Here is a 57,671-nt window from a genome sequence, read left to right as displayed (position 1 = left end):
GCAGGCTCATCACCATGCCCAACGCACCACCGCGCGGGATGATTGTGGCCTTATAGACCGGATCACATTTTGGCAGATGAATGCCGACAATTGCGTGGCCTGCTTCGTGATACGCGGTCATTTCTTTTTGCTCTTGGGTCATGACCATGCTGCGCCGTTCGGCACCCATCATGATCTTGTCCTTGGCAAATTCAAAATCTTCCATGGTGACAAACCGGCGGCCAACGCGGGCGGCAGTCAGCGCCGCCTCATTCACCAGGTTGGCAAGATCCGCACCGGAGAAGCCAGGTGTCCCGCGTGCGATGATGCGCAGATCAACGTCAGGGCCCAGAGGGGTCTTGCGCGCGTGCACACCGAGGATTTTCTCGCGGCCTTTGATGTCCGGGTTGCCCACGGTCACGTTGCGGTCAAAACGGCCCGGACGCAGCAACGCAGGGTCGAGCACGTCACGACGGTTGGTCGCGGCGAGAATGATCACACCTTCGTTGGCTTCAAACCCGTCCATTTCCACCAGCAACTGGTTGAGGGTCTGTTCACGTTCGTCGTTACCGCCGCCGTAGCCAGCGCCACGATGGCGGCCAACAGCGTCAATCTCGTCGATAAATACGATGCACGGTGCATTTTTCTTGGCCTGCTCAAACATGTCACGGACACGGGAGGCACCCACACCCACAAACATCTCGACAAAGTCGGACCCGGAGATGGTGAAGAACGGCACGCCAGCTTCGCCTGCAATCGCACGGGCAAGAAGGGTTTTACCGGTGCCGGGAGGGCCAACAAGCAATGCACCTTTAGGGATTTTACCGCCAAGGCGGGAGAACTTCTGCGGGTTGCGCAGGAACTCAACAATCTCTTCGAGCTCTTCTTTGGCCTCATCAATGCCCGCGACATCGTCAAAGGTCACACGGCCATGCTTTTCGGTCAGCATCTTGGCTTTGGATTTGCCAAAGCCCATCGCGCCGCCTTTGCCGCCGCCTTGCATACGGTTCATGAAGTAGATCCAGACACCAATCAGCAAGAGGAATGGCAGGAGGCTCAGCAGGAAGGCTTGCAGACCGGAGGTTTCCTGGCTCTCGGCGCGCACATCAATGCCTTTGTCCGTCAGAAGCTTTGTCACTTCTGCATCACGAGGCAGAATGGCCGAATTTGTGGAGCCATCCTGTGTCTGATAGCGCAGCTTTTCGCCATCAATAACCACATTCTGCACTTGCCCGGCTTCCACCGACGCCACAAAATCCGAATAACTGCTTTCACGGCCTTGCAGCGAGCTGCTGTCTCCGCTGAACAAGTTGAACAAAGCCAGGATCAGTAAAAACAGAACGACCCAGAAAGCTACATTTCTCGCATTGCCCAAGGCAAGTCTCCCTTTCAGAACGCCCGTGGCCTATCACGTGCGCGTACAGAGTTAAATAGAGATCGCGGGGCCGTAATCAATGCGATTGTGTGCAATTTCAGGCGTAAGGCGCGGCCAGTGTTGCTTATGTGCGCAGAAGCTGTGCGGTCCAACCTTCTGTCAAACCGGCCAACGGTGCGGCGATCAACGTGTCCCCCTGCCAGACTGCGGGGGTGGCCCAAAGGCTTTGTCGGGCATGGCCAGTATCGCGCCAATTTGGAATTTTTGCGAGTCCTTCTTGTCCCAAAGCCTTAATTTTAAGGGATGCTGCTGGGGTTTCTGCCTGGCAATCCAAACGCCAACGGCGATCCCACACCGCTCCGACTGGGGTGTTTTCATCGCGAACAGCCGCCCATTCTCGGGTCACCCGAAGCTGTTTTTCTGAGGGCAGGATCAAACAGCCGTGAAGTGGGCTTGGGGTTTTGGACTTTATCGCGGCCAACAGCGGGCGATAGCGCGGAGGGTACGATTGCCCGGAAACTTCACAAAGCGCCGCAACCAGCGCTTTGCTGCGCAGAGCCTCCGGCGCAGCGTCAAAGGCAACGCGATTGGCCACCATGTCGCCCACGGCATCTTGCTCAAACAGCGCACCAATTTGGCGCTCTGCCCACTGGAGAACATCTTGCTGACGGCGCATGTGGGCGGCGGCTTGCGTAAGTCGCTCAACAGTCAGCCCCAAAGGCGCCAATGTCTCAAACATCTGACGGGCTTTCACGCGATCAAAGCGCGTGTCTTCGTTGCTGGGATCTTCCGCCCAATGGATATCGTTTTCCCGCAAGTGTTTGCGCAGATCAGCCCGCGTCACCTCCAGCACGGGACGCAGCCAGGTGAGGCCATCTCTTTCTCGCACAGGTGACATGCACGCCAAGCCATCCACGCCAGAGCCACGTGACAGACGCATCAGAAAGGTTTCTGCTTGATCGTCCTGGGTGTGCCCCAAAGCCACGTGGTGCAGGCCGTGGTCTTTGGCCCAAGCAACAATGGCCTGCCGGCGCGCATCCCGCGCGGCGTTTTGCAAATTGCCGACGCCGTGCCATGTCCACTGCAAGACCTCATGCGTCAGACCGTGCTGCGCGGCATAGGCAGCAACCAGCGCGAGTTCGTCACTCGCCTCGGGGCGCAATCCGTGGTTCACACTAACCACGGCCACCTCCGCCCTGCCCCATTGCCGCAGCAAATCCAGCAGGGCCATGGAATCGCCGCCGCCGCTGACAGCCACACCAATGCGTTTGGGAACATCTGCGCCAAACGCCCGGTCAAGGGCGTTTGAAAGTTGGTTTAGGAGCACTGCAAGGTGACCATTTCCGCCTGCGCTTCGGTCACAAAGGCCCCACCTGGATAGCGCACGCCAACTTCGTTGAGCGTCACACAAGCCTCATTGGTCTGCCCCAAAGCGCCCAGCGATTTGCCCAAACGGAACAACGCCTCCGGCGCGGTGCCGGATTGCGGCGCACCGGAGTAGGCTTCCAGAAAGGCCCGCGCAGCGCCGGTCAGATCGGTTTTGCCTTCCAACGCTTGGCCGCGGCGCAGATGCGCTTCGGCCTCAAGCGGGCTGCCGGGATAGGTCTGCACAAACGTCGAAAACTGATCTGCGGCCGCGCCAAATTCACCGGCGTCCAATGCGGTCATCGCCCGATTGAAATCCACCTCTTCGCCCACGGCCAGTTCGGTTGGCGCGCCGTCACCGGATCCGCTGTCTTCGCCACCTGTCGATGGCAGGGTGTCCATGTCGCCACCCAAGGTCGTGGTCTCGCCCAACTGGCTCAAATCGCCACCTTCGAGTTCCACAAGCCGAAATTCCAGATCACCAATGCGGTTGGTGCCGTCAGTTACAACGCGCTCAACACGATGTTGCAGTTGTTCCGTCTTACCGGTAAGGACCCGCAATTGCTGCTCAATCACATCCACGCGCTCCAACGTGGTCGCGCCGGTCACAATGGTGCCGGCGGAACCAGTGGTAGAGAGCTCCCGTTTCAGTTGTTGGATCTCCACATAGAGTACGGAGAGCTGCTGGCGAATGTCCGCCAGCGTTTCTTCGCGTGTCTGGGCCACACCCATCATTGGCGCTACGGCAAGCGCAAGCGCGCTCAAGGAAGCAAATACGTGCGCTTTCATCTGTCTCTTACCCCGACAGGTTGGCGGTCAGCACCGTGACCGCGCGGCGGTTTTGGGCGTAACAGCTTTCTTCTGAACAAATTTCAATTGGGCGCTCTTTACCATAGCTCACAGTGCGGATGCGGTTTGACGTCACCCCTTGAGACACCAACAACTCCTGCACTGCGCTGGCGCGGCGTGCGCCCAGGGCCAGGTTGTATTCACGGGTGCCCTGCTCATCGGCGTGACCCTCGATCACGGCGACATAATCTGTGTTCTGCATCAGCCAGTTGGCCTGTGCCAGCACCACCAATCGGCCCTGCTCGCTCAAGGTTGACTGATCCACCAGGAACAGCACCCGATCACCAACCGCCTCTTGGAAGTAGGCGATGGAGGATGGATCGGCGCTGCTGCCCAAGTCGCTGCCGTTGCCGGTGCCAAAGTCATCATCGTTGCCAAATCCACCGGGGTCCGTACAGGCCGCCAGGGAAAGTGCAGCCACTGTCAGCACTGCTTTTGTCCATAATTTCATGCGTATTGCCTCGCCTCTATACCCGTCGCCTCAATTGCATTTTGTGCTCTTCTTATGACGCTGTCTTATCACAAGCTGCTGCGCAAGCAAAACGCGGGGGTTTCTTACCTTATTGCAGTGGGGACCACGCGGGGTCAGAACCGCCGCCGTTGATCTTCACCGGTTTCAAATTCCGTCCAGACACATCCACCGAGTAAAGCGAGGCCGCACCGCCAGCGCCACGGGTTTCGCGGGTGAACATGATGACACGCCCGTTGGGGGACCAGGTTGGGCCCTCATCCAGGAACGACGCGGTTAACAGGCGTTCGTCGCTTCCATCAGTGCGCATCACACCGATGTGGAAACGGCCTTTGTTCTGTTTGGTGAAGGCAATCAAATCGCCACGCGGGGACCAGACCGGCGTGCCGTAACGGCCTTTGCCAAAGCTGATCCGGGTGGCCTCACCCCCACCAGCGGACATCACGTAAAGCTGCTGAGTGCCGGAACGGTCGCTTTCAAACACAATCTTGCTGCCGTCGGGGCTGTAGCTCGGGGCCGTCTCGATGGACGGTGTCGAGGTCAAGCGCTGACGTTTGCCGGAGGCGATGTCCATTTTATAAAGGTCGGTGTTGCCGCCTTCGGTCACCGACATCACCACGCTTTTGCCATCTGGACTAAACCGCGGGGCAAAGCTCATGGTGCCGCTTTCGTTAGACAGCACCTTGCGACGCACCGAGCCCACATCCAACACATAAACCTGCGGGAAGCCGGTCTCATAGCTGGTGTAGAGCACGCGGTCGCCGGTCGGGGAGAAACGCGGAGCCAGAACAATGGAGCTGCTGTCGGTCAGGTATTGCAGATTGGCGCCGTCATAATCCATCACCGCCAGACGTTTCTTGCGGTTGTTCTTGGGGCCAGTCTCGGCAACGTAAACAACGCGGCTGTCAAAATAGCCGCCTTCGCCGGTGATCCGCGCGTAAACCGCATCCGCCACTTTGTGCGCCATACGGCGCCAGCCATCGGTGGTGCCTTTAAAGCGCAGGCCGCTGCCAAGCTCGGTGCCTGCAAACACGTCGTAGACCCGGAACTTCACCTCAAGCTGATTGCCACTTACGGACACGCCGCCGGTGATCAACGCCTGTGCGTTCACCGCTTTCCAGTCGGCAAATTGCACCGGGCTGCCAAAATTGGTGATCGAGGAGATATGCGCCTTGGCCGGGATTTCCCGAAACAGCCCCGTGCCGTTAAGGTCCGCCGCAATCACACGGCTGATGTCCTTGGACACCTGATTGGAACCTGGGGTTTCAGCAACAAAATCCGGCACCGCATAGGGCATCGGCTCAATCACACCATCGGTGATTTCGATGCGCAAAGGTTGGCCCTGGGCCGCAACCGGATGGGCAAATTGGCCCACCGTCAGGATCCCGATCACTAGGGTCGCAAAAAGTCTCATCATCTGGACCTCATTTTCTCCGGGTTAAATGTAATCTCAACATCCCGCCAATGGTCATATTTTTCTGCGGGTAGATCGAAGCCGCTTTTCTGGCACCGCAACACGGCACGGCGCGCCGCAGCAAAAGCGGTTTTGGCGGCAGCTTCATCGCCGCCCTCATAGCTCAACATGCGAATGTCACCCTGCACCTTGCCGTTCTGATCAAGGTTCAGCCCCACCACCACTGTCACGTCAGCGGCACGAGACCCAACATCCACTACCCAACACTGTTGCACCGCCACGCGCAGCCCATCTTTCTCACCACGGGTGAGCGGCGGGCCGGATGGTGCGGTTGGCGTAGACTCGGCTGGCGCTGTTGCTTCTGCCAGCGCGGCAGCGATGGCGTCCTCAGCCGGTGTTGGCTGTGGTTCCGTCACGTTTGGACGTAGGCGCGGACGCAACGAACGGGCGGGGGCTGCGCTGACCACCTCGTCCTGCTTCGGTTCAGTGGCAATTTCGGTGGAGGCCGCCTCGGGTGCGGTGTCTTCTTTGACCTCTTCCGTCGCTGCGTCGGCCTCATCCGGCTTGGTGGCTTCTTGCAACGCGTCAGCAATGGCGGTGTCCGGATCCGGTTGTGCCACAGGTTCCGGCGCAACACGCTCCACCGGCGCGGGCACAGGCTCCACCGGCGCGTCCGGGATTATCACCGCAGTGTCGGTCTCAGGCGTCGGCAGCTGTGGTGTGGGCTCCGGCGCGACTTCCGGCTCAGGCGGTGTTGGCTCGGCAATATCCGCCACATCAGGCGCAACCTCAGGCTCCGCCTCAATCGGTTCAATCGGGTCCGGCTGCGGCACCACCGCATCTTCAGGCACAACCACTTCGGGTGCAGGCTCGGTCTCGTCCGGTGGCTGCGGTAGGGCAATCTCGGTCGAGGTCTCCGGAGCCAGCTGGCTTTGGGTCAGCGCGTCAAACTCGGCAGACGAGATCATCGCGATGTCCACCACCTCCATAGGTGGCGGATCGGAGTCAAACACCCCGCCCAACAACACCCAGCCAATCAGGCCGGTGTGGGCAACGCCCGAGATATAATGCCCGATATGCACGCGCGCGCCCTAGTTGTCCGTCCCGCTAGGGTCAGTGCCATCCAGAGCCGGACCACCCAGATCGGTCACCAGACCCACATCGCTAAAGCCACCCGCGTTCAAGGCGCCCATGACCTGCACCACTGCTTCGTAAGGAATGGCGCCATCCGCACGCAGATACACCCGATCGGACTCGCGCTCTGCCGCCACGGCGCGCAGTTTCGGGATCAGATCCTCAGCGGCCACAGGTGTGGTCATGATCGTAATGCCCAGATTGGCATCAATGGTGATGGTCAGTGGCTCTTCCTGCTCACCTGGCAATGGATTGGCTGCGGTTTTTGGCAATTCCACCGGCACGCCCACTGTCATCAGTGGCGCGGCCACCATGAAGATGATGAGCAACACCAGCATCACATCCACAAACGGTGTGACGTTGATCTCACTCATTGGCTGACTGCTGCGCCGATTGCGGCGGCGACGTTTGCCGCCACCCCCGCCAGATTTCATGACACCCGCGCCCATGGCTTAGGCGTCCAACTGGCGGCTGAGGATGGTGGCGAACTCATCGGCAAAGGCTTCATAGCCCGACACGATGCGGTCGCTGTCCGCACTCAGTTTGTTGTAGAAGATCACCGCAGGGATCGCCGCGAGAAGCCCCAATCCGGTGGCCAACAGCGCCTCTGCAATACCGGGCGCCACGACCGCAAGGTTGGTGTTTTGCTGTGCGGCAATCTCGATAAAGGCATTCATGATGCCCCAGACGGTGCCGAACAATCCCACAAACGGCGCGGTAGAACCCACGGTGGCGAGGATCGGCAAGCCGTGCTGCAACTCATCCGCCTCTTTGGCAATCGCCACATCCATCGACCGGTCAATTCGGCTGGTGGCATTGGCAATCAAGCCGCCGTCTTGTCGATGGCTGCGCTGCCACTCGACCATCCCGGAAGCAAACACCCGTTCGGAGCGGCCTTTGGGCTCTGGCCCCAACTCCTCAAACAGCTTGTCCAGTGGTTCACCGGACCAAAACGCGCGATCAAACCGCGCCGCCTCGCGCCGTGCCTTGCGGTACATGATGTGTTTTTGAAAAATCACCGACCAAGACCAGAAGGATGCCACAATCAGCATCACCATCACCAGTTTTACGGTTAAAGTTGCGCGCGCAAAAAGTGCCCACATCGAGAAATCGACTGCTGCGTGTTCCATATAGCCTGCTCTGCTCTGTGGCCCTCTGTCGGGGCCTTGTTTGCAGGCAAACGTAGACCGTTTCTACGGGGAAAGCCAATAAATTGGCGTCGCTCGCGGGAAATTGCCCGCTTTAATGCACCATTTGGCGGATATTTGCCGGTAAACGCACCGGTTGGCCCTGCTCATTCATACACACAACCGTGACCATGGCGTGAAACAACACCTCTTCGCCCCGTTTCACCCGTTGCTCCATCACCAGACGCGCCGCGGTGACATTGGCCACTTCGGTTTCCACGGTCAGCAAATCATCCAACACGGCGCTGCCAAGGTAGTCACATTCGACGCGACGCACGGCAAAAACAATGCCCTCGGCCTTCATTTCATGCTGATCCATACCAATCTCGCGCACCCATTCGCTGCGGCCGCGCTCGATGAACTTGAGGTAGTTGGCATAGTAGACAATGCCCGCCATGTCGGTGTCTTCGTAGTAGACGCGGATTGGCAAGGTGTAAGGCATTGGCAGGTCTCCACAATAAGATGACCTATGGGTAGGCAAGCCGCTGCGGCAATGCAAGCATGTCAATGGCGGCCCCGCGTCAAACGCGAAGCCGCCCAAGGGGTTTACCGCCCGACACCAGCAAAGCGCACGCCGCTTAGGTCAGCCATCTCACGCTTCCAGGTGGTGATGTCGTCTGCGTTCAGATCCGACAGGCTGCTGTGACCACAAGCCCGTGCCAGCACCTGCATCAACTCGACACTGGCGCCAAAATAGCGCGCGAGCTTCTCTGCCCCGATCTGCACATCCAGCTTCTTACGCAGCTCCGGCTTCTGCGTGGCAATGCCCACCGGGCAATTATTGGAGTTACACATGCGCGCCGCGATGCAGCCGACCGCCTGCATGGCCGAATTGGACACTGCAACCGCATCCGCGCCCAGCGCCATGGCTTTCACAAAGTCCTCCGCCACGCGCAAACCACCGGTTATGACCAGAGAGACCTCACCACCGGTTTTGTCATCCAGATGCCGCCGCGCCCGCGCCAGAGCTGGAATGGTGGGCACCGAGATGTGATCGCGGAAGATCAACGGCGCGGCGCCAGTGCCGCCACCGCGACCATCAAAGATGATGTAGTCCGCGCCTGCCTCCAGCGCGAAGTCGATGTCAGCCTCAATGTGGTTGGCTGAGAGCTTGAAACCAATTGGAATGCCACCGGAGCGTTCGCGCACCTCGTCTGCGATGCGCGCAAAGTCCTGCGGAGTATGCAGGTCTGGGAAAGTCGAGGGCGACACCGCGCTTTGACCTGGCTCCAAACCCCGCACTTCGGCGATCTTGCCTTGCACCTTCTCTCCGGGCAAATGCCCGCCGGTCCCTGTCTTGGCGCCCTGTCCACCTTTGAAGTGAAATGCCTGCACCCGCTCTACCAACTCCGGCTTCCAACCAAACTGCGCCGAGGCCAGCTCATAGAAATACCGCGAGTTTTCCGCCTGCTCTTCCGGCAGCATGCCGCCTTCGCCGGAACATATGCCGGTGCCAGCCAGTTCCGCGCCGCGAGCCAGCGCGGTTTTGGCTTCCTCAGACAGCGCGCCGTAGCTCATGTCAGAGACAAACAGCGGAATGTCTAACTGCAACGGTTTGGCTGCACGCGGACCAATCACCACCGATGTGTCCACCGGCGCGTCATCCAAAAGCGGCTTACGAGCGACTTGGGCTGGCAGGATTTGAATGTCGTCCCATTGCGGCAGATCTTTGCGCGGCACGCCCATGGAGCCCATTTCGCCGTGATGGCCCAGCTTGCTTAAGCCATCACGCGCCAGTTCATGAATGCGCGCCACGGTGGGTTCTTCGGGCGTGGCCACAGCTTGCGGCACGTCCGATTGGGGTTTGGGCGCAGGGTCACCTGCCTTGGCGTCGCCCATGCGCGTGTGTGCTCCGTCGCAAAACGGCGCATTGGCACTGGCTTTGCATTGGCACAAAAACGCATCACCGCTTTTCTCGGCGGTGAATTTCTGCGGTTTCATTTCCGTTCCCGCGTGGCTGCCGTCACAAAACGGCTGATTTTTGGATTTCCCGCAACTGCACCAGAAATAGGTTTTGCCTTCTTCCAGTTCCACTTTGACGGGTCGGGTCGCTGCTATGATGGGCACATCACCTGCCATGTCACACTCCTTGTTCGCGTTTGGCTACACAAACAGAGTGCCTCAAATGGCAGCTTCACAAAACAGGTGCCACTGCACAGCCAACTTAGCACAAACGCACACGAGCGCGGAAATACTTGATCTGAGGTGCGAAATTGTGAGACTTAGTCGAGTCGCAGTCGCGCAAACAGGCGCAAGGCGTGGCTCGCGTCTTCCGCTGCGGCTGGCATCATCCGGTCATAAGCAGCGGCAATCACCGCCGCGATTTCCGGACGCAACACGGTGGCACCGCTTTCCGGCACCACGGCCAAAGGCGAAGTCTCCGCAAAAGCTTTGGGTCCCCAGGCCACGATGGTCTGCACCGCCTCGCCCAAGGCCAGTGCCTCAGCCGGAATTTGTGACATCGCATCATTCATGCGCAAGAAAACAAACGCCGCCTGAATGCCGCCATCGTTTTCAAAGCGGAAGGCGCGGTATTGTGTGGCGTCTGCGGCTTTCAATCGGCCCACCAACGCCTTGAGATCCGGGATCAAACGCTCAAGATCCGGCACCTCCAGAAGCTCATCCCACTCCCGGAAGAAAAACATCATCAGGTTGCTGCCAAGCTCCGGATCGGTTTCCGCCATCTGATGGCCAACCAAGGTGACCACAGCTTCCAGCGCCCCTTTCACCGTCTCCAGCGTGGCGTCCTCGACTCCGAACACCACCGGCGAAATTGGGCGTCCCCAGCGCGCAAAGCCGTAGCTGCCATCCTGGCGGGTAAACAGAGATTCAACGTCCTGCGGTGTCATATCGGGCTCCTGTCAGATCGCCCGCTATGTGCCGCCAAGCCACGCCTAAAGCAAGCCCTTAGGCCAATTCACTGGCCCAAGGGGGATTGGCCCCGGCCCGCGATACGGTCACGCCCGCCACTTTGGCGCCAAAGGCCAGCGCCGCCGCCGCATCTTCGAGCGACAGATCGCGCACCTTGGCTTTGGTCAACACACCCAGCTCCGCCAGCTTCGCCAAAACACCCGCGTTAAACGTGTCGCCGGCGCCAACGGTGTCAACAACCTCCGCCTCTGCGGCCGCCACGGAAAGTTTATGCCCGCTGGTCACATAGGCATCCGCACCTTCGCCGCCACGGGTCACCAGCACCAACGCAGGACCCTGGTCGATGATTTTCATCGCGCGCTCGTCCAGGGTGTCTTCGCCCGGCACAAGCCACTGCAAATCCTCGTCAGACACTTTCACAATATCCGCCTTGGCAAACATCTTTGCCAGCCGCGCGCGATAAGCTTTTTCATTGGCAATGAAACCCGGTCGGATGTTGGGGTCCACCATCACCGCACGGCCTGCGCCTTCGCGCTCCAGCAACTCGGCATAGGTGTCCGCACAAGGCTCCACCGCCAGACTGATGCCGCCAAAAAACAGCGCTTTCACTTTGGGTTCCACCGACACAAGATCAGACGGCTGGATCATGCGCCCAGCGGTGTTTTCATCATAAAACGAATAGGTTGCCTGTCCGCTGCTCAAATGCACAAAGGCCATTGTGGACGGGCGTTTCGCACGGATCAGCGCCGAAGTGCTGACGTTGCTTGCAACCAGTTCGGTCATCAGAATGTCGCCAAAACTGTCGGTGGAGATGCCACTGACCAAGCCCACGCGCGCGCCCAAACGGCCCAGCGCAACAGCGGTATTGAACACCGCACCGCCAGCATGTGGCACAAATCCCGTGCCGCCCTCAACGGTCTCACGCGGGATCATGTCAATCAACGCTTCGCCACAACACAGGATCATGTTTGCCTCCTCAGGCCAGCCATTTGGCGTAATCGCTCACCAACAGATGGGTTGGCGCAACGTCTTCGTCGATCTCAGCAAACCGGCCGATCGGCTCGCGAAAGATATTGTCTGTTTCATCGTCATTCACTGTGGAGACTTCGCCAATCAGCACATCACCGCCTTCGCCCCAAAACGCATGCCAGTCTCCTGGCATCAGGGTCAAGCTTTCACCCGGTGCAAATTTCAGCTTCTCCCCCGGCGTAAATTCACGCGGGATGCCGTCACACATCACCATGCCACCGCGGTCCTCGGCAAAGTTACCATCGTCATCAGAGCCAAACAGCTCGACCACCATAGTGGCCCCGCCACGGTTAATAATGTCTTCCGCTTTGATCACATGGGTGTGCATTGGCGACAGCTGATCCTGACGCGAGATCAACAGTTTTTCCGCATAACACATGCCGCCACCGCGCTGCAGATCGGCCAGCCGCCCATTGCGCAAGGTGAACAAGAACAACCCCATCTCGTCAAACCGGCCCGCACCATAGTCGGTGATGTCCCAACCACAGCGCGCCTGAATCAAGGCCTCGGCTTCCTTGGCACGCGCTTTAAACTCCTCCGGTGCCCAATAGGCAAATGGAGGCAATTTAAAACCGTATGAGCGGATCATATCGTCCGCTGCCGCCATAATGTCGTTGATGGTAGAGCGTTTCATTTCAGTCTCCCAAAGCCGCCTGAGATCACCCGACCTTTAGCGCTAACAGATTTGCACCCTCCCTAAGCCACCCAATGGCTTTGGAGCAACAAAAAATAGTGGAAGATCAAAAATTCACGCTCAGAAAGCCCCCCTCGCCAAACGTGAGGGGCTTTTGGATTTAAAACGTACGCACGTCCGTGAGGATCTCGGCACCAAATTGCTCGCTCAGGATGTGGGCACAAATCTTCGCTGCGGTGTCTTCTGCTTTGGCCAAGCCCCCCTCAGCCTTCATCGACTTAAACTGATCCAGTAGCGCAAAATCCTCTTCCGGTGCGGAGCGAATGGTGGCCTGCATGCCGGTGTCGATCACCCCAGGCGCAATGCTTTCCGCTTTTAGTCCAGCCACTGAGTCTTCCATCATGGCCCGCGCGTGCATATCCATGGCTGCTTTGGTGGCACAGTAGACGCTCCAACCCGTGTAGGCGTTGCGGCCCGCGCCGCTTGAGATGTGGGCTATGCGACGTTCGGCACCGTCAGTTGCCGCGACAAAAACATCGCTCAGGATCAGCGCCGCTGTCACGTTCACCGCCAAGGACTGGGCAATCTTGCCCGCATCCTGACGGCCAATTGGCGCGATAGGGTCCACAATACCAGCATTGTTGATCAACACGGCTTCGCTTGCACCTTCCAGGAAATTGGCAAACTCCGCGCCGGTGGCAAAGGCTGTCACAGCCGCTGTGTCACCCAGATCAAGCGCAACTTCGGTCAGCCCTGCCATCTCCGATCCAATACCGGAACGGGACAGGCCCAAAACCTCATAGCCCGCCTCGATCAGGCAGGACACCATGCCCGCGCCAAGCCCCTTGGAATGGCCGGTAATAATCGCCTTTTTCATTCTCTTGCTCCCACAAGTTAATTTGTGAACCATCTCTACGCGGCTTTGACCGCAAGGTGCAATTACTTGGTGATCAGAATGGCGCGGAAGTCATTCACATTTGTGAGCGTTGGCCCCGGCACCACCTGCGCATCGATCTTCTCAAAGAACGAATGCGCATCGTTTTCTGCCAAAGCCAGAGCAGCGTCCACACCCCGCGCCTGAGCTGTCGCCAGCGTGTTCGGCCCAATCACCGCACCGGCCACCTCGGCCGCGCCGTCGACACCATCCGTGTCACAGGCAATCGCATGGATGCCGTCTGCGCCGCCCAGCGCCAGCGCCAAAGCCAGCGCAAACTCGGCGTTTGGCCCGCCAACGCCATCGCCACGCCGTGTCACGGTCAGCTCTCCGCCAGACAGAAGCACCCGAGGTCCACGCCCCACTTTTGCTTTTGCCAAGTCAGCCTGCGCTTGTGCCACGTCCCGCGCCTCGCCCTCCAGCGCATCGCCAAGGATTTCCACCCGCAGCCCAGTAGCCTCTGCAACCTCCTGTGCCGCCTGTAACGATTGCAACGGCGAGGCAAATAGGATGTTTTCTGTGGTCGACAGCCGTTCGTCACCCGGCATCACCACACCCGCATGGGCCCGTGCCGCCGCCTCAACATGCTCCGGCAAGGTCACGCCAAACGGGGCCAAGGCTGCCAAAGCGCTGTCCAGGCTTTCCGGCTCTGCCACGGTGGGACCAGAGCCAATCATGCCCGGATCATCACCCGGCACGTCTGAGATCAGGTAGCTCACCACTTTGGCCGGATAGGCTGCCGCTGCAAGCTGCCCGCCTTTGGCCTGACACAAATGTTTGCGCAGCGCGTTCATCGCCGAAATTGGCGCACCAGACGCCAACAAATCCGCGTTCACCTGCTGCAACTCGTCCAACGTCACGCCCGGCACTGGCGCGGTCAGCAGTGAGGACGCCCCGCCGGAAATCAAACACACAACGGTGTCGTCGGCAGTTAGACCGCGCATCAGCTCCAACATTTGGAGTGTCGCCGCCTCGCCCGCCGCATCCGGCACCGGGTGCGCCGCCGACTTGATGGTGATGCCCGCACAAGGCCGCTCGTAGCCGTAGCGCGTGATGACCAGTCCTTCGCACGCCCCCCAGGCACTCTCCAAGGCCTCTGCCATGCGCGCACTGGCCTTGCCCGCGCCAACCACAATCAACCGGCCCGCTGGTTTTTCACCCAGGGCGTCCGGCAAAGCCGCCATTGGATCCGCCACGGCCACCGCTTTGGCAAACAACGCCCGCAGAAAACTATCTGGATTGATGTCCATACTCATACTCCCCCAAAATGCACATGTTCTCCCGCCCTTTGGCACCCGACCACATGCGTATCAAGAGCTGCACCAAAGGAGATGTTTCCGCTAACATGCACAGTTTTACAGGCGGAGCAAGCCAACGCCGTAGCAGCGCCGACAAGCCCATCTTTCCAAGCCGCACAACCTGCCCTACTGTGCCGCGACTTTCTTAACCCGCGAGCGCCCATGGCCCAGATCAGCCTGAAACAGCTTCAAGCCTTTGTGGCGGTTGCCGACTTGCAAAGCTTCCGCCGTGCAGCGGACCGGCTGAACACCACGCAGCCCAACATCTCCACCCGCATCGCGGGCTTGGAAGGGCAAATTGGCCATTCACTGATGACACGGGACGCGGGCTCTGTGCGGCTGACCCCCATGGGCGAAAAACTCCTACTGGAGGCGCGTAACGTGCTTCTGTCGATGGACCGGTTCCTGCTCACGGCGGCCGATGACAGCCTGTTTGACGGCACACTCCGCATTGGCGTGACCGAGATGATCGTGCACACTTGGCTGGGCGAGTTTTTCACCGCACTCAAGGAGCGTTTCCCCAACATCGACATGGACCTGACCGTGGATTTGTCGGTGAACCTGTCCCGCGCCCTGACGGAGCGCCGGATTGACCTGGCCTTGCAAAGCGCCCCGTTTGAGCGGCAGATCAGTGGCAACGCAGACCTTGGGCAACTGCCAATGTTGTGGGTCGGCAGCCCCAAACTTGGCCTGTCTGACAAGGTGCTCAGCTTGCACGATTTGGCGCAGCATCCGGTTTTGACCCACGCCCGCGGCACCATTCCTTACAACCAGATGCAGGATCACTTTGGTGCCTTTTCTGACGTCTCGGTACGCCATGTCTCCTCGTCCAATCTGGCGGCCTGCCACCAAATGACCCGCGACGGTTTGGGGGTTGCCTGCCTGCCCGAAGCCATGGTGCGTGAAGACCTTGCCAACGGCACATTGGACACTTTGCGCTACCTCTGGGTGCCCGACGCGCTGCACTTCTATGCCCGCTATGACGCTGACACTTGCCCCAGTTTTGTGGAGGCTGCAGCGGATTTGGCGCAGCAAGTGGCGCAGGCCCACGCCGCAAGATAAATTTTCTCAATTCAATTCATGAAATTTAATAATTGGATTTCATGACCTGTGCGCTCTACCTTCCTGCAGAAGACAGAAGGAGGCGCGTTCAGATGCCATCACACAGGACCCGTTTGGGCGTCGACATCGGCGGAACCTTCACCGATGTCGTGCTGGAAATCGACCAAAAGCGCTTTTCCACCAAAGTGTTGACCACCTACGCCGCGCCGGAAAACGCGATTGTCGACGGCATGCATCAGGTCTGCGCCAAAGCCGGTGTGACGCCCGCATCCATCGACCAGATCATTCACGGCACCACGTTGGCCACAAACGCGCTGATCGAGCGGCGCGGCGCCAAAACCGCGCTGATCACCACCGAAGGCTTCCGCGATGTGATCGAAATGCGCACCGAAAGCCGGTTTGAACAGTATGACCTGAACCTCACACTTCCTGAGCCGCTGTTGCCGCGCAACCGCCGCTATGTGCTGCGCGAACGCATGGACGCCACCGGCGCAGCGCTGATCCCACTGGACCGCGCCGACATTGAGACACTCGCGGACGAGCTGGCCGAAGCCAACTATGAAAGCATCGCTGTGGGCCTGCTGCACTCCTACGTGAACGACGCGCATGAACGTCTGATTGCCGAGGTGCTCGCAGAAAAATTGCCTGATGTAATGGTCTCGCTCTCCTGCGAGGTCTCTCCGCAGATGCGTGAATATGAGCGGTTCAACACCACCATCGCCAACGCCTACATCAAGCCGTTGATGAAGTCCTACCTTGGCCGCCTGAAAGACCGGCTGGCTGCCGAAGGCGCGGCTTGCCCGGTGTTTCTGATGCACTCCGGCGGCGGGATCATGTCGCTCGAAAGCGCCGCCGATTTCCCGGTGCGCCTAGTCGAAAGCGGTCCGGCGGGTGGTGCCATTTTTGCCGCCGACATTGCCGCCAAACACGGCCTCAGCAAAGTACTCAGCTTTGACATGGGCGGCACCACCGCCAAAATCTGCCTGATCAAAGATCAGGCCCCGAAAACCGCACGTGTGTTTGAGGTCGCCCGCACCTATCGCTTCAAAAAAGGCTCCGGCATGCCGATCTCGATCCCGGTGATCGACATGGTGGAAATTGGCGCTGGCGGCGGCTCGCTCGCCCACGTGGACGCGATGAACCAAATCCGTGTTGGCCCAGAAAGCGCCGGGTCCGAACCCGGCCCGGCCTGTTACGGCCGTGGCGGTGACACCCCCGCCGTGACCGACGCTGACCTGATCCTGGGCAAGCTTGACCCCAACAATTTCGCAGGCGGCTCCATCCCCCTGCATCCTGACAATTCGGCCAAAGCGCTGGACGCTGTGATTGGCAACACGCTCGACATGGACGCCACCGAGGCCGCCTTTGGCCTTGCCGAAGTGGTGGATGAAAACATGGCCAACGCCGCCCGCGTACATGCGGTGGAAAACGGCGAGGACCTGTCTGAGTACACCATGATTGCCTTTGGCGGCGCGGCCCCGCTGCATGCGGCAAGGCTGTGCGAAAAGCTCGGTGTCTCCCGCTGTCTTGTCCCCCAAGGCGCGGGCGTTGGCTCTGCCATCGGCTTCCTGCGTGCACCGTTTAGCTTTGAGGCCAACCGCTCCGTCTTCATGCGACTGAGCGACTTTGACCCAACCAAAGTCAAAGCCCTGTTTGACGACATGTCAGATGAGGCCACCCGTTTTGTGCGCTCCTGTGATGAGAACGCAAATATCCTGCGCGACCACAAAATCTACATGCGCTATGCCGGACAAGGTTGGGAAATCCCAATCGCGCTCACCGCAGAGCAAGCCGCAAACCCCGATGCGGCCACCTTCCTGCGCCTGTTTGAAACCGACTACAAAGCGCTCTTTGGGCGCGCAGTTGAGGGCATGGAAGTCGAAATCACCGTCTGGAGCGTGAATGCCTATACAGCACAGGAGGCCACCTCGCCCATTGCAAATACAGGCACGCTGACATCCCTCGCTCCGACCACAACACGCCCGCTGTTTGACCCGGCCTTGGCCAAAACCGTGGACGCCGCCGTGATCGCCCGCACCGACCTGCCAACCGGCCATGTCGCCCAAGGCCCCGCCGTCGTGACCGAAGACGAGACCACCGTGGTTGTGCCCGCCAGCCGCGAGGTACTGACCCACACCGACGGAACGCTGGACGTGCGCACAAAGGAGACCACCCAATGACCGAGCACAGCAAAGTTGCCTATCAGGTCATGTGGAACCGCATGGTCTCCGTGGTCGAAGAGCAGGCTCAAGCGCTTGTTCGCACGGCCTTTTCCACTTCCGTACGCGAGGCGGGTGACCTCTCCGCCGGGGTTTACAACGAAGCTGGAGAGATGCTCGCCCAGGCGGTGACCGGCACGCCGGGGCATGTGAACGCCATGGCAGACGCTGTGGGCCATTTCATCCGCCGCATCGGGCGCGACAACATGTTTGAGGGTGACGTTTACCTGACCAACGATCCTTGGGAAGGCACCGGCCACAAACATGACATCACCGTGGTCACGCCCTCGTTCCACAAGGGGACGCTGATCGGTTTCTTTGCTTGCACGGCCCATGTCACCGACATCGGCGGGCGCGGTTTTGGCGCGGATGCCAATGACGTACACGAGGAAGGTCTGTATCTTCCGATCATGAAATTTGCCGACCGCTGCACAGTAGACCAAACCCTGCTGGCGCTGATCCGGGGCAACGTGCGGGAACCCGATCAGTTGGTCGGGGACATTTACGCGCTGGCAAACTGCAACGAGATTGGCCACCGGCGCCTGATCGACATGGTCGAAGAGTTTGGTCTCGCCGATCTCACAGGCATCTCCGACTTCATCCTGACCAATTCCCGCGAAGCCACTTTGGCGCGCATCAACGCGCTCACACCGGGCAGCGCGAGCGGCCATTTGCGCATCGACGGATACGACACACCCATCGACCTGCATGTCACCCTAACCATCGAGAAAGACCGTATCCTGAGCGATTGGGCTGACACATCCGGTTTGGACAAAAAAGGCATCAACGTGCCGCTGGTCTACACCAAGGCCTATGCCTGCTACGCGCTCAAATGCGCCATCGCGCCAGAGATCCCCAACAACGCCGCCTCGCTGGCCCCCTTTGAAATCACCGCGCCGGACAACAGCATTGTGAACGCCAAGTTCCCAGCCCCCGTCGCCCTGCGCCACGTAATTGGTCACATGGTGCCAGACACGGTCTACAACGCGCTCGACAAGCTGTTGCCCAACACGGTGCCTGCTGAGGGCGCGGGCTGCCTTTGCAACTTCCAGGTCTCGATACGTCCGCGCATGGATGGCAACGCGCCAGAAGATGCGGTGCGCGCCGAGGTGCTGACCTTTAACTCCGGTGGATCCGGCGCACGCCCCACCTTGGACGGCATGAACGCCACCGCCTTCCCGTCGGGCGTGATGACCATGCCGGTGGAGGCCACCGAACAGGTTGGCCCCGTGCTGATCTGGCGCAAGGAGCTGCGCCCAGACAGCGGCGGCGCAGGTGAATTTCGAGGCGGTTTGGGACAATACATGGATGTCGGCGCACGTGAGGGCCACGAGTTTGATATCTCCCTGATGCTGGACCGTGTCGACCACCCGGCGCAAGGCCGTCGCGACGGCGGTGCCGGTGGCGCAACCCGTCTGGCCCGGTCTGACGGCACCGCCGTGCGCGGCAAAGGCAAACAATTTATACCCCACGGCACAGTGGTGCAAATGGGCTTCCCCGGCGGCGCAGGCTACGGTACCCCAAACCGCCGTGATCCGGCGCGCGTCAAACGCGATGTTGCGCTTGGCTACATAACTCCGGAGCACGCCGCAGAGCATTACAACATATCGGCAGATGACATTGCCGAGGCCCTTTCGCGGGCCAAACGGGGGGAGATTGTCTAATGGCAGCAGGCGCAATGGCCACCAAGCCAACCAAAACATCTTACGACGTGGTAATCATCGGCGGGGCGATTATGGGATCCTCCACCGCGTGGTTTTTGTCCGACAATCCGGATTTTAGCGGCTCGGTTCTGGTGGTTGAGAAAGACCCGACTTACGAGTTCAGCTCCACCGCCCACACCAACTCCTGTATGCGACAGCAGTTTTCCAATCAGCTGAACGTCCAGATCTCTCAGTTCGCCGCCGATTTTGTAAAAAACCTGCGCAAGCATATGGGCGGAGATGACCGCGTGCCGGAGTTGGATATTCAGAACTACGGCTACCTCTATTTGGCGGACAACGAGGACTTTGCCCAAACCCTGCGCGACAACCAAAAGGTGCAACTTGCTGCCGGGGCCGAAACCGAACTGCTGACCGCCGCCGAAATCGCTGCCCGCTATCCGTTCTACAATGTGGACGACATCCTGCTGGGTTCGATCAACACCAAAGACGAAGGTTATTGGGACGGCGGCGTGGTGTTTGACTGGTTCCGCCGCTCCGCCCGCGAACGCGGTGTGGAATATGTGCAAGGCGAAGTGGTCGCCATGGCGCGAGACGGCGGCAAGGTCACCTCGGTCACCTTGGCCTCCGGCGATGTGGTAAACTGCGGTCAGGTGGTGAACGCCTCTGGTCCGCGCGCTGCGCGCACCTCAGAAATGGCAGGCATCCACATGCCCGTGGAACCCCGCAAGCGCTTCACCTGGATTTTCTCCGCGGAACAGCCTCTGCCAATGGACCTGCCGCTGACGATTGACCCCTCCGGTGTGCACGTCCGCCAAGATGGCCCCGCCACCTACCTCGCAGGCGCCGCCCCCGATCCGGACCCAGCCGTGGCGTTTGATGATTTCCACATGGATCACAACCGCTGGCAGGATCACGTCTGGCCCATTATCGCCACCCGCATTCCGCAGTTTGAAGCCATCAAAGTCGGGGCGGAGTGGGCCGGACACTATGCCTATAACACCCTGGATCAAAACGCGATTTTGGGTGCCCACCCGGACATCACCAACTTCATCTTCCAAAACGGATTCTCCGGTCACGGGCTGCAACAAAGCCCCGCCATGGGCCGCGCCGTGGCCGAACTTTTAACCTACGGGGAATTCCGCACCCTAGACATGACGCCTTTTACGTTTGAACGTGTCCTCAACAATGACCCAATAGTTGAGAAAGCCGTAATCTGATGGTGCAAACAAACCCGTTCCTATCCGCAATCCGTGATGGCAAGCAGCAAATTGGCCTCTGGGTCTCTCTTGGCGACCCGCTGACCACAGAAGTCGTCGCAGGTGCAGGGTATGACTGGCTGCTTTTGGACATGGAACACGGCGCGGGTGAGCTACCTGATGTGCAGGCACAATTGCAGGTCATCAAAGGCTATGACAGCACCGCCATTGTGCGCCCGGATTGGACCGACCCAGTGAAGATCAAACGGCTGATGGACATGGGCGCGCCGGGGCTGCTGTTCCCGATGGTACAAAACGCTGAGGAAGCCGCCGCCGCGGTCGCCGCCACGCGCTACCCGCCGAAAGGCATCCGCGGCTATGGCGGCACCACGCGCGCCACAAGCTTTGGCCGCCACAAAGACTACACCGCAACCGTGGACGAACAGACCGCCGTGCTGGTGCAAGTCGAGTCCCTGCAAGCACTGGAAAACGTCGAAGCCATTGCCACCACCGAGGGCGTCGATGGTGTGTTCTTTGGACCCGCCGACATCGCCGCAGACATGGGCTACCTCGGCAACGCCATGCACGACGAAGTTTGGGCCAAAATCCTGCCCGCCGCCATGCGGCTGATTTCCAAGAAAACTCCCGTTGGCACCCTAGTGCGTGACGTGGCCTTTGCCCGCCGCCTGTTGGGCGCGGGTTTCACTTTTGTTGCCTGTGGCTCGGATGCCGGTCTTCTGGCCAAAGCCGCAGATACCCTGCTTGAAGACATGAAAGCCCCCTGACCATGAAGAAACTTGTCCTCACCGGCGCCGCTGGCCGCCTTGGCTCTTACCTGCGCGAGCCACTGACCACACTGGCAGATGAACTGGTCTCCACCGACATCGCTGAGGACGTTGGCACGCTCTATCCGGGAGAACGCTACGTGCAGGCCGATCTGGCCGATCTGGATGCCATGATCGAGGTGTTGAAAGACGCGGACATGGTGGTGCATTTTGGCGCCATTGGCGACGAGGCCCCGTTTGAAGAGATCCTTGGCCCCAACATCATTGGTGCACATAACGTATGGGAAGCCGCCCACCGCAATGGTGTGAAACGGGTGGTCTATGCCAGCTCCGTACACGCCGTGGGCATGCACAAGATCGCCGACAATATCGGCATCGACGCACCGCACCGCCCGGACACGTTCTATGGCCTTGCCAAGTGCTTTGCCGAAGATCTCGGCCGTATGTATTGGGACAAACGCGGCGTGGAAAGCGTGCACATGCGGATTTTCTCCTGCGCACAGGTTGTGGCCCCGCGTTCGCTCTCCACATGGCTCAGCTATGAGGATCTGATCCGCATGGTCACCGCCGCGATCACCGCGCAAACCGTTGGCTTTTCAATTGTCTATGGCATTTCCAACAACGACCGCGCCCCGGTGCACAACACCGGCGCTGGCCACATCGGCTACAAACCAAAAGACAACGCGGAGCAGTTTGCCGAGGCCATCCTTGCGGACGCGCCGCCAGCCGACCCATCCGATCTGGCACAGATGACCATTGGTGGGCCGTTTGCCACCATTCCCCTGGGCGAAAGTGGCTTGGCAAAAATGACCATCGTGGACGATAGCAAAAAGGCCTAAGCGCCTTTCCTGTCCACGCGGGGGGCCACAGACATTGGGAAAATCGCGATCAGGAACAGCACCATCGCCGCCACCCAAAGCCCCCCGGCCAGCATCAGCGTGAAATCATACACCGCGATCAAGGCGCTCTGCCCGACCCAACGCATCAACGCAGCAGCGGCCATGGCGCCGTAAGCCCACACCACTGGCTTTGGCGCAATCAGCGCCCGCCCGGTGTGCCCCAGAGCGGCGCGGCTCATCACCGCCAGCGTCATGCCCCCAACACAGCCGATGCCCAGCACGTGAATGGCTGCCAGTTCCTGCCCAATGCCAAATCCAGACAGCCCCCAAAGGATTAGGCCAAGCGCCAGAAACCCCATGCTGATGTGCAGTGACCACAAAATGGGCTGGCTTGTGGTCCACAGGCTTTTCCACCCGCTCAAGCGCAACAATTGCGCCGCCCCGGCCACCAAAGCGACACAGGCCAGCAACACATAACTGCCGCTCATCGCCGCCCAGGGCAGCACAAGCGAGGTCACAATTGACGCTTTGTTGAGGATGTCTGGCGTTTTGGGCCAATCCGCCTCCGGCACCTCCACCCGCTTCATGGCGTTGCGGGTGAATGCCGGGGTGACCCGACCGCCCAACACGCCAATCAAGCCAACCAAGGTCAGCAGCCCTCCGTTGATCCCCTGACGCGCGGTGTCATCGGTCAGACCAGTCCATTCCAGATGCACCAACAGGTTGCTCACCCAGAGCGCCACCAACATCGACAACAGTATCATGTTCTGCGGTTTGGGCCGCTTCAGCAGTTGGCTCAGGATTTTCCACGCCAAAACAGGCACAAACACCAAATCTGCCACCATCGCGGTCACTGGGGGCACCACACCCAGTGGCCACAGAGCAATACGCCCGATCAGCCACAGGCCAAAGACACCGGCAATAAACCCGATCCGCGCGCCTTTTGCGCCGGTCCAATTGGGCACCGCAGTGAGGAAAAACCCGCCAATCGCTGCCGCACCGTAGCCGAATATCATCTCATGGGCGTGCCACTGGCTTGGCGCCATCTCTAGCGCGTCCAGCCCTGCCCCCCCTGCCGCCAAGGACAAGGTCCAAAGCAACCCAGCCCCGGCGCCAAACACGCCGGCGGCGACGAAAAAAACTCGAAAACCTTCTGAGAAGACACGATAAAGCGCGGACATGAGTCACCTGATAAATTACCTGCTCCCGGCTAAGGTAAGTCGGGAAACCTTAGGCGCACTTGACCAAAACCAAGCCGGATCAACAAAGTGAGAAAAAGTCGCAGCCAAAATGAAAAAGGCCGGACCGCACAGCGCCCCGACCCTCAAACATCCATGCCTCTCGCTGGGTTAGGCGGCAACCCGGTCAGCGTCTTCCTGCCCCGCGCCACCTGCACGGGCCGCCTCGTCTGAGGCTTCTGCCAAGGCAAATTCCCCCACCAGATGTGCCATGGAGGTCGTATCCCGCTGCATCGAACCCACGGCCGCGGCGGTTTGCTCCACCATGGCAGCGTTTTGCTGGGTCACATTGTCAAGTTGCGACAGGCTGCTGGAGATTTGGCTCAACCCGTCAGACTGCTCCTTAGAGGAATGCGCCACCTGTGACGTCAACCCGGCAACCGACTCCACCTTTTTCACGATATCGCCCAGCACCCGTCCGGCCTGATCCACCATTTCCACGCCATTCTCCACCAGATCGGAGGAGGCTTTTATCAACTCACTGATTTCCGCCGCCGAGTCCGCAGCCCGCTGCGCCAACCCGCGCACTTCTGAGGCGACAACCGCAAAACCACGCCCCGCGTCCCCTGCCCGCGCGGCTTCAACCCCGGCATTGAGCGCCAAAAGGTTGGTCTGGAAGGCAATCTCATCAATCACATCGGTGATCTGGGAAATCTGCGCCGAGGATTCGGCAATCTCGCGCATCTTGGCCTCAGTTTCCCGCATCACATCTTGCCCGGTTTGCGCCTTCTGATGGGTTTGGGACATCATGTCATCGGTTTTCCGTGTGGCGTTGGATGAGGACTGCACACTCTTGGTGATTTCCTCCACAGAGTGCGCCGTCTGCTCCAGCGTCGCCGCCTGTGTTTCCGTGCGCCGCGCCAGATCGTCCGCACCGGAGTTGACTTCTGCGGCGGTCAAATCAAGATCATCCGTGGCGTTTCGAATGGTGTGCATCACCGCGCCCATGTCATTTTGCAACTGGTTGAAGCCCTTGCGCATCTCATCATACCGCGCAGGGAAATCGCTGCTGTCCGGCCCGGGGATCTCCTGAGACAGATCTTTATGCGCCATGCGCTGCATCCCATCCTGGAGATATTTGAACGCCCGCGCCTGCTCCGCCTGCTGCGCATTAAAATAGGCATCAATCACCTGGTTCATATCCAGCGTGAACGCCCGGTTCAGCGCCGAAAGCTGCTGGGCCAGCTGCGCCTTGCCAACCGGACCAAGGAACTTGCCACTGCGTTCGATCAGCAACGTCTGAATGAAAGAGGTCGCCCGGGAGTAGCCCGCCAAATAGAGCTCAAACGGCAACTCAATGCGGAAATGCACCTCCCCAATGGTCTTTGCCGCCGCCGCGAACTCGTCATCAAACTGCCCAGTCAGCAATTTTGCCCAGTGTTTTTTCTGCTGCCTGCGAGCGTGCGTCAGCATTTCCTCTGACGTAAAAAAGCCCGCTGCCTCTTCCTGCGCTGATGCATAGTCATAAAAATGGTCCAGAACTTCGTCCAACCATTTGGTCACTTTGACGCCGGCCCGCGCGAGCGTGTCCCCGTCTTTGCCATCCAATCCAAAGTGCGTCACGGCGGCAGTCAAAGTAGTAGTCATCGTTAATAGTACCTTCGTTCCTGGTATAGAATTCCGATACCAATCTAGAAAAATTATCATTAACAGAACGCTTACATCCCAGAAGACTCCGCATTCCAATTGGTGAATTGGTAAATTTTACCCTTTCCATCAAGTGACTTAACCATGGCTTTCAGATATTGGATCCATGAAATATGGTTAAACGGCCCAAAAAACAAAACCAGTCCAATCACGCCCATAGCGATAACTCCGCCAGATCTGACCACTTAAGCAGGCACAAAAAAACCTCTCGCACATCGGTGCGAGAGGCTCAATTTTTGGGGCCTAATGCCCTGTGGTTTAGGCCAGCGCTTCGATGCGCGCACCGGCAAACTGATCCACCATCGCGCGGCCAGCGGCCTTGTCCATCAGACACAGCGCGGTGGACAGCGCGTCCGCCACAGCCGCCTTAGGAGCGGACACAGAGGCCAGCGCCTGAACGCTTGCGGCGCCATTTGGCAGGAAGATGTGACCTTCGGTGCCGGACAGCACGGTGGCCGATGGCGCGGAGGTTGCCAGCGCACGGTCGGTCAAGGTCACGCGCGCGACAATGTCGCCTTCCGGGGTGGCCACACCGGCTTTCCAGCCAGAGCCATCCGCTTTACTGCCCAGCGCGGCCACTTCGCCCATGTCCATCAGCACATTGGTCAGGCCTGCGTCTTTCATCAGCGCTACAACGCGGTCGGTCACGTAGCCCTGCGCGATACCGTTCAGAGTCAACGCCATGCCGTCTGTGTCAAACTTCACCGCTGCGGTGTCGAACTGGACGTTCTGCCAGCCCACGAGGCCTTGCGCGTTGGAGACATCACCTTTGCCACCTTTGGCCAACCACAGCGGCTGGACGGATGGGTCAAACGCGCCACCGCTGGCTTTGTTGATGCTGTCGCTCAGGCTCAGCACTTCCAGCAATTCCGGCGCTGGTGCGCTCAGAATACCGTCACGGTTCAGCGTGGTCAGCGCGCTGTCACGGTACAGGGAGAAGATGCCTTCCAGACGGGACAGCTCAGCTTCCACTGCCGCAAAGATTGGCGCCGCCTCAGAGGCGCTCATACCTGCAATCTTCATCTGCGCCGGTGCGCCCAGCGCGATGCCGGACCAAGTGGCGGTTTCGGTTGCGGCCATAGCCATACCCGCAGGCACAGCGGCGCTGGCGGCGGCAATGGTCAGAAAACGGCGGCGGTTCAAACGGGTCATGACGGGGTCTCCAACGTCTGATCTAAATCTATCGGTCCAAGGACTGCTTCGGTGGGAATAGCATCCAATGACATAATTTGCCCACCCCATTGGGCCGCAAAATTTGCCGCATCTTGCACTTCTTTGAACGGAACCACCTCCTGAGCGCCCATTCCACCGGCCACTTTGGCCCCAACCACAAAATGTGCGCCCTCTGCGAGCACCCAGTTTTCGATTCCCGGCTGCTCCCAGTTTGGCGCCACGCCCATGTCGCTCACGTAGACACCGATGATTTTGGCGTCCCGTTCCGGGCTTTTCAGATAGGCCACCATGTCGCGGGTTTGCGCAAAGAACAGCGGCGCGGGATAGCCCTCCAGATGGATCTGGCCTTTGGGGCCGCCATGCTCCGCCACATTCATCTGACAAAAGAAGCTCAACGCCTCCTCAGTCAAAGGCACCGGGTCGGGTGGCGCTACAGCAGCCTCTTCTTTGCAGGCGGCCAGCGCCAGCAGGGCCACAGCGGCAAGCGCAAGTCTCATGGTTCCACCCTCCGGAACGCCAGCCGGGCGAAGGCAAAGCCCAAGAGCGGCCAGATCGCCAACGACAAAGGAGCCGCCCAACTTGGCAAGGCCGAGGCCGCGCCCACCATGCCACTGGCCAACGCCACGCTTTCAGAGCTGGCAATGTTCCACAGGCGGAAAGCATCCGCCGGATTGGCCACCATCAGCCAGGGGAAGAGTGTTTCGGTGAACCAACCACCACTGTCCATCACCACCGCGCCCAGCAACCCCAGATCGTAGAGCACCACAAAGATCAGCCACAGCCCAGCGGCCATACCCGCCGCCGCGGTTGCGGATTTCGCCAAGGAAGACACCATATAGCCCAACGTCAGGAACACACCGCCCAGCAACACCGAAGTGCCAATCAACCGCAAGAGCGCCAGAACGCTGTCCTGCCCCGCGCCACCCATATAGGCGGCGATGGCTCCCGCTGTGCCAAAGCCAATGGTCATGGCGATGGTCAGCGCCGCAAGGTGTGCCGTAAATTTCCCAAGCAGAATTTCGCCGCGCCCTGCCGGATAGCTGAGCAGCAAGCCCAGGGACCCCCGCTCTGCATCACCCGCTACGGCATCAAACGACATCATCAACGCCAATAGAGGGGCGAGATAGACAGACAAGGTGGTCATTGAGGTCACCGAGACCGTCAGCATATCCACGCCCAAGGTGCCGGTGGGGGCGCTGCCTGCGAAGGTCAACGCCAGCGCAAACAGCACCATGATCAGGGTTGCCATGAATAACCAGCGGTTGCGCGCCAGAATGCGCATCTCCGCCTGTGCAATTGCCAGAAACCGCATCAGTGCAACTCCTCTTTGGCGTAATGACGATAGAGATCCTCAAGACGTGGCGGTGTGATGTCCACATCCGCAACCGCGCCTCCCATGGCCGCGATTTTTTGGAGCATCTCCATCTTGCCTGCCGCATCAATCTCGATCTCCACGGACGCACCATTCATTCGGCGTCCGCCAGTGACTTGAACCAGCGCTTCGGCGTCGGAGGTCGCCCGCACCCGCAGTTTGGTGCGCAATCCCGCTTTGGCCGACAAACCTGCCAACGTGTCATCCGCCACCAGATGCCCTTTGCGCATGATCGCAATCCGATCCGTGCGTGCTTCCACCTCGGTTAGCGCGTGGCTGGCGATCAGCACGGCACAGCCGCCCGCCGCCAGCTCATCAATGATGGCATAGAGGTCTTGGCGCGAAATCGGGTCCAAACCGCTGGTTGGCTCATCAAGCAAAGCCAGCTTGGGCTTGCCCAGTAACACTTGCGCCAAACCAAGCCGTTGCCGCATGCCTTTGGAATAGGTGCCAATGCGCCGGTCCAGCGCATCCGCCAACCCCACACGCTCCAGCAATCCGGCAATATCCGCCTTCTGCCCCGCAAGCCGTGCAAACAGGGTCAGTTGTTCCCGCCCTGTCAAAGCGGGGTGAAAGCTAACGGCCTCCGGCAGAAACGCCGTATCGGCCCGCGCCGCACCGCTGCCAGGCTTGTGGCCCGCGATTTTCACACTGCCACTGCCCAGTTTGGTCAGGCCCAACACCGTTTTGATCAGTGTGGACTTGCCCGCACCATTGTGGCCGAGCAGCGCCACCCGTTCACCAGAGGAAACCGTCAGGTCCACCCCATGCAACACGCGCGTTTTGCCCCGATCTTTTACGAGGCCTTGTATGTCTAGGATCTTATCCATCTTGGTCCACCTTCTCGGCCGCCGCTGGCCGAATGGGTTTCATCAAAGGGTGGCTGTCAATCACGCCCCCCGGTAACAATGCCGGAAAGGCCGATTGCGACCACCGCACCATCTGCACCGCTGGCGATCCGAGCAGCATTTTTGCCGCCGGCTGGCTCCAGAGCACATGGTCCATCGAGTCGTTTGGTCGATAGGGGCTGTCCGCAAATCCATCGCCGTTTACGTCAAAGGCCGCATTGTCGCTCCAGTAGTTGCCACGGCCCTCCTCGGACCATTCGTGCCACTTGGTAGAGACAAATTTCACCTGCGTGCGATTGCCCACAAAGGCATTTCCTACAATCCGGTTGTCCTGTGAGCCCGCGGTAAAGTGGATGCCAATGCCACAGCCCTCAAACCAGTTGTCGGAGAAGTCGTTCTTGTTGGAGTTATACAGGAAGGTGCATTTCTCCTTCGCGCCCTTCACATAATTCCCGGTGATCTCGCTGCGGTTGGCGTAGTTCAACATCACGCCATGCTCACGGTCATTGATCGACACATTGTCTTTGACCTTCACATGTGTGGTGAACATCACCGCATAGCCCAGATCATTGCCAATGCTGACATTGCCGGTCACTTCAGAGCGGTCGGCGTACATGTAGTGCACCGCAAAACGAAGCTCGCGGAACAGGTTGTCCCGGAAAATGTTGCGCTTGGAGGAGTTCACAAAAATCCCGTCGCGCCCCCATTTCACGTCGTTTTTCTCAACCACCGCCCCGGGCGCGTTCCACACATAAATCCCGTTGCCGCGCCGGTTCATCAACCGGTCTTGCCGTCCCTCGATACGGTTGCCCGCCACCAGCGCGTCTTTGGCGCCATGAATGTCGATCCCGTAGAGGTTGCCCAGCAGCACATTGTCCAAAATTTGCGGTGCATAAGCAGTCTTCTTCAGCTGTATCCCGCTGTCGATTTCTTCATGCCGGTCCCCGGAGCCAACCACTGTCAGCCCGCGCACCACCACATCGTCGCCAGTCACCGTGATCACAGACCCGTTGCCCTGCCCATCAATTGTGGCATGGCCCTGCCCGTCCAGCGTCACGGATTTCTCCAGCACCACCGTCTCATTGTAGGTGCCAGCAGCGAGGCGAAGCACGTCACCGTCCTCCGCCTGCGCCAGTGTCTCGGAAATGGCCCCATCCCGCAGCGGCACGTCCCAGTCAGCCGCCAAAGACGCGGAGGCCAACAGAGCAAACACAGCAGAAAGGGACCATTTCATCATGACTTACGCACCTTTTGGTTCAACAAACATCCGGCCGCGCATCTCCATGTGCAGCGCGTGGCAGAACCACTGGCAGTAGAACCAGTGTACACCGGCACGGGCGGCGGTGAAGGTCACAGAAGCGGTCGCCTGAGGACCAACTTCCATCGCCACACCGAAGTTCGCCATGCAGAAGCCGTGGGTCAGATCGTCAATGTCATCCAGGTTGGTGACAATCACAGTGACCTCATCGCCTTCGGTGACGGTGAAGTCCTCGATGGCAAAGTTTGGCGCCTGGCTTGACATATAAACGCGAACCTTGTTGCCGTCGCGGATGATCTGGTCCTGCCAGTCGTCCAGGTCCACGCCATCCGCTTCCGCTTGCTTGCGGGTATCTTCCCAAATCGGGTCGTTACGGTCATAGGCGTTTTTCGGGTTCACGATGTCACGGCGTACGATGATGCTGTCATGCGGTTCGGCAAAAGTTGGCCCATCATGCACCACTTTCATCTCGCTGCCTGTGATGTCGATCAATTGCTCGTTCTCAGGTTTCAAAGGACCGGTGTTCAGGAAACGGTCTTTGGAGAACTTGTTCATCGAGATCAGCCATTTGCCATCGGCCTCTTTGGTTTCACCCATGGAGGTCGAGTTGTGGCCCGGCTGATAGTGCACGTCCACTTTCTCAAGGATCGGATCCACATCTTCACCGGCGTACTGTTTCACAGCCGCTTCGAGGTTCCATTTCACCACTTGGGAGTCGAGGAACAGAGTGGTGAAGCAGTTGCCCTGACCGTCATAGGCAGTGTGAAGCGGGCCAAGACCCAACTGTGGTTCTGCCACAATTGCGGAACGTGGATCGGCGTCTTTGTAGAACACGTCGTCCAGCTTAGTCACATCCATCACGGACACGGTTGGGGACAATTTACCAGCGATACAGACGTGCTTGCCGTCTGGTGCGGTGTTGATGCCGTGTGGCGAGTTTGGAATTGGCACGTAACGGGTGTAGTTCTTGTTGGAGCCCTTACGGCCATCCACAACTTTTACACCGTTTAATTCCTGATAGTCACCGGTCTCGATCGCTTTCTCAATTTCCGCGATGTTGAAGACAACAACGTGGTCCAGTTCGCTCTCGGTCATCTCCGCCAGGGTCATGCCCATTTCGGAGTTATAAGAGGTCGAGTAGGCGTACTTACCTTGGTAGTCACAGTCGGTGTTGTCGAGGTTACCGGACACAATCACCTGCCACGCCACTTCCATGGTGTCGCCGTCAATCGCGGAGAAGATGTTTACGTACTTCTCAGGCTCGTTCAGGATTTTACCGTCGTTCACCAGCGGCGCTTCGTGCTCACCGTTTGCAAACACGTAGCCAGTGCGCGGGTATTTCTGTGGACGCAGGCCGTGGATGTCGTGCGCGTTCGGGATCTCAATGATCTTGTCGCACTTCATCACGTCACAACGCACACGCGCCACACGGGTGTTGGCTTTGTCATTCATGAACAGATAGCGACCGTCATAGGTGCCGTCGGTGAAGGACATGTGTGGGTGGTGAAGGTCACCGTTGTCGTAAGTCACCTTGCCGTTGGCGGCGAGGAACTCTTTGGTTTTGTCGGTCAGGCCTTCGGTCAGAACCTTCAGCGATTCATTGGTCTGGCCCCAGCCGGTTGCAGAGCAGCGGTTGAACACTGGCACACGCATCAGCTCGCGCATGGATGGCACGCCAAGAACGCGCAGCTCACCACTTTGGCCGGAGGACCAGAAGCCGTAGTATTCGTCCAACTCACCTGGCGCCATGGAGGCTTTGCCGGCAGCAGCGGCAGGGCTTGCGCCACCCACAAGTGAACCAACGCCAGTACCAGCGAGTACGGCACCGGTGGCTGCTGCCCCCATGACACCGCGACGGCTGACTTTCATATTTTTCAGGTCTTCAGACATTGTTCCCTCCTTAAAGGTCTATGCAGTCTTTGCATTTGGATGATTGGCTGGCGCCGATTTCTTCGGAATCTGGACATCAGCCTTGCCTGTCTTGGCGCGCCTTTTGAGCTGGCGAATAACGACAGGGCATTTGGTTTCGCTCTGATAGAGCACCTGACAATGCAGGCAGTTCACGCATTCGTTGGGGTTGATTTCCCCAGTTGGGTGGATGGCCTGCACCGGACATTCGTTGGAACAGGTTTGGCACGGGCTACCGCACTCTTTGTAGCGACGCAGCCAATCAAACATGCGCATGCGCGCGGGGATCGCGAGCGCCCCACCCAGTGGGCACAGGTAGCGGCAGTAAAAGCGTTCAATGAACAGCCCCGCTACCAGCAGCGATCCGGCAAACACAACAAACGGCCAGTCACGTACAAATTTCAGAATGATCGCGGTTTTGAACGGCTCGACTTCGGCCAGTTGCTCCGCAGTTTCCAAAGACGCCAGCGACACGCCAAACAGTCCAAGGAAGATCATGTATTTGATCGGCCACAGGCGCTCATGCAGCCCCCACGGCAGGGTCCATTGCGGCACCTTGAAATAACGCGCAATCTGGTTGGTCAGTTCTTGCAGCGCACCAAACGGGCACAGCCAGCCACAGTAAGCCCCACGCCCCCAGAACAGCAGCGCCGCAGCAATGGCAAACCATTGGATGAACACCAGCGGATCCATTAGGAAGGCATCCCAGGTGAAACCGGAGCGCATCGAGTTCACCAGCGCCATGATATTCACCACCGACAGCTGCGCATTGGCGTACCAGCCCACAAAGAACAGGGTGAAGGTCAGATATCCGATGCGGAACCAGTAGAACCGGCGGGCTTTCCATGTCGCCTGGAACTGGAAGAAGAACACAGCGGTCAGCACCAGAAGCATCACGCCAAGGATGGCTATCTCGGTGGTTTTGTCTTTCCAGATACGCTGCCACAGCGCCGCCTTTGCGGCCGCTTCATCCGCCGCGCTGTCCACCACAGATGCCACAGGCAGCGGCAACAGGTATTGGTCTGGCAAACGATAGCCAAGGTCCCAGGTCAGGAACACGCGGTCCAGGGCCCCAACCGAACGCTGCACCAGAAGCTGCAGACGGAACGGCTGTGCCGGATCAAACTCCGCTTCCGCCGGAATTTTGAACAGCTCCAGCTCAACAAAGCTTGGGCTGTCGGTGGTCTCCAGCGCCCGCAGGCGGCGGTGCTGTTTGTCAAAGAAGCGGACCGAATTGTCGCCTTGAATCAGCTGGATACGGTCAAAGATACCACCGCGCACATAGCCGGAGCCTTTGAAGCTGTACTTGCCGCGCCCCAGCACGAGAATGGCGTGCTCACCTTCATCAAGCCACTCGACAAGGTTCTCATACTCATTGTCGCCAAGCAGCGTACGGCCAATCGACGGCACCGACACCAGCGCCATATGCATGTCGATAAAGGTGTCACCGGTTTCACCTTTTTCCGGACGTTTGGCCGCGCGTTCGTCATCCATTTCGGCAAAGGCTTGGTTCACCTGCCCAACGTCCAGCGTCATGCGCCGCACCGAGCCGTCCCCCGCCAAAGTGGTCCAGTCCTGAACAGCCTCGTTGGCCATATCGAGCTCACGCTTTGGTCCGGTTTCCAGAACCGATAAACCACCCAGCCCCAGGGCCCGCGCCACTTTGATACCGCCGCGCACAAGGCTGTCGTCGATCACCATAATTGTCACGGTTGCGCCGGAGATGATGTCCAGATCATGCCCTTCGCCACCGGTCTCGGCCTCCACCTTGAGGTCCAGCCCAGCGTAGCCTTCGGTCAAGGCCACCATTTTGCTGTTGGGGATGCCAATCAAAACAATCGGTTCGCTGTGCGCCACCAGCTTGACGCCAGTCAGCACCGCATCATCGTCAATCGCCGCAACCACATGGATCGGCTTGCCCGAATACCCGGTGGTGCCCACAAAATCAGAGGTCAAAAATGCCCAAGCCACGGTCTCGCCGCCCTTGAGCACAGGCGCGACTTTCACGTCCTCGCGCACCGGGCCAAACGCGTCAGCCCCGTCTGCCAATTCGGCAGGGTCAAGTTCTGTTAGGAAAGACGCCAGGCTGTCGGCTTTGGCTCCATCTGCCATCATGAGCCCAAAGGCACAGATCACTGCAGACACCCAGGTCAAAAATGCGCGCTTCATGATCACAGCGCACCTCCTTCTGTCGGGTTTGCTGTTTTCACATGGCCCGCGCGGGCCATTTCATTTTTATACTGGGGTCCACACGGCGGCCCGCGGGTCATCGGGCGCTCCCACGCCTTGCTGACAAACACAACAGAATCCGCCTCGCACACCGCCACGGGCATGGCAAAGCCATCCGCCGCATCTAGGGCAACAACGCCGGACTCAATTCCGGAGACACCAGCACAAGTCACGCAGGTCAGACATTTTGGGCAAGCACCATGTGCGGGAGACTGCGGCGCGCGTTTTTCAACGGTGCCATCTTCGCGCAACCGCACCATCACCGGGCCAGCGTCCGCACAAATCTCGATCCAATCTCCACCTAGATCGCCGCCAGCAGCGGCATGGGCCATCGCAGGTGTCATCATTTGCGCCACCAACGCGACAACAGCCAACAGCCCGGTCAAAGACCGGATCAGGCATGCGCAGATGGGCGAATCGGAAAACATTTGGCGCTCTCAAGAACTATTTCTTGCGCCTTGGTAGTCTGCTTAGCCGACTTGCAACTTGACCCTTATCAAGTCGCGCGTTTCATTTCCGATAAAAACGCACTCCGACGGAAACACTTAGCAGGCCCGCCCGCCGACACTTACCAAAACTTAACTCTAACCCTCAGAACTCAAACAAAATTCCCAACAAATCCGGCACAAATTTCACATTCATGAATTTCCCGCATAACGCGAGTTTTAGTATCTCATTAAGACCCGGCTCCTACCACCAAAGCCACTAAGGAGTGAGTGGAATGACAACTTTAACGGGGTATTTGGTTAGTCTCGACGTGGGCGCTGACGGGCTGGGCACCAGTGATCAAATCGACAGCAGCCTGGGTGGCAACGCTGTCTTCACGCAACATGACATGCCCATTGGCACCGGCTCTGTGGCTTTCCCGGAGCTGGGCGCGACATCCGGCAGTTTCTATGTACAAGGTGGGCAGGCCTATTTTGTGCCCGATGATGAAAACTTCGATCCGGGTGACACCCTCGGCTACATTGACAGCTTCACCGAAGATCTCGACGGCAGCAGCGGCAACGACACCATCACCGGCACCGGCGACGCTGACGTGATCCACGACACCGACAACGACATCTACAACGCCACCGGCAACGACAGCATTGAAGCTGGTGGTGGCGACGACACCATTGTCTTTGGCGATGGTAATGACACCGTCTCCGGCGGCGAGGGCAACGACCAGATTGGCCTTTGGACCACCGGCAATGGTGACAACACACTCGACGGCGGCGCAGGCAATGACGTCATCATCGGCGGCGGCGGCAACGACCAAATCGACGGCGGCAGCGGTGACGACACCATGTACGGCGCTGGCGGCGACGACACCTTTGCCGGCGGCGAAGGTTCCGATCAGGTCTGGGTGACCGACAATCAGGACAATGCCGTGATTGACGGCGGTGATGACGCCAGCGGCTGGGACTTAGTTGGCTTCTCCAGTTCGGACACGTCAAACGGCGTGGACGTCACTTTCACCGGCGACACATCCGGCACCTATGATTTCCAAGGCGCCGATGGCTCCGGCAGCTTTGACGGCATTGAACACATCGCCGGCACCAGCAACGGCGACACAATCGACGCCTCCAACGTGACCACCTTCCAAACGCTGGAAGGCTTTGGCGGGGACGACTCCATCATTGGCGGCAGCGGCGACAGCTACATCTACGGCGGCGATGGCAACGACACCATCGACGGCGGCGATGGCAGCGACAACCTCTACGGCGGCAGCGGCAATGATGAACTGAAAGGCGGCAGCGGCAACGACAACTTTCATATCGACGAGTCCGACGATGTCACAAATGTCGATGGCGAAGGGTGGTGGGACGAAGTCTATTTTGACGCCGAAAACACCAATTCTGGCGTGAACGTCACCTACTCAGGCGACAACGCCGGATCCTACACATTGGGCGAGGCTTCCGGCACCTTTGCCAACGTGGAGATGCTCAACACCACCTCAAACGACGACCATATCGACGCCAGTGCCTCTACCGATGGAGAGTTGGCCTCCTTGGTCGGGGGCAATGACACCTTCATCGGCGGCAGCGGAGATGACGAAATCTGGGCGGGCACCGGCGATGACAGTATCGACGGCGGCGCGGGCAACGACGAACTAAATGGCGAATGGGGCAACGACGAGCTCGATGGAGGCTCCGGCGACGACATCATTGACGGCGGAGACGGGGATGACACCATCACCGGCGGCTCCGGCAACGACGAATTACACGGCGGTGATGGCAACGATCTGTTCAATATCCAAGCCACGGCGGACGCGGATAGCGAAGAAGATGATGATGAATTTGAGGCCGCGGTTATTGACCTTGGTGGCTTTGGCGAGATCAAACCGGCCATCGCGGAAATTGGCGAGATTGATGTTTACGACCCACCGCCGGAAGATGATGCCCCGGATGATGATGACGAAGTCGAAGCCCCTGTCATGCCAGGTGATGACGCCGAACAAGATGACGACGATGATGTCACTAATACGGTGATCATAGACGGGGGGGGCATGCATGACACCCTCTCCATCGACGCCGGCGACTATGACACTGGCGCCACAGTGACCTACACCGGCGATGCGGCGGGCAGCTTTGTAACCGGCGGGGTGACTGGCACGTTCACCAGCATCGAGGAAATCCACACTACCGAAAACGCCGATCTCATCGACGGCTCGGCCGCCAGCGATGGTGCAACCTGGATCACTGGAGGTGGGGACGACACTGTCCTGGGCACCCAGGGCGATGACGACATAAACGCGGGTGACGGCGCCGATTCCGTCGCCGCAGGCGCAGGCAATGACAGCGTCACGGGCGGCGATGGCAACGACACGCTCGAAGGCGGTTCAGGCGATGACACCCTGTCCGGCGGCGCGGGCAACGACAACCTTATGGGCGAAACCGGAAATGACCTATTGCTGGGGGGCGCTGATGCCGACAACCTCATCGGCAAAGCGGGCCAGGACACGCTCGTTGGAGGCGACGGCAATGACTACCTCGCGGGTGGTGACGACAGCGACACCTTTGTGCTCGAAGATGACGGAGGTTATGACAAAATTGCCGACTTCCAAATTGACGGTGAAGAGTTCGACCAATTTGACGTCTCGGACCTGCACAACGCGGATGGAGAACCGGTCACCGTAAACGACGTGGTGGTCAGCGACGACGGCTACGGCAATGCGGTTCTCACCTTCCCCAATGGCGAAGGCGTCAGACTCATGGGGGTCGACCGCGAGATCCTCGACAAACCCATGCTCAACGCGATGGGCATCCCCTGCTTCACCACCGGCGCAATGATCACCACGCCCAGCGGCGAAATCTCAATCGAGCGTCTGCGCGTGGGGGATAGGGTGCAAACGCTGGATCACGGACCACAGCCGATCGTCTGGATTGGCAAACGACACCTGACGCAATTCGATCTGCTGACCTTCCCGAAACTGCGCCCGGTACACATCCGCGCTGGCGCGCTTGGCAACGATCGGGACATGCTGGTCTCGCCACAGCACGGCATGGTGACAACGCAAAGCCACGACGCACCGCAACTGGCCCGCGCCATTCACTTGGCGCGCAATGGCGGGCCCGGTTTCCGTGTCGCAAAGGGGGTGCAGGAGGTGACCTACTATCACCTGATGTTTGAGCGCCACGAAGTCATCATCGCCGACGGGGCGCCGTCAGAAAGCTTCTACCCAGGTCCTATGGCCTTGCGCGCGCTCGGATCGGAAGAGCAGCGTGAGATTGCGCACTTGTTCCCCGAGTTGCTGACCTCCGAAAGCACGGTCACCTATGGCCCAACCGCCCGAAGGGTGCTCAAACGTCAAGAGTTAACCCGCGACACCGCGGCGCGGTTTGAGCCCAGACGCGCCTTTGCCTGACACCACAACAAGGCCCGCTGAGTGCTTCCGCCGCGGGCCTTGTTAACATATGAGTTAACAAAAAAACGCACCTCCGCAAAACAGTCGCAATACCGACACGATACCGACGTGCCAAAACACCAAGAGTTAAGCGTTAACCGGCAAGCCAAGGCACCCGATCATCACAAAATTGAAGGGGCCCGAAAGCCCCTTCGTTTTCGTCATAAAAAAGTACCGTCAAATCTGGATCACCACCTCAGACACACACCCGACGGCGAAGACGCGATTGAAAATCGCCTCGCCACCACTCACTTGATGTCAACGAACCTGTCAAAGGCAAAAAACACCATAAAATCAAATGCGTTTTCTGCTGCGGCTATGTTGAAACCGGTTACCCTCTCACCTTCACTAGGTGTTGTTTTTGCAAACCAATTGGGCCCGGATCAAGTGGCAAACAATTGCCAGTATCAAAGTTCCACCAACCCCAGAAGCACCGCCTTGGCCACCGCTTGCGAGGTGTTACGCGCCTTGAGTTTGGCTTTGGCGCTGGCAATCGGCTTGTTCAAAGTGTTTGTGCTGATGCACAGGCGATCGGCAATCTGCACGCGATCCAATCCTAACGCAGACCAGTAGATGTAATCCTTTTCCCGCCCGGACAGGCGCACAACGCCATCTTTGTGTTGTTCCAGCATGCCGCTGTTGAGCATTTCGGTCACCGCGCGCAGCGATGTTTCATGTTCTTTTCAGTAGGCAAAAAACTCATCGTCTGATGTGACGTGCCCGGTATGCAGGCCAATGCCAGAAGACACCGGATCACGGGAATAATGAGACAACAGAAGGGTTTGCCCCCAGACCATGCCCAAATCATTCTCCAGCTGATGCAAGCGCCGATTTGCGGGCGTCGCGTCATACGTGCCCGGATCATCGTTCCAAAAAATCTCTTCCTGACCGCGCAGCAACAGTTCGGTACTGATGTCCTCGTCCAGCAGGCGGTCCTTACCCACCGTCTCTTCCCACTCGGCAGAATAGGTATGGCGGAAGAAGGTGGCCTCGGTCATTTTTCCGGGGGTTGCCAGCCCGATCATCGGGATAACGCCATAGCCCACGCCATCCACGCCCAACGTCCCCAATGCCGTCAAACAGCATTGCCACAACGCGTCGCCATCCTTTGCCTGCTTCAGGTCGTCTGCCAACTGGCCAATCAGATCGAGCTTCATCCGCGAACTTCCCTATTGTCAGCACTTGGACCGCTCTGACGCAGGACAACTAAGGCGGAGATCAGCAAAAAAGCGGCAAAAATCAACGCACAAGACACCAGCACCCCATGTGGATCCCAAAGCTGCATCGCGGTGCCATTGATCAAGGGGCCAAGCAGCGCGGCAGCGGCATAGACCGTGCCAAACGCCGCATTTGCGGAAATCAGCGCCTGTCCGGAAAAATGATCCCCGACCATGGCCAAGCCCACCGCATAAAGCGCTCCGGCACATGCGCCCCACAGGGCGATGAGCATCAAGTACGCGGTTGGAGAGGACGTGACACCCGGCATGACCAATGCGCACGCCAACCCCACAGCCGCGCAGCCGGACAAAACTGGAAGCCGACCCACCTTGTCTGACAGGATGCCCAAAGGCACGGCGCCCAACAGGCTACCAAGCGCGAAAGCGGTGAAAGTGTAAGCCGCAATATCTGCGCCCAACCCGATGCGCAGCGTGTAAACGGAGAGCAATTAAGCAGGCACATCTTCGTACAAACCGTAGCAAAACACCGCTGCAATCGCCAAAGGCGCCACCGAAGCAACCAAGCGCAGCGACACTGGCGTGGTGGGTTCTGAAGCCGTTTGCTGAGCCAAAGGCAGCGCTGCCAACACTACCCCGCCCAACAACAACGGCAATGCGACTGCCCCGAAATCCAGCCCTCCAAACGTCCCGAACTGCGGCTGCATGAGACTGCCAGCGGCGATGCCAAGCAGAAAACAAAATGCGTAAAGACCTATGGTACGCCCCCAAATTCGGCTGGGGCTGGTGGCGTTGAGCCAGTATTCCAACACGCGAAACACCATGCCAAGGCCGCCACCCAAAGCAAACCGCCCCAGCAGCCAGAGGTTGAAGCTTTCAAAATAGGCCAGACAAGTCAGCCCCAACAAAACAATCCCAAGAAACGTCAGAAGCAATTGTTTGGTGGAAAACCAGCGGTGCAGCTGTGGCAAAAACGGTGTGACAAGCAACCACCCTAGTGCTGGCATGGCTGCGTTGAGACCAATGCGCGCCGCCCCCACGCCGCTTTGCTCAAGCAGAATTGCCAAAAGCGGGAACGAAAGGCCGTACCCAAACGTCAATAGTATAACCGCAAACAACACCGCGGTGGTCAGTCTCGTCACAGGTGACACCTTAAACGTCAGGGCAAATCACTACTTACAGATAGGGCCCAAGCTAGTCGCAAACCTGCGCCAGGATCAAGCATCCCTAAGGTTGTAGTTCACATCAAATTCAGTTGCTTTCGTACTCATCCCGACAGGCCTGAATGCTGCGCAGGCCTTTCATGCTGCCGGTGAGGTCAATTTCCTCTTCTGTCCCGCCCCCACCTTGCACCAGAACCTTGGTACGTTTGCCAAACTCCTTGGCAAACTCCGGATTGTCAAAAAACGCATAGCCACCGGGCACCCCGTTGTGGAACGCGCCTTTGGCTGCGCCTTGAAAGCGGCTGTCACCGAAGTCGAACAAAACGCTGCCTTCGGCGCCCTCTTCCACCCCGTCAAAGGCAGCGTTGTAGGCGGCAAAGAAGGCGCCATTCTGATCCGGTACAACGCCGATTTGCACCAGCGTGCCGCTGTCAAAGGTTTTCTCCATATAGCAGCCGTTGCCATTGGCAGGGTTGGCGCGCACGGTCCAATCGCCCACGGTGGCAAACTCCGGATGGGTTTGCGCGAGGGAGGTGGTGGGCAGCAGGAGGGAGAGGCAAAGCCAGAGGCGGGTCATGGGTCACTCCGAAGCTTGTTCAAGTTGGAAGATATCGGGGGTGCAGGGTTTGCGATTGGCGGGCATTTGGTCCGCCCCATCGGCGCGACGGCTGCGCGAACCACCAACCAGCAGTTTGAATTGCGGATCGGTCAGCTTGCCATTGACCTCAAACGGCCAAGCGCTGCGGGCCAGTGGTTGGCCAACGCGGCGCGGTTCAGCGCGGATGGCGATGGCATTTTTCACCCAATCCACCATGCCGCGCACCACCATTTGCACGCTGCGGGTTTCGGCCACCACCCGCGTGAAGGTGACATTGCCCGCGTTGATTTTCACCGGGGCTTTTACACAGACAATCTCGGTTTGACCGGCGGCAAACTCCTGCGAAAACAGCCATGGGAAAATGCCAAGGCCCGCAAGTTCCAACAGGCTGGTGGCAATGGCGCCGTCGCGCATGTTGAGCGAGGCGCTGCCCGCCATGGAGTTCATGAAGGCTTTGCCAGAGGTGATGTTGCCGGTCACATCTACATTGGCCGACAGTTTGCCCCGCGCGGGGATATTGACCTCAAGGGCATTGAGGATTTCACCAAAGTCCCAGCCGCTGGTGCTGCCCTGAATGCGCGCGCGATCAGGGTTTTCAATGGCGTCCATGAAGGCGGTAACCTTGAAGAAGCCAGGACCGTAGTAGAGCTCGATGGGGCCCGCTTGAATTTGGCCCTCTTTGGCAATCAATTCGCTGCTCATGGAGGATGTGCCGGCGTCACCAACAAACTCCGCCAACTCCAATGTGATCGCCAGATCGGTTTCGGTGAGGATGCGCTTGAGGCTGATGACGCTGCTCTTCTTTTCCAGCACCAGAGGCTGGATCGGTGGGCGGCCATCGTCTGCCTCTTGGGTTTCGGCCTCTTTGGCCGCTTTGGCGGCCTTGGCGCGTTTGCTGAGTTGTACGAGGATTTTGCCGCCTTCGCGCAGGTCCACAAGGCGCATGCGGTTGCTGAGGATTGCCCCGCGGATCACGTTGACGTCTTCGCTGAGATCAAAGGTGAGATCGGAGGTCAGGTCGGTTCCGTCGGCCTGAAAATCGAAACCAAGTTTGGCCTCTTTGGCCGCGCCTTCGAGGGTGAGGCCGGTAGACAGTTTGGAAATGCCCACAGGTTTGAGGCCCAGTGCCGTCAGGAAAGGCGCAGTGTCTGCAACGCCAAATTGCAGGTCCAACTTCATGCCCGCGAGTTCTTCGATACTGGCGACCACCACATCTGCGTTCAAGGTCCAGAGGTCGGTGTCCACGGTTTGGGCCTTGAGTTCGCGCAGGCTGAGATCTCCGTCGTGGTCGTTGATGACAAAGTCCGCTTCCACACCACCAAATTTGGCGACCTCTTCAGGGGGCAGGTTCTTCAGCAAGAGGTCCGCCGCGCCTTGCAGATGGCCGGTCAGATCCACCAAGGCGAGGTTGAACACATCGCCAATGTCGCCTTCGGCGGTCAGATAAGGCGCGTTTTCTGGTCCGGCCTGAAGCGCGATGTCACGCAGGCCGAGGGTTTTCTGCTCTGACCGGTAGATGGTGCCGATGGAGATGGGGCCGACGCGGTCAAGGCCCTGCTCAAAGGCATTGGTTTGGATCAGCAGCTCCTCAAAGGTCAGCCGTTCGCCGGTGTTGACAACATGAGCGTGGATTTCGGTGAGCTTGAGATCTTTTAAGCTGTTGGCGTCGGCGGGCGGTTGCCCTTCTGGATGTAGGCGGGCGTCCATGTGGAAGTCAAAGCCCGCGCGGGTAAAGAGGTTTTCGACATCTCCGGTCACCGTCACGTTTTGCCCTTTGCTTAGGTCCAACGTGGTTTGCAGGTTTTCCAGGGTCAGCAGTTGCGGCGCGCTGGTGACATCCACCGACAGAGTCCCGACGCCCTCGAGGCTGCGGGCCAGGCCAAGCACCTCAAATACATCGCCAATTTGTCCGGTGGTGAGCTCGAGCCGTGCGGTGTAGCCTTGCGGGCTGTCAGGCAGACGGGCGCCGTTGTAGCTCAGCGAGATGTCGCCAAATTCGAGTTGGTTGGTGAACGGCGCGCTGTCAGGGAAATTGCCGTCCCATGTGAAAGCTTCACCGTTGAGCGTGCCCGCGCCGGTAACGGACGCAAGTTGGCCGTCCTGAAGCTGCTCTAGCAGGATTTTCTCCAACGCAAATATGAACTCAAATCCGCTTTCTTCGTCGATCGAGGTCAGACCGATGTTGGTGAAGGACACCGTGCGGTCGCTGAGGAAGGTGATGATGGACGGGTCGGGCAGATCGTCAGTTGGGGCGCTGTCCTCGGTTGAGGTGGCGCTGGTTGTTTCCGTCGCCTCGTCTCGCTCAACCTTGGTCCAGCTGGTGGTGCCGTCGGCCTTGGTGATCATGTTCACCTGCAGCCCGTCGATGGTGAGGTTGTCGATGTCGATACGGCGGTCCAGCAAGGCAGGCAGATCCAGCTCCCACTCCAATAGGTCCAGCCGGGCCAGGTTTATGTCAGTAATGTTCTCGCTGGGAATGCTGGCACCGGAGACGTGCACTTTGGTGGTGCCCGCAAGGACAACGCGCACGTCGCCGTCAATCAGGAAGGGCTGGCCAATTTGCTCGGTCAAGAGATCCGCGACAAAGTCCTTGCGAAAGCCGCTAAACAAAGGTGTCGCCAGCGCGGCCCAGATCAACACGCCCAGCGCCACGGTGAGCACAATCAGCCCGGTAAAAAGTCTCAAAATCCAGCGTTTCAAAGCCTGTCCTTTCGCAAGGTGCTTAGGAAGTCCGTCAATAGGTGGGCGCCCCTGCCCTTTTGGATTGCGCGTTGAATTGGCTGCGCGAGTGAAACAGGAGCCCCGTCAAAGATGTCTTTCCGTACCTTTGCACAGGTTTGGGTGGATTGAGAACAGCTTAGCGGGGTAAAGCGAGTTCGGTCGCATTAAACCGGGTTAGGCTGGGTTGTTTACCCTTTGTTAAAGCCTTGCACGGGCTGCGGCCGAAAACAGCGGACGACCAACACCTCCGTAAAGCATTATAAAGAAATCTATTTCGCCAATGCGAGATCGCCCGGTGCAACCAAATCACCGCAAAACCCTTCACAGCGTCAGGATTCAGCTTCGCCGCTTATTCGCGTCAAACCTGAATGGAGTGCCACACCGCTTGCGCGTTGCTGCCACGATTGGAACACATTTCCTCCACAGCTTAACCGTGAAGGTGAGAACTTGCTGCCGCATTTCCTCCTGGTCGCATGATAGAGAGGAAGCTGCGTAGATGGATTGCGCTGAGGAAAACGTGACTGTGCTGCCTGCGGGCACCGAGCTTTTGCGCGGACAGTACCGGATCACGCGCAGTTTGGGTCAAGGGGGATTTGGCCTGACCTATCTCGCGTGCGACAGTCTGAACCGTGTTGCGGTGATCAAAGAGTGTTATCCGGAGCAGATTTGCCACCGTATGGGCGCTCAGGTGGTGCCGTCCGGGCCGGATAGCGCGCCGTTTTTTGCTTCGGTTTTGGAGCAGTTTCAGGCCGAGGCGCATCAACTGGCCGGGCTGGATCACCCGCGCATCGTGGGCGTGCATCAGACTTTTGCCGAAAATGGCACGGCCTATACGGCGATGGATTTTGTTGAAGGCGTCGACCTGCATGAGCTGGTCGACCATGCGCCGGGGCGTTTGACGCCCACGTTGGTGGACAAGCTGCTGCGGCAGGTGTTGGACGCGCTGAGCTATTTGCATGACCGGGGCGTGCTGCACCGCGATGTGGCGCCGGACAATCTGATCCTGAGCGCCAATGGTGACGTGACGCTGATTGACTTTGGCGCGGCCTATTCTTCCGGAGACGCGGAGGGTGGGCAAAGCCAGCGCATGTTGGCGGTGAAAGACGGCTATTCGCCGCCGGAGTTTTACTGTGCCGAAGGCGTGCAAGGCGCCTATAGCGATTTGTATTCGCTGGGAGCGCTCTGCCATTTGGTCTTTACCGGCGAGGCGCCACCGGATGCGCAGACGCGGTTAGAGAGCGTGGATGCGGGGCGGATGGACCCCTATGTGCCGCTGGAGTCGACGGATTTTGAAATTGATATCCGCCTGAAACTGGCCACGGACCGGGCGCTGGCGTTGGAACCCAAGGACCGGCTGCGCTGTGCCGATGATTGGCTGGCGGCGATGGACGGGCCCATTCCCAAGCCGCTCGCGGTGTTTGATCCGGCGGTGATCGGTGTGATCGAAGAGTTGGTGAGCAAGACCAATAAGGTGCTGACACCGGGGTTGCCGAAGGCGTTGCAAAAGCCACTCAAAGCACTGGAAGAAGCGCGGCATGCGCCGCCCCCTCCCAAACAATACGTCGATATTTTTGGCGATCCGATTGACGACGTTGAGGCCTATCTCAAGGAGCAGGATCGGCTGTGCAAGGCACGCACCAGAACGCCAACGCGGCTGTTGCAGCAGGGTGATTTTCTACGCCGGCCGAACGCGGAGGGGCCGGAAGCGCCTGCGCCCGCCAAGCCGGATGGCGAGAGCTTACTCCACAAATTCCGTGACCGGTTGAAGGGTGACCGGTCAAACCCCAACACCCGTCTATTTCAAATCTGAAGGGACATCCCATGCGGTTCATTCGCGACATTATTGCTGAGAAATCCCAAGCGGCTGGTCAGGCTGACGGCGCGGCGTTGCGTTATCCGTTGCGATTGCGGGAGCAGGACCGAGCGGATGTGGGCGAGGAGCCGACACCAACGGTGCGTATTGAAGCGGAACCCGGCCAGCCGGCGCCAAACGCCGCCGCGTTTGTGGCCCCGCAGCCACCCGAAGCTACAGAGACCCCCGTGGATTTGTCCGCGATTTCGGCCGCTTTGACAGCCGCGCCCGTAGAAGATCCTGTCGAGTTTGAAATGCAGCACGCAGAGGCCCCAAGCGATCCGTTTGGCAATCTGTTTGCGGATGAAGCGCAGGAAGCCGCGTTTGAAGAAAAACCCTTTGAAGCCCCGCAGATGCCGGAGCCGGTGGTGGCGCCTACCCCACAAGCCGCGGCCCCGCCCCCTGTGGCCGAACCCATTGCGCCACCACAGCCAGAGCCAGCGCAAGCAGCGCCTGCCCCGGCCGAACCCGAAGTGGATCTGGCGGCGTTGCAGGTCAATATGGCGGCCGCCAAGCCGGCGGCGGGTCGTGGTTCCAAAGGGCGCGTTAAAACCCGTTTGCTCGGGTTTAGTGCGCCCGCCAGTCAGGCGCATGATCCCATGGCGCAAACGCGGGAGGCACCCGTGTCGGCGCAGGCACAGTTCCCTGTGGGCTGGCTGGTGGTCGTGGATGGTCCCGGCAAAGGCGCGTCGTTTTCGCTACATGACGGGTTGACCCAGATTGGGCGGGGCGAAGGCCAAACGGTGCGGCTGGACTTTGGCGACACCACCATTTCGCGTGAAAACCATGCAGCGATTGCCTTTGACGGCGAGCAGCGGCGGTTTTTCTTTGGCCATGGCGGCAAAGCCAATCTGGTGCGGCTGAATGGCCGTCCGGTGCTGAGCACAGAGGATTTGGACAGCAACAGCCATATTCGGATTGGCGAAACCACGCTACGATTTGTGGCCCTGTGTGGCGAGGACTTTGCCTGGGGTGACGCGGACGCGGGGCGCGGCGACCTTGGCTGAGCTCAGCTTTGATGTGGCCACCGCGCTCTCTCTGGGCGCGCGGGAGAGGCAGGAGGACACGGTGGTGGCCGACTTCCCGTTGGGCGCGCCGATGGGATTTGCGGTGCTGTCGGACGGCATGGGCGGGCATTCCTGCGGCGATGTTGCCAGTGGCATCGTAGCGACAGAATTGTTCAGTGAGTTGAATCTGTTGAGCGGTGCGCCAGAGGAAATGGAACGCAACATCGGGCCTGTGTTGCAAGAGGCCGTCGAGGCGGCCAATGGCTGCATCCAGCTGTATGAGCAGCAAAATCCGGATGCGTCGGGCATGGGGGCCACGTTGGTGGCGCCGGTGATTTTTGGAACGCGGCTCTATTGGGTCTCTGTCGGGGACTCACCGCTCTATCTGTGGCGCGCGGGGCGGCTCTATCGTCTGAACGAAGATCACTCTTATGCGGCGCAGATCGACTTGATGCAGGCGCGCGGGTTGATGGACGCCGATGAGGCACAGAACCATCCGGATCGCAGTGCGTTGATCTCGGTTCTGGCGGGGGCGGAGATTGCCAAGGTGGATTGCCGAGCGGAGCCCATGACGCTGAAAGCCGGGGATATTGTGCTGGCGGCCAGTGACGGGCTTCACACCTTGGCTGACGACAGAGTGGCGGAGGTTTTGCAGGAGAACGCAAAAGCCACTGGTCAGGAGATTGTCGCGGCCTTGCTGGCTGCGGTGCGCGCGGAGGGCTGTCCGGAGCAGGACAACCTGTCGCTCTGCGTGATCAAAGCCGGGCTTCGGGCAGAGGCACAAGAGGCCAAGCCGGTGTCGGCTCCACAATCGATAGCCCCCCGCGCCTCCGGCGAGGTGGTGCAGATCGATCGACGGGCGCATCGCGGTACGGTGCGCACCATTGTCAGCCTAACGCGAAAGGTCGGGAAGTGATGCAGACACAACCAGAGCAGATCGTTGGGCAATTGCATTCCGCATTGGAGAGCGGGCATGTGCCTCGGCGGCAAAAAGCCTTTGGCGAAGAGATCCTCACTCACCTGACTGAGGCGGTGCGTGTGGTGGTTCTTGGGCGTCCGGGCAGCGGGAAAACCAGCCTGATCAATATGATGCTGGGTGGCGATGTGATCCAACCGCCGCAAGACGTACCGATTGTTGAGGTGGTCTACGGCGCCAGCGCGCAGGTCACAGTGACTTGGTCGGATGGAACGACTGAAACAATTGCAGGACATGCACTGGAGGGGCTGGCCGAAGGCGCTGCGCGGGTTACGTATGAGGTGCCCCTGAACAGTTTGAAAACACTGGCGTTTGTGGAAGTGTCGCAACCCAATGATCCCGCGACGCAACAGGCGTTGATGCAAACGGCTTTGCAGGAAGGCCAAGTGTTTGTCTGGTGCAGCGAAGGGTTTGACGCCTCAGAACACGCCATTTGGGATGCAGTGCCGGATGCCATCAAAGACCACAGCTTTCTGGCGCTGACCAAGGCGGACCGGCATATCATGACCGGCGGGTTGGCGGACCAGTTGTCCGCACTGGAAGAGACCGCAGCGGAGGCGTTTCTGGGCCTGCATCCGGTGGCCACGTTGCACGCGCTCAAGGCGCGGACGGGCGGCGAGGCGCAACAGGAGTTGTGGGCGGCATCTGGTGGCCAAGAATTGGTCGAGGCGGTTGAAACGCAGGTGCGCAAGGGGCGTGCGGCGGATTTGGACCAGGCTCGGTTGCTCTTGGCGCAGTTGGGGGAGGTTGTGGAGGCCGCAAGCGACGGCGTGCCCCCTGCCCCGCAGCAGACACCTGCGTCGAGCGCGCCAACTTTAGACAATGAAACCGCGCTGATGGATCAGTTGCAGACGCTGCTGCAAACAGCAGCGCAGGAAATGCTAACGGATCTTGATGCGGGCAAAATTCCCAATGCGGATGGGTTGCTGTCGCGCTGTGCAGACACTGTGCGGGCGTTGACCTCGGTGTTGGACGCAGAAGCAGGACAAGACCCGACAGCGGCAGATTTGCTGGATGACGCGCGCGACGGGGAAGACACGTTAATGTTGTTGCAAGTCGAGCAGAGCCCGACGGCGGCGGAGGACGGGATCATCCTGTTGTTGCAGCTCCGCAAAGAAATAGGCGCGAGGGCACAGGCATGAACATGCAAATTCGGCAAGAGAGCAAGCCCGAGGTGCGCACATCGCGGCGCATTTCCAACCTGCGCACAGGATTGGAAGGTCTGGGACAACTGGGGCAGGATCTCGACCAACTGGATCATCTCTTGGCGCAGCTGTCGCAGGTGGCGGGGAAAAACTCGGCCAAAACCGTGGAGCGTCTACGCAAGGATGTGGCGGGGTTTGAGCCCACCATCACCGTGCTCGGGCAGGTGAAATCGGGCAAAACCACATTGGTGAATGCCATGGCTGGCTGGGCGGATTTGCTACCGTCTGATGTGAACCCCTGGACCTCTGTGGTGACCTCGTTGCACCTGAAACCAGCGTCACGTCCGGCGGAAACCGGTGCCAGCTTTCAGTTTATGACCGAGGACAATTGGGACCGGTTGCTGAACCAGGGTGGGCGGATTGGCGAGATGGCCAGCCGCGCCGGTGCGGAAAGCGAATTGGCCAAAATTGGGGAGCAGATCGAAAAGGTGCGCGCCAAGGCGCAGAAACGGCTGGGCAAGAAGTTTGACCTGTTGCTGGGGGAGACCCACAACTACGGCTACTTCGACAAAAACCTGCTGGAGCGGTACATCGTTCTGGGCGATGACTTTGGCGAAGACGACAGCGAGCAAGGGCGGTTTGCCGATATTCTGTCCTCGGCGGATCTAACGCTCAACTGTGACACTGTGCCGGTGCCGCTGTGCTTGCGTGACACGCCCGGCGTGAACGACACCTTTATGATGCGCGAGCAGGTGACCATTCAGGCCCTGCGCAGCAGTAAGATTTGTGTTGTGGTTCTGTCGGCCGGTCAGGCGCTGACCTCGGTGGACATGGGCTTGATCCGGCTGATCTCCAACCTGAAGTCGCGCAATGTACTGATTTTTGTGAACCGAATTGATGAGTTACCGGATCCGGCCAACCAGGTGCCCGAGATCGAAGCCAGCATCCGCCAGACGCTGCACAACAAGCGGGGGCCGGAGGATGCTGAGATCCTGTTTGGCAGCGCCTATTGGGCCAACAAAGCGCTGAGCGGCAATATTGAAGGTATGCCGGAGGTGGCCAGCAAGGCCCTGTTTGACTGGGCGGAAATTGCGCTGGATCAACAACATGGGCAGATGCAGCCGCATGAAATGGTCTGGGAACTCTCTGGCATGGGCCATCTTTATCGCGCGTTGTCGGAGCGCGTGATTGAAGAGCAAGGCCAGCAGCTTTTGCAGAAGACGTCCAATGCCGCGCTAACCGTAGCGACCAGCGAGCTGGCGGCGGGGATGGTGCAGATTGGGGCCAAAGACGGCAGCGGCACCTACCTTTCGACCTTTGATGCGTTAAGGGAGTACCGCAGCATCGCCGCGTTTCATCAGCAGGCCTTTGCAGAGGAATTGGATGTGGCCATTGCCGACTATCACACCCGAGCGGATCGAGCGCACGCCAAGTTCATTGACCGGGCGTTGCGATCACTGCTGACGCATCTTGAGAACTACGGCAAAGACATTGTCTGGGACTACGATCCGGTGGGCCTACGCATGTTGCTGCGCACCGCCTATTCGGCCTTTGGCGCACGGGTGCGCAGCTTGGCGCAGGCGCGGTTTGAGACGGCGATGACGGATGTGGCGATGCTTTATGCTAACACCTATGGACACGCGGTACAGGGCATTCAGATGGCCCCTCCTGCCCTGCCGGGCCTGCCTGCCCCCATTGCGTTGGGGCAAACCATCGCGCTGGATTTCAATGACGGTTGGTGGATTTCCTGGTGGAACCGCATTCGCGGCTTCAACGCGTTTTCCAAGCGGTTTCAAAACCTGATCGCACGAGAGACTGAGGATTTCATGCTGCAATCCAAAGACAAACAGACCGAGCAGGTGCGCGTTTTGGCGGCAACCTGCCTGCGGGAGTTCGTTGAGCAGCATGACAAAATCATGCAGGACATCAGCGCCGCGCCGCAAAGTGCGGAGATAAAGAAGCTGTTCCAGAGCGGCGAAGAAGGACAAAAGCGCGCGCAACTGGAAGCTCTGACCACGCAGTTTGATGCGCTTTTGCAAGGCACCATGGGTGAAGCAGGAGGGAACCCCCAATGACCGCACAGGATGTTGATATTGTGACTGAACAGGTCCCACGCAAACCGCGCATTGCTCTGATGGGGGAGTTCAGCGCGGGCAAAAGTACGTTGATGAACCTGCTGTTGGGCTGTGACCCGATGCCGGTGCGCATCACCGCCACGCGGGTGCCACCTGTCTGGGTGAGCCACGGGCCGCGGGGGGCGACTTTGGTGCGCGAAGACGGCAACGAGGCGGCGTTTGATGGCGCAGACATCAGCGAGGCCCCGATGGCAGGCTGTGAGCTGATCCGGTTTTCGATGGACTCCGATATTCTCAATCTGTGCGACCTGATTGATATTCCGGGGATTTCCGACCCCAACCTGAAGCACGAGACGTGGTTGTTGCTGATGGAAGAGGTGGATTGTGTGATCTGGTGCACCCACGCAACGCAGGCCTGGCGACAATCTGAGGCGGCGTTGTGGGAGCAGGTGTCACAACAGATCAAAGGGCCAAACCATCTGGTGGTGACGCAGTTTGACAAGCTGCGCTCTGAACGGGATCGGGCGCGGGTATTGGCTCGCCTGGAGATCGAAGCTGGCGACGCGTTTGATGCAATTGTGCCGATAGCCACGATAGATGCGATCAATGCGGGCGTGGACGAAACCGCCTGGCGCAACAGCGGCGGAGCGGCGTTGATTGAGCGCATGGTGGCGATGCTGGTGGGAGAGGCCGAGGCAATGGCCGCCGCGCAAGGTGATGTTAACGCGCCCGCCGTAGAAGAAACGGAAGCATGTTTGCCCGAAGCCGTGACGACACTGGCCAGGTCACCTGAGGTGTCGGGCGCCAAGGATGATGCGCCAAAAGTGACGCCCCGGCGGGTGCGCCCGAAGGCACCCAATCCAGTGCGACCTTCGAGTGAAGAGTTGCAAGACATGCCGCTACGCGCCCTGGGCGGTGGTGGTGAAATTTGAGGTGATCTCTTGCCTGAGTAGAAGGCCGAAGGAGATCGCGTAACGTTGGAGGACCGCGATCTGTGACGGTTGCAGACTGCCTTGATGCCTTACGATCCGACATACCCGGCTGCCAGGTGGCCGCTTTCGGGGATGTGGCCGCGCATCTGATCCTCAAGGCCTCCCATGACGCAGCCGTGCCGCGTGAGAGGCTGGATGGCCTCTGTGGCGAAGCGGCACGGTGTTTTGCGGCGTCCGAGAGCTTAGGGGATCCAAAGGCCGCCACCCAAGACAGCATTGTGCTGACCGCACAAGATATGCGGATCTATGTGCGGGCGCAGGGCCGTGCGGATTTCATTTGCGTGCTTTGTCCCCTGGACTGCGATCCCGAAATTGTTGTTCCCAAAAGTATTGCCGCGCTGACCAAAATGGCGGGGGATACGTGATCTCGCCGCGCAAGGATACTCCGGCCGCCTCTGACACAGAGGTAACGGACGCGCGTGCCGCCTTGCAGCGCGTGGCAGCGCCAGTGATGCAGGGCTATGGAACGTGGTGCCGCTTTGACTCCGCGGCGGAGGCTGTTCGGGCGGTTATTGGCGAAATTGGCGAAGTGGTGCTGGCACGAACAATTGCCGTTTCGGTGCAGGACCGTGACGCCGCGCTGCTACTGACCATAAGCAACCGGCATTTGGTAGCGCTGGAGGGACTCTCTCTTGATGCCAGCGATGCCGATGCGCAAGACGTTGTGGCCGCGATTGCGCAGGCACTCGATGGCGCCAAAAGTTTGCGGTTTGATATTACGGCAAAGGCGCCAGAGATGCCGAGTTCGGCCCGGTCTTGGTCTTGTCAGGCTTTGATGGAGGCGCTGGAAGCATCGCGAGAGGAAGCGGTTGCGCCAGCCATTTTTGCGAATGTGAAGGCGTTGTCTGTGGCTTGGCTTGAGGTGGAGACCGGCGCGGAAACTGGCTCGGAGGCGACGTTGCGGGCGTTGCACCATATGGCCAGAGCCCGCGAGGATGTTGTGGGACAAGTGGATCAATTTCGGCAAGATCAGCCCCATTTGGCGCTGTTTTCCGTGGCAGAGCAGATGTTTGCCGTCGAACTCAGTTGGCAAGGCAACCAGCTTTTGGCGATCTGTGAGGCTTCAGCGCGAGAGGAATTACTCGCGATGTGGCGCGGCTTGATCGCCGAAATGTAATGCAGACAATTCACGTGTGACCAAGAGTATTGGCTTAACGGCTGTGTACTTGCGAGAACTCTCAACCTGTATTATAGGTATATAGCTTAGAAATTCCGTTTGCCCGCCGAGACCCGAAACATCATGCAGAGCCCGCTCGACACTTTGGACCGTCGCCCGCTGTACGCGCAGGTGGCCGAGGGCATTGCCGCGATGATCAAGGATGCGGGTCTTGTGCCGGGAGATGATTTGCCTTCTGAGGCGGAGCTCTGCGAGCGCGCCGGTGTGAGCCGTGTTGTCGTGCGTGGTGCCTTGGCGCAATTGGCCGGTGCCGGGTTGATCAAGATCTCCAACGGGCGGCGGGCGCAGGTGATGTCGTTGGATGCCAATGTGCTCACCGCGTCGTTGAGCCAAGGATTGGCCACGGCGCAGTTTAGCGTTTTGCAAGCCCTGGAAGTGCGCAATGGCATTGAGGCCAGCACCGCCGCTTTGGCCGCGCAGAACCGGAGTGACGCGGATTGTGCCCGGCTTTCGGCACTGTGTGATCAAATGCAGGATGCCATGGAGGACGCCGATGGTTTTGCCGAGCTTGACTACCGCTTTCACCTTGCGGTGGCTGAGGCCACGGGCAACCCGCTTTATGCCTACATCGTGCAATCGCTGCGCGAGGTGATCAAATCCTCGGTGAGCGCTGGCCGGCTGGCGCAGCCTACAGCGCAGGATCAACAGCGCATTCTGACTGACCACCGCCGCATACAACACGCCATTGCCAGCGGGGATGCGGCCGCCGCAACCGTAGCGATGCAAGACCACTTTGCCGCCGCCAACACTGCGCTTGCGCAAGACGCCGCGCCTCAAGACACTGGATCCTGAACATGTCCCATCCATCCCCCAAACCGCTCGACATTCTATGCTTTGGCGAACCGATGTTTGAATTTTCGTTTGTGGACGAGGACACCATTCGTCCTGGCATTGGTGGCGATGTGTCCAACACCGCCGTTGCCGCAGCGCGGGCCGGGGCGCGAGCGGGCATGTTGACCCATCTCGGATCGGACAATTTCGCGGAACGTATTTTGCAGCTTTACGCAGAAGAAGGCATTGATGCCTCCCGCGTTTTGCAGTCGGAGACGGCTCCAACCGGACTGTACTTCATCGACTACGGCCCGGACGGGCATCGTTTTTCTTACCGCCGCGCTGGATCGGCGGCGAGCTTGGTGGGGCCGGAGGATCTGTCACCCGAGATGTTTGAAGGCCTAGGTGTGCTGCATATCAGCGGGATCACGCAAGCGATTTCCGCGTCTTCTTGTGCGGCCACCGTGCGTGCGGCGGAGCTCGCCCGCGCAGCGGGGGCGCGGGTGTCGTTTGACACCAACCTGCGGCTGAACCTGTGGTCAGCAGAGGACGCGCGGCAGGCGCTTAAGCAGATCCTGCCGCTGGTCGATATTGTGTTCCCAAGCCTTGAGGATGCGGAAGCGCTGTTTGGGACGTCTGGCGTCGATGACATTTGCCAGCGGTTCCTTGCGGAAGGCGCAGCACTGGTGGTTCTGACGCTTGGCGAAGACGGCGCAGTGGTGGCGGATGCCAACGGGCAAGTGGCCGTCGCACCGTGCAAGGCAGCGCTGGTGGACGCCACCGGCGCGGGCGACACGTTTGATGGCAGTTTTTTGGCGGAATTTGCGCGCACCTCTGATCCGGTGGCGGCGGCGCAATTTGCCTGTGCGGCAGCGTCGCTTTCAGTGGAAAAGGTGGGCGCGGTGAAGTCCATTCCAAAGTTGAACGCCATTCGCGCGCGGCAGGGGTAAACTGCCACGCCGAAAACGTGCATTAGCTAGGCGACTTTGGCGCGTAGTCGGCCGGGTCCAAGCTCTCCGGACGCCCCAGAAGCGACAGATTGGTTACGGAAGGCTGTTTGCGGGCGATCACCTTGCCTTTGCGGATCACGGCGAGGCGGTCCGCGCGCAGTCGGATTGCCTCTATCTTGTCGCGCGATTGTAGGAGCACAAGGTTGGCGGCGCAGCCTTTGGCAATGCCGTAGCCTTCCAGCCCCATGATGTGCGCCGAGTTTTGCGTGACCGCGTCAAAGCACCAGGCCATGTCCTCGCGGCTGGACAGCTGCCCTACGTGCAGGCCCATGAAGGCCACATCTAGCATGTCAGCCGTGCCCATGGAGTACCACGGGTCCATCACGCAATCGGAGCCAAAGCCCACAGTGATGCCCGCATCGCGTAGCTCGCGCACGCGGGTTTGGCCGCGCCGCTTGGGATAGGTGTCGTGCCGCCCCTGAAGCATGATGTTGATCAGCGGATTGGGAATGGCATGCACGCCCGCTTCGACCATCAGCGGGATCAGTTTGGAAACGTAGTAGTTGTCCATAGAGTGCATTGAGGTCAGGTGTGAGCCAGCAACCCGTCCCTGCAATCCCAGCCGTTGGGTTTCAAAGGCAAGCGTTTCGATATGGCGACTTTGTGGATCGTCGCTTTCGTCACAATGCATGTCCACCATGAGACCGCGCTCGGCGGCTATTTCGCAGAGCTGGCGCACGGAGTCTGCACCGTCCGCCATGGTCCGCTCAAAATGCGGGATGCCGCCAACCACATCCACGCCCATATCCAGCGCGCGCAGAGTGTTGGCCATAGCGGTTGGGTCGCGCAGAACACCGTCTTGCGGGAAGGCCACCAGCTGCAGATCGATGTAGTCCATAACCTGTTCCCGGACCTCAAGGAGCGCCTCAACACCTTTCAGTTCATCATCGCAAGTGTCGACATGGCTGCGGATCGCGCCAAGCCCCATGGAGACCGCCAGATCGCAATAGCGCAGGGCGCGCTGGATGATGTCGTCAACACTTTGCACAGGCTTGAGTTCGCCCCAGAGTGCGATGCCTTCGAGCAGCGTGCCGGAGACATTCATGCGTGGTGTGCCCAGCGACAGTGTGGCGTCCATGTGGAAATGCGGGTCCACAAAAGGGGGCGACACGAGATAACCCTTGGCGTCGACAACCTCGGCTGCCTCCGCCGTGATGCTGGCTTCAACAGCGGTGATCACGCCGTCTTGGCAGGCAATGTCCACACCGGTGCGCCCGTCAGGAAGGGTCGCGTTTTTGATGATCAGATCAAACATGAAAAATCCTAGCGTTGGCCATTGAACCACGGCGTCAGAAGCGCGCGCGGATAGTCGGCTTTTCGAGCGGCCACCACAAGTGCGATGATCGACAGGATGTAGGGTGCCATCAGGAAGACCTGCCCCGGCACCAAAGCGCCCACCTCGGTTTGCAGGCGGACTTGCAGGGCGTCAAAGGCGCCAAACAAGAGCGCACCCAGCAGGGTTTTGCCCGGCTTCCAGCTGGCAAAAATCACCAGCGCAATGCAAACCCAGCCGCGCCCGTTCACCATGCCAAAGAAGAAGGCGTCAAAGGCCGACATGGTCAGAAATGCCCCGCCAAGTGCCATCAGGGCAGAGCCTGCCACCACGGCGCCGATGCGCAGACCGTAGACCGAGAGGCCTTGGGCATCAACGCTGTCAGGGTTGTCACCCACAGCTTGCAGAGCCACCCCCAGCGGGGTGCGGTTGAGCACGTACCAGACCAGACCAACCATCAGTATCGCCAGCCATGTGAGTGCGGTTTGTTGAAACAGCACCGGCCCCAAAAACGGTAAGTCTGAGAGCAGCGGCACATCGAGCGGCTGAAACGGCTCAATACGCGGCGGAGAAGACACGTTGGGCAGCGCGGTGCGATAGGTGAAGTAGCTGACCGAGGTGGCAAACATGGTCACCCCAAGGCCGGACACGTGCTGCGATAACCCCAGCGGCACGGTCAGGATTGCGTGGATAAGCCCAAAGAAAGCGCCTGCGAGCGCGGCCACCAACACGCCCCCCCAGAGACCTGCGCCGAGCCAAACCGCCATCCATCCGGCCATGGCCCCGGCGGCAAAGATGCCTTCGATACCGAGGTTAAGCACGCCAGTTTTTTCACAGAGCAAGGCGCCGAGCACGCCAAAGATCAGTGGTGTGGCGATGCGCAAGGAGGCGGCCCAGAAGCTTTCGCTCAGCAGGATTTGCAGAATGTCCATCATACCTGCTCTCCTTTTGGCGTTTTAACCAATGCGATGCGGTAGCGGGCAAAGAAGCCGCCAATCAGCACGCAGAGCAACGACATGGACACCACGAGATCTGCCAAATAGGACGACACGCCCATGGCGCGGCTCATGCTGTCGGCGCCGACAAACACGCTGGCGATGAAGAGCGCGGACATGACCACCCCCACTGGCGAGAGGCCTGCAAGCATGGCGACCACAATGCCGGTGTAGCCAAAGCCGGGGCTGAGATCGGCTGTGAGATAACCTTTAAGACCGGCCACTTCGCTCACACCGGCCATACCTGCCAAGGCGCCGGAAACAATGGCGACGCTCATCAGGGAGCGGTTCACGCGGATGCCAGCGTGTTTGGCGGCAGCGGCGTTTTCTCCAACCGCGCGCAGCTTGAAGCCCCAGACCGAACGCGCCAGCATGAATTGCGCCACGCCTGCGCAGACCAGCGCGATGATCAGGCCGGAATGTACGCGCATCCGGTCCATCAGCGGGGGCAACATGCCTTGATCCAGAATGGGCGAGCTTTGCGGCCAGCCAAGACCCATGGGGTCTTTGAGTGGGCCTTCGAGCATCATTTGCAGGAAGATCAGGATCACGAAGTTCAACAAGAGCGTGGTCACCACCTCATCCGCGCCGAAGCGGGATTTGAGCACAGTGGGCACCGCCATGCCAACGGCACCTGCTGCGCAGCCAAAAAGCACGATCAGCGGGATCAGCACAAAGGAAGGCGCGTCGATGGCCCCTGCCCCGATCGCCACGGCAGCCATGGCGCCAAGGTAGAGCTGGCCTTCGGCCCCGATGTTCCAGAGCTTGGCCCGGAAAGCGAGCGCGGCGGCGAGACCAGTGAAGATCAGCGGCGTGGCGCGGGTCAGCATTTCGGTGAAAGCAAAGGTGGAGCCAAACACGCCTTTGAACATTTCC

At 59.4% G+C, this 57,671-nt stretch carries 51 protein-coding genes (2 of these 51 cut by a window edge); 17 read left to right on the top strand and 34 right to left on the bottom strand.

The window, feature by feature from the left end; translation table 11 throughout:
* The 15 genes from ftsH to JXR15_RS13890 all read right to left on the bottom strand — a co-directional run.
* On the bottom strand, nucleotides 1–1,354 hold the 5' portion of the coding sequence (gene ftsH, locus JXR15_RS13960) for an ATP-dependent zinc metalloprotease FtsH (RefSeq protein WP_422053824.1). It extends 563 nt beyond the left edge of the window; only the first 1,354 of its 1,917 coding nucleotides appear in the window; the start codon lies at nucleotides 1,352–1,354; the stop codon falls past the left edge of the window.
* A 124-nt stretch (nucleotides 1,355–1,478) separates the two neighbouring features.
* Complete coding sequence (gene tilS, locus JXR15_RS13955) at nucleotides 1,479–2,681, bottom strand: tRNA lysidine(34) synthetase TilS (RefSeq protein WP_422053823.1); 1,203 nt, start codon at nucleotides 2,679–2,681, stop codon at nucleotides 1,479–1,481.
* Nucleotides 2,672–3,508 carry a tol-pal system protein YbgF gene (ybgF, locus tag JXR15_RS13950; protein WP_422053822.1) on the bottom strand — a complete coding sequence of 279 codons (837 nt, stop codon included), beginning with the start codon at nucleotides 3,506–3,508 and terminating at the stop codon, nucleotides 2,672–2,674. The genes tilS and ybgF overlap by 10 nt, the downstream gene beginning before the upstream one ends.
* 7 nt (nucleotides 3,509–3,515) lie before the next feature.
* Nucleotides 3,516–4,019 (bottom strand): peptidoglycan-associated lipoprotein Pal, encoded by a 504-nt coding sequence (gene pal, locus JXR15_RS13945; protein ID WP_422053821.1) that lies wholly within the window; start codon nucleotides 4,017–4,019, stop codon nucleotides 3,516–3,518.
* Nucleotides 4,020–4,128: 109 nt separating this feature from the next.
* A complete protein-coding gene (gene tolB, locus JXR15_RS13940) occupies nucleotides 4,129–5,454 on the bottom strand; it encodes a Tol-Pal system beta propeller repeat protein TolB (protein ID WP_422053820.1) in 1,326 nt (441 codons plus the stop codon).
* A complete protein-coding gene (locus JXR15_RS13935) occupies nucleotides 5,451–6,533 on the bottom strand; it encodes a hypothetical protein (RefSeq protein WP_422053819.1) in 1,083 nt (360 codons plus the stop codon). Before JXR15_RS13935 ends, tolB begins: the two co-directional genes overlap by 4 nt.
* Nucleotides 6,534–6,542: 9 nt before the next feature.
* Nucleotides 6,543–7,034: a protein TolR gene (gene tolR, locus JXR15_RS13930; protein ID WP_422053818.1), complete on the bottom strand. Its 492-nt coding sequence runs from the start codon at nucleotides 7,032–7,034 to the stop codon at nucleotides 6,543–6,545.
* Between the two features lie 3 nt (nucleotides 7,035–7,037).
* Nucleotides 7,038–7,715, bottom strand: coding sequence for a protein TolQ (tolQ, locus tag JXR15_RS13925; protein WP_164644854.1), 678 nt, complete (start codon nucleotides 7,713–7,715; stop codon nucleotides 7,038–7,040).
* A 112-nt stretch (nucleotides 7,716–7,827) separates the two neighbouring features.
* Entirely contained in the window at nucleotides 7,828–8,214 is a 387-nt protein-coding gene (gene ybgC, locus JXR15_RS13920) for a tol-pal system-associated acyl-CoA thioesterase (RefSeq protein WP_422053817.1), read from the bottom strand.
* A 104-nt stretch (nucleotides 8,215–8,318) separates the two neighbouring features.
* Entirely contained in the window at nucleotides 8,319–9,851 is a 1,533-nt protein-coding gene (locus JXR15_RS13915; RefSeq protein ID WP_422053816.1) for a glutamate synthase-related protein, read from the bottom strand.
* 143 nt (nucleotides 9,852–9,994) lie between these two features.
* Nucleotides 9,995–10,621 (bottom strand): hypothetical protein, encoded by a 627-nt coding sequence (locus JXR15_RS13910; protein ID WP_422053815.1) that lies wholly within the window; start codon nucleotides 10,619–10,621, stop codon nucleotides 9,995–9,997.
* A gap of 58 nt (nucleotides 10,622–10,679) precedes the next feature.
* Nucleotides 10,680–11,609: a carbohydrate kinase family protein gene (locus JXR15_RS13905; RefSeq protein ID WP_422053814.1), complete on the bottom strand. Its 930-nt coding sequence runs from the start codon at nucleotides 11,607–11,609 to the stop codon at nucleotides 10,680–10,682.
* 10 nt (nucleotides 11,610–11,619) lie between these two features.
* Entirely contained in the window at nucleotides 11,620–12,306 is a 687-nt protein-coding gene (locus tag JXR15_RS13900) for a D-lyxose/D-mannose family sugar isomerase (RefSeq protein ID WP_422053813.1), read from the bottom strand.
* Between the two features lie 160 nt (nucleotides 12,307–12,466).
* Nucleotides 12,467–13,183: an SDR family NAD(P)-dependent oxidoreductase gene (locus JXR15_RS13895; protein ID WP_422053812.1), complete on the bottom strand. Its 717-nt coding sequence runs from the start codon at nucleotides 13,181–13,183 to the stop codon at nucleotides 12,467–12,469.
* A gap of 62 nt (nucleotides 13,184–13,245) precedes the next feature.
* Complete coding sequence (locus JXR15_RS13890) at nucleotides 13,246–14,490, bottom strand: glycerate kinase type-2 family protein (RefSeq protein ID WP_422053811.1); 1,245 nt, start codon at nucleotides 14,488–14,490, stop codon at nucleotides 13,246–13,248.
* Between the two features lie 210 nt (nucleotides 14,491–14,700).
* On the opposite strand from JXR15_RS13890, the gene JXR15_RS13885 reads away from it, so the two are divergent.
* The 6 genes from JXR15_RS13885 (at nucleotide 14,701) to JXR15_RS13860 (ending at nucleotide 22,303) form a co-directional block, all read left to right on the top strand.
* On the top strand, nucleotides 14,701–15,600 hold the full coding sequence (locus JXR15_RS13885; protein ID WP_422053810.1) for a LysR family transcriptional regulator: 900 nt from the start codon (nucleotides 14,701–14,703) through the stop codon (nucleotides 15,598–15,600).
* Between the two features lie 92 nt (nucleotides 15,601–15,692).
* Nucleotides 15,693–17,780, top strand: a complete 2,088-nt coding sequence (locus tag JXR15_RS13880; RefSeq protein WP_422053809.1) for a hydantoinase/oxoprolinase family protein — start codon at nucleotides 15,693–15,695, stop codon at nucleotides 17,778–17,780.
* Nucleotides 17,777–19,483: a hydantoinase B/oxoprolinase family protein gene (locus JXR15_RS13875; RefSeq protein WP_422053808.1), complete on the top strand. Its 1,707-nt coding sequence runs from the start codon at nucleotides 17,777–17,779 to the stop codon at nucleotides 19,481–19,483. The genes JXR15_RS13880 and JXR15_RS13875 overlap by 4 nt, the downstream gene beginning before the upstream one ends.
* On the top strand, nucleotides 19,483–20,700 hold the full coding sequence (locus JXR15_RS13870) for an NAD(P)/FAD-dependent oxidoreductase (RefSeq protein ID WP_422053807.1): 1,218 nt from the start codon (nucleotides 19,483–19,485) through the stop codon (nucleotides 20,698–20,700). The genes JXR15_RS13875 and JXR15_RS13870 overlap by 1 nt, the downstream gene beginning before the upstream one ends.
* The gene (locus tag JXR15_RS13865; RefSeq protein WP_422053806.1) at nucleotides 20,700–21,464 is read left to right on the top strand and encodes an HpcH/HpaI aldolase family protein; all 765 of its coding nucleotides are present in this window, start codon (nucleotides 20,700–20,702) and stop codon (nucleotides 21,462–21,464) included. Before JXR15_RS13870 ends, JXR15_RS13865 begins: the two co-directional genes overlap by 1 nt.
* 2 nt (nucleotides 21,465–21,466) lie before the next feature.
* Nucleotides 21,467–22,303, top strand: coding sequence for an NAD-dependent epimerase/dehydratase family protein (locus JXR15_RS13860; RefSeq protein ID WP_422053805.1), 837 nt, complete (start codon nucleotides 21,467–21,469; stop codon nucleotides 22,301–22,303).
* On the opposite strand, the gene JXR15_RS13855 is transcribed toward JXR15_RS13860, so the two are convergent.
* The 10 genes from JXR15_RS13855 to JXR15_RS13810 form a co-directional block, all read right to left on the bottom strand.
* A complete protein-coding gene (locus JXR15_RS13855; RefSeq protein ID WP_422053804.1) occupies nucleotides 22,300–23,484 on the bottom strand; it encodes an NnrS family protein in 1,185 nt (394 codons plus the stop codon). The two genes, JXR15_RS13860 and JXR15_RS13855, sit on opposite strands and share 4 nt — an antisense overlap.
* Nucleotides 23,485–23,652: 168 nt before the next feature.
* Complete coding sequence (locus JXR15_RS13850) at nucleotides 23,653–25,128, bottom strand: methyl-accepting chemotaxis protein (RefSeq protein ID WP_422053803.1); 1,476 nt, start codon at nucleotides 25,126–25,128, stop codon at nucleotides 23,653–23,655.
* Nucleotides 25,129–25,446: 318 nt separating this feature from the next.
* Nucleotides 25,447–26,340, bottom strand: coding sequence for an FAD:protein FMN transferase (locus JXR15_RS13845; RefSeq protein ID WP_422053802.1), 894 nt, complete (start codon nucleotides 26,338–26,340; stop codon nucleotides 25,447–25,449).
* Nucleotides 26,337–26,858, bottom strand: coding sequence for a nitrous oxide reductase accessory protein NosL (locus JXR15_RS13840; RefSeq protein ID WP_422053801.1), 522 nt, complete (start codon nucleotides 26,856–26,858; stop codon nucleotides 26,337–26,339). Before JXR15_RS13840 ends, JXR15_RS13845 begins: the two co-directional genes overlap by 4 nt.
* Nucleotides 26,855–27,676, bottom strand: a complete 822-nt coding sequence (locus JXR15_RS13835; protein WP_422053962.1) for an ABC transporter permease — start codon at nucleotides 27,674–27,676, stop codon at nucleotides 26,855–26,857. The genes JXR15_RS13840 and JXR15_RS13835 overlap by 4 nt, the downstream gene beginning before the upstream one ends.
* Nucleotides 27,673–28,563, bottom strand: a complete 891-nt coding sequence (locus JXR15_RS13830; RefSeq protein WP_422053800.1) for an ABC transporter ATP-binding protein — start codon at nucleotides 28,561–28,563, stop codon at nucleotides 27,673–27,675. Before JXR15_RS13830 ends, JXR15_RS13835 begins: the two co-directional genes overlap by 4 nt.
* Nucleotides 28,556–29,818 carry a nitrous oxide reductase family maturation protein NosD gene (locus tag JXR15_RS13825; protein ID WP_422053799.1) on the bottom strand — a complete coding sequence of 421 codons (1,263 nt, stop codon included), beginning with the start codon at nucleotides 29,816–29,818 and terminating at the stop codon, nucleotides 28,556–28,558. Before JXR15_RS13825 ends, JXR15_RS13830 begins: the two co-directional genes overlap by 8 nt.
* Before the next feature lie 3 nt (nucleotides 29,819–29,821).
* Nucleotides 29,822–31,729 (bottom strand): TAT-dependent nitrous-oxide reductase, encoded by a 1,908-nt coding sequence (gene nosZ, locus JXR15_RS13820; RefSeq protein ID WP_422053798.1) that lies wholly within the window; start codon nucleotides 31,727–31,729, stop codon nucleotides 29,822–29,824.
* A gap of 18 nt (nucleotides 31,730–31,747) precedes the next feature.
* On the bottom strand, nucleotides 31,748–33,916 hold the full coding sequence (locus tag JXR15_RS13815; RefSeq protein WP_422053797.1) for a 4Fe-4S binding protein: 2,169 nt from the start codon (nucleotides 33,914–33,916) through the stop codon (nucleotides 31,748–31,750).
* Between the two features lie 2 nt (nucleotides 33,917–33,918).
* The gene (locus JXR15_RS13810) at nucleotides 33,919–34,404 is read right to left on the bottom strand and encodes a DUF2946 family protein (protein WP_422053796.1); all 486 of its coding nucleotides are present in this window, start codon (nucleotides 34,402–34,404) and stop codon (nucleotides 33,919–33,921) included.
* Nucleotides 34,405–34,697: 293 nt separating this feature from the next.
* Here JXR15_RS13810 and JXR15_RS13805 point away from each other — a divergent pair, with 293 nt between their 5' ends.
* Nucleotides 34,698–37,826, top strand: a complete 3,129-nt coding sequence (locus tag JXR15_RS13805; RefSeq protein WP_422053795.1) for a Hint domain-containing protein — start codon at nucleotides 34,698–34,700, stop codon at nucleotides 37,824–37,826.
* A 446-nt stretch (nucleotides 37,827–38,272) separates the two neighbouring features.
* On the opposite strand, the gene JXR15_RS13800 is transcribed toward JXR15_RS13805, so the two are convergent.
* The 6 genes from JXR15_RS13800 to JXR15_RS13775 all read right to left on the bottom strand — a co-directional run bounded on the left by JXR15_RS13800 (nucleotide 38,273) and on the right by JXR15_RS13775 (nucleotide 43,501).
* Nucleotides 38,273–38,512: a response regulator transcription factor gene (locus JXR15_RS13800; protein WP_422053794.1), complete on the bottom strand. Its 240-nt coding sequence runs from the start codon at nucleotides 38,510–38,512 to the stop codon at nucleotides 38,273–38,275.
* 36 nt (nucleotides 38,513–38,548) lie between these two features.
* The gene (locus JXR15_RS13795) at nucleotides 38,549–39,022 is read right to left on the bottom strand and encodes an autoinducer binding domain-containing protein (protein ID WP_422053793.1); all 474 of its coding nucleotides are present in this window, start codon (nucleotides 39,020–39,022) and stop codon (nucleotides 38,549–38,551) included.
* Nucleotides 39,019–39,531, bottom strand: coding sequence for an MFS transporter (locus JXR15_RS13790; protein WP_422053792.1), 513 nt, complete (start codon nucleotides 39,529–39,531; stop codon nucleotides 39,019–39,021). The genes JXR15_RS13795 and JXR15_RS13790 overlap by 4 nt, the downstream gene beginning before the upstream one ends.
* A complete protein-coding gene (locus JXR15_RS13785) occupies nucleotides 39,532–40,182 on the bottom strand; it encodes an MFS transporter (RefSeq protein WP_422053791.1) in 651 nt (216 codons plus the stop codon).
* Between the two features lie 109 nt (nucleotides 40,183–40,291).
* The gene (locus JXR15_RS13780; protein WP_422053790.1) at nucleotides 40,292–40,780 is read right to left on the bottom strand and encodes a hypothetical protein; all 489 of its coding nucleotides are present in this window, start codon (nucleotides 40,778–40,780) and stop codon (nucleotides 40,292–40,294) included.
* A 3-nt stretch (nucleotides 40,781–40,783) separates the two neighbouring features.
* Nucleotides 40,784–43,501 (bottom strand): AsmA family protein, encoded by a 2,718-nt coding sequence (locus JXR15_RS13775; protein WP_422053789.1) that lies wholly within the window; start codon nucleotides 43,499–43,501, stop codon nucleotides 40,784–40,786.
* Nucleotides 43,502–44,018: 517 nt separating this feature from the next.
* Between JXR15_RS13775 and JXR15_RS13770 the strand changes: the two genes are divergently transcribed.
* From JXR15_RS13770 to JXR15_RS13725, 10 genes are all read left to right on the top strand, one after another.
* Nucleotides 44,019–45,332 (top strand): serine/threonine protein kinase, encoded by a 1,314-nt coding sequence (locus tag JXR15_RS13770; protein ID WP_422053788.1) that lies wholly within the window; start codon nucleotides 44,019–44,021, stop codon nucleotides 45,330–45,332.
* 11 nt (nucleotides 45,333–45,343) lie between these two features.
* On the top strand, nucleotides 45,344–46,381 hold the full coding sequence (locus JXR15_RS13765) for an FHA domain-containing protein (RefSeq protein WP_422053787.1): 1,038 nt from the start codon (nucleotides 45,344–45,346) through the stop codon (nucleotides 46,379–46,381).
* Entirely contained in the window at nucleotides 46,374–47,297 is a 924-nt protein-coding gene (locus JXR15_RS13760; RefSeq protein ID WP_422053786.1) for a PP2C family protein-serine/threonine phosphatase, read from the top strand. Before JXR15_RS13765 ends, JXR15_RS13760 begins: the two co-directional genes overlap by 8 nt.
* Complete coding sequence (locus JXR15_RS13755; RefSeq protein WP_422053785.1) at nucleotides 47,297–48,499, top strand: hypothetical protein; 1,203 nt, start codon at nucleotides 47,297–47,299, stop codon at nucleotides 48,497–48,499. The genes JXR15_RS13760 and JXR15_RS13755 overlap by 1 nt, the downstream gene beginning before the upstream one ends.
* Nucleotides 48,496–50,577, top strand: a complete 2,082-nt coding sequence (locus JXR15_RS13750) for a dynamin family protein (protein WP_422053784.1) — start codon at nucleotides 48,496–48,498, stop codon at nucleotides 50,575–50,577. The genes JXR15_RS13755 and JXR15_RS13750 overlap by 4 nt, the downstream gene beginning before the upstream one ends.
* Complete coding sequence (locus JXR15_RS13745; RefSeq protein ID WP_422053783.1) at nucleotides 50,574–51,509, top strand: dynamin family protein; 936 nt, start codon at nucleotides 50,574–50,576, stop codon at nucleotides 51,507–51,509. The genes JXR15_RS13750 and JXR15_RS13745 overlap by 4 nt, the downstream gene beginning before the upstream one ends.
* Nucleotides 51,510–51,571: 62 nt before the next feature.
* A complete protein-coding gene (locus JXR15_RS13740) occupies nucleotides 51,572–51,934 on the top strand; it encodes a hypothetical protein (protein ID WP_422053782.1) in 363 nt (120 codons plus the stop codon).
* The gene (locus tag JXR15_RS13735; RefSeq protein ID WP_422053781.1) at nucleotides 51,931–52,686 is read left to right on the top strand and encodes a hypothetical protein; all 756 of its coding nucleotides are present in this window, start codon (nucleotides 51,931–51,933) and stop codon (nucleotides 52,684–52,686) included. Before JXR15_RS13740 ends, JXR15_RS13735 begins: the two co-directional genes overlap by 4 nt.
* 99 nt (nucleotides 52,687–52,785) lie before the next feature.
* Nucleotides 52,786–53,538, top strand: a complete 753-nt coding sequence (locus tag JXR15_RS13730; RefSeq protein WP_422053780.1) for a FadR/GntR family transcriptional regulator — start codon at nucleotides 52,786–52,788, stop codon at nucleotides 53,536–53,538.
* 2 nt (nucleotides 53,539–53,540) lie between these two features.
* A complete protein-coding gene (locus tag JXR15_RS13725) occupies nucleotides 53,541–54,467 on the top strand; it encodes a sugar kinase (RefSeq protein WP_422053779.1) in 927 nt (308 codons plus the stop codon).
* A 22-nt stretch (nucleotides 54,468–54,489) separates the two neighbouring features.
* Here JXR15_RS13725 and JXR15_RS13720 read toward each other — a convergent pair whose 3' ends face one another.
* The 3 genes in view from JXR15_RS13720 to JXR15_RS13710 are tightly spaced (at most 8 nt apart) and all read right to left on the bottom strand, a layout consistent with a single transcriptional unit that may run on beyond the window.
* Nucleotides 54,490–55,782: an amidohydrolase family protein gene (locus tag JXR15_RS13720; protein WP_422053778.1), complete on the bottom strand. Its 1,293-nt coding sequence runs from the start codon at nucleotides 55,780–55,782 to the stop codon at nucleotides 54,490–54,492.
* Nucleotides 55,783–55,790: 8 nt separating this feature from the next.
* Nucleotides 55,791–56,732: an ABC transporter permease gene (locus JXR15_RS13715; protein WP_422053961.1), complete on the bottom strand. Its 942-nt coding sequence runs from the start codon at nucleotides 56,730–56,732 to the stop codon at nucleotides 55,791–55,793.
* Nucleotides 56,732–57,671 carry the 3' portion of an ABC transporter permease gene (locus JXR15_RS13710; protein ID WP_422053960.1) on the bottom strand. 134 nt of this gene lie beyond the right edge of the window, so the window shows 940 of its 1,074 coding nt (coding positions 135–1,074); the start codon falls outside the window, past its right edge — the gene reads right to left on this strand; its stop codon occupies nucleotides 56,732–56,734. Before JXR15_RS13710 ends, JXR15_RS13715 begins: the two co-directional genes overlap by 1 nt.

It is taken from the genome of Shimia sp. (genome assembly GCF_049116215.1).
Lineage (GTDB): Bacteria > Pseudomonadota > Alphaproteobacteria > Rhodobacterales > Rhodobacteraceae > Shimia.
This window is presented reverse-complemented; position numbering and strand designations above follow the sequence as displayed.

Bases quoted from the DNA above. Each gene is read 5' to 3' on its own strand.
- tolB (WP_422053820.1), bottom strand. From the start codon at position 5,454: ATGATGAGACTTTTTGCGACCCTAGTGATCGGGATCCTGACGGTGGGC.
- JXR15_RS13840 (WP_422053801.1), bottom strand. From the start codon at position 26,858: ATGAGACTTGCGCTTGCCGCTGTGGCCCTGCTGGCGCTGGCCGCCTGC.
- JXR15_RS13795 (WP_422053793.1), bottom strand. From the start codon at position 39,022: ATGAAGCTCGATCTGATTGGCCAGTTGGCAGACGACCTGAAGCAGGCA.
- JXR15_RS13750 (WP_422053784.1), top strand. From the start codon at position 48,496: ATGAACATGCAAATTCGGCAAGAGAGCAAGCCCGAGGTGCGCACATCG.
- tolQ (WP_164644854.1), bottom strand. From the start codon at position 7,715: ATGGAACACGCAGCAGTCGATTTCTCGATGTGGGCACTTTTTGCGCGC.
- nosZ (WP_422053798.1), bottom strand. From the start codon at position 31,729: ATGTCTGAAGACCTGAAAAATATGAAAGTCAGCCGTCGCGGTGTCATG.
- JXR15_RS13765 (WP_422053787.1), top strand. From the start codon at position 45,344: ATGCGGTTCATTCGCGACATTATTGCTGAGAAATCCCAAGCGGCTGGT.
- JXR15_RS13885 (WP_422053810.1), top strand. From the start codon at position 14,701: ATGGCCCAGATCAGCCTGAAACAGCTTCAAGCCTTTGTGGCGGTTGCC.
- JXR15_RS13910 (WP_422053815.1), bottom strand. From the start codon at position 10,621: ATGACACCGCAGGACGTTGAATCTCTGTTTACCCGCCAGGATGGCAGC.
- JXR15_RS13805 (WP_422053795.1), top strand. From the start codon at position 34,698: ATGACAACTTTAACGGGGTATTTGGTTAGTCTCGACGTGGGCGCTGAC.
- JXR15_RS13715 (WP_422053961.1), bottom strand. From the start codon at position 56,732: ATGGACATTCTGCAAATCCTGCTGAGCGAAAGCTTCTGGGCCGCCTCC.
- JXR15_RS13890 (WP_422053811.1), bottom strand. From the start codon at position 14,490: ATGGACATCAATCCAGATAGTTTTCTGCGGGCGTTGTTTGCCAAAGCG.
- JXR15_RS13770 (WP_422053788.1), top strand. From the start codon at position 44,019: ATGGATTGCGCTGAGGAAAACGTGACTGTGCTGCCTGCGGGCACCGAG.
- JXR15_RS13870 (WP_422053807.1), top strand. From the start codon at position 19,483: ATGGCAGCAGGCGCAATGGCCACCAAGCCAACCAAAACATCTTACGAC.
- JXR15_RS13875 (WP_422053808.1), top strand. From the start codon at position 17,777: ATGACCGAGCACAGCAAAGTTGCCTATCAGGTCATGTGGAACCGCATG.
- JXR15_RS13905 (WP_422053814.1), bottom strand. From the start codon at position 11,609: ATGATCCTGTGTTGTGGCGAAGCGTTGATTGACATGATCCCGCGTGAG.
- JXR15_RS13880 (WP_422053809.1), top strand. From the start codon at position 15,693: ATGCCATCACACAGGACCCGTTTGGGCGTCGACATCGGCGGAACCTTC.
- JXR15_RS13895 (WP_422053812.1), bottom strand. From the start codon at position 13,183: ATGAAAAAGGCGATTATTACCGGCCATTCCAAGGGGCTTGGCGCGGGC.
- JXR15_RS13720 (WP_422053778.1), bottom strand. From the start codon at position 55,782: ATGTTTGATCTGATCATCAAAAACGCGACCCTTCCTGACGGGCGCACC.
- JXR15_RS13745 (WP_422053783.1), top strand. From the start codon at position 50,574: ATGACCGCACAGGATGTTGATATTGTGACTGAACAGGTCCCACGCAAA.
- ybgC (WP_422053817.1), bottom strand. From the start codon at position 8,214: ATGCCTTACACCTTGCCAATCCGCGTCTACTACGAAGACACCGACATG.
- pal (WP_422053821.1), bottom strand. From the start codon at position 4,019: ATGAAATTATGGACAAAAGCAGTGCTGACAGTGGCTGCACTTTCCCTG.
- JXR15_RS13755 (WP_422053785.1), top strand. From the start codon at position 47,297: ATGCAGACACAACCAGAGCAGATCGTTGGGCAATTGCATTCCGCATTG.
- JXR15_RS13855 (WP_422053804.1), bottom strand. From the start codon at position 23,484: ATGTCCGCGCTTTATCGTGTCTTCTCAGAAGGTTTTCGAGTTTTTTTC.
- JXR15_RS13725 (WP_422053779.1), top strand. From the start codon at position 53,541: ATGTCCCATCCATCCCCCAAACCGCTCGACATTCTATGCTTTGGCGAA.
- JXR15_RS13900 (WP_422053813.1), bottom strand. From the start codon at position 12,306: ATGAAACGCTCTACCATCAACGACATTATGGCGGCAGCGGACGATATG.
- JXR15_RS13800 (WP_422053794.1), bottom strand. From the start codon at position 38,512: ATGCTCAACAGCGGCATGCTGGAACAACACAAAGATGGCGTTGTGCGC.
- JXR15_RS13845 (WP_422053802.1), bottom strand. From the start codon at position 26,340: ATGACCCGTTTGAACCGCCGCCGTTTTCTGACCATTGCCGCCGCCAGC.
- JXR15_RS13780 (WP_422053790.1), bottom strand. From the start codon at position 40,780: ATGACCCGCCTCTGGCTTTGCCTCTCCCTCCTGCTGCCCACCACCTCC.
- JXR15_RS13850 (WP_422053803.1), bottom strand. From the start codon at position 25,128: ATGACTACTACTTTGACTGCCGCCGTGACGCACTTTGGATTGGATGGC.
- JXR15_RS13915 (WP_422053816.1), bottom strand. From the start codon at position 9,851: ATGGCAGGTGATGTGCCCATCATAGCAGCGACCCGACCCGTCAAAGTG.
- JXR15_RS13825 (WP_422053799.1), bottom strand. From the start codon at position 29,818: ATGATGAAATGGTCCCTTTCTGCTGTGTTTGCTCTGTTGGCCTCCGCG.
- JXR15_RS13810 (WP_422053796.1), bottom strand. From the start codon at position 34,404: ATGTTTTCCGATTCGCCCATCTGCGCATGCCTGATCCGGTCTTTGACC.
- JXR15_RS13860 (WP_422053805.1), top strand. From the start codon at position 21,467: ATGAAGAAACTTGTCCTCACCGGCGCCGCTGGCCGCCTTGGCTCTTAC.
- ybgF (WP_422053822.1), bottom strand. From the start codon at position 3,508: ATGAAAGCGCACGTATTTGCTTCCTTGAGCGCGCTTGCGCTTGCCGTA.
- JXR15_RS13815 (WP_422053797.1), bottom strand. From the start codon at position 33,916: ATGAAGCGCGCATTTTTGACCTGGGTGTCTGCAGTGATCTGTGCCTTT.
- JXR15_RS13830 (WP_422053800.1), bottom strand. From the start codon at position 28,563: ATGGATAAGATCCTAGACATACAAGGCCTCGTAAAAGATCGGGGCAAA.
- JXR15_RS13865 (WP_422053806.1), top strand. From the start codon at position 20,700: ATGGTGCAAACAAACCCGTTCCTATCCGCAATCCGTGATGGCAAGCAG.
- tolR (WP_422053818.1), bottom strand. From the start codon at position 7,034: ATGGGCGCGGGTGTCATGAAATCTGGCGGGGGTGGCGGCAAACGTCGC.